At 71.2% G+C, this 57,671-nt stretch carries 45 protein-coding genes and 1 tRNA gene (2 of these 46 cut by a window edge); 17 read left to right on the forward strand and 29 right to left on the reverse strand.

Translation table 11 applies throughout. The annotated features are described in order from the left end of the window. Window positions 1-299, reverse strand: the 5' portion of a protein-coding gene (locus ABT158_RS27945; protein ID WP_352358265.1) for a PIG-L family deacetylase. 586 nt of this gene lie to the left of the window's left edge; the window shows 299 of its 885 coding nt (coding positions 1-299); its start codon is at window positions 297-299; its stop codon lies off the left edge, out of view. A gap of 179 nt (window positions 300-478) precedes the next feature. Here ABT158_RS27945 and ABT158_RS27950 point away from each other — a divergent pair, with 179 nt between their 5' ends. The 3 genes from ABT158_RS27950 to ABT158_RS27960 are packed head-to-tail and all read left to right on the forward strand — an operon-like array spanning window position 479 to window position 2,987. Next, window positions 479-1,543 carry a hypothetical protein gene (locus tag ABT158_RS27950; RefSeq protein WP_352358266.1) on the forward strand — a complete coding sequence of 355 codons (1,065 nt, stop codon included), beginning with the start codon at window positions 479-481 and terminating at the stop codon, window positions 1,541-1,543. Window positions 1,544-1,552: 9 nt separating this feature from the next. After that, on the forward strand, window positions 1,553-2,173 hold the full coding sequence (locus tag ABT158_RS27955; RefSeq protein ID WP_352358268.1) for a hypothetical protein: 621 nt from the start codon (window positions 1,553-1,555) through the stop codon (window positions 2,171-2,173). Between the two features lie 34 nt (window positions 2,174-2,207). Continuing rightward, window positions 2,208-2,987, forward strand: coding sequence for an inositol monophosphatase family protein (locus ABT158_RS27960; protein ID WP_352358270.1), 780 nt, complete (start codon window positions 2,208-2,210; stop codon window positions 2,985-2,987). 12 nt (window positions 2,988-2,999) lie between these two features. On the opposite strand, the gene ABT158_RS27965 is transcribed toward ABT158_RS27960, so the two are convergent. Then, entirely contained in the window at window positions 3,000-4,154 is a 1,155-nt protein-coding gene (locus tag ABT158_RS27965; RefSeq protein WP_352358272.1) for an ArsB/NhaD family transporter, read from the reverse strand. 75 nt (window positions 4,155-4,229) lie between these two features. Between ABT158_RS27965 and ABT158_RS27970 the strand changes: the two genes are divergently transcribed. Beyond that, window positions 4,230-9,824 (forward strand): TIR domain-containing protein, encoded by a 5,595-nt coding sequence (locus ABT158_RS27970; protein WP_352358274.1) that lies wholly within the window; start codon window positions 4,230-4,232, stop codon window positions 9,822-9,824. A 17-nt stretch (window positions 9,825-9,841) separates the two neighbouring features. On the opposite strand, the gene coaE is transcribed toward ABT158_RS27970, so the two are convergent. Genes coaE through ABT158_RS27985 form a run of 3 tightly spaced genes read right to left on the reverse strand, consistent with a single transcriptional unit; the run spans window position 9,842 to window position 11,249 of the window. Next, window positions 9,842-10,444 carry a dephospho-CoA kinase gene (coaE, locus tag ABT158_RS27975; RefSeq protein WP_352358276.1) on the reverse strand — a complete coding sequence of 201 codons (603 nt, stop codon included), beginning with the start codon at window positions 10,442-10,444 and terminating at the stop codon, window positions 9,842-9,844. A 48-nt stretch (window positions 10,445-10,492) separates the two neighbouring features. After that, window positions 10,493-10,651 (reverse strand): hypothetical protein, encoded by a 159-nt coding sequence (locus ABT158_RS27980; RefSeq protein WP_352358278.1) that lies wholly within the window; start codon window positions 10,649-10,651, stop codon window positions 10,493-10,495. 25 nt (window positions 10,652-10,676) lie between these two features. Next, entirely contained in the window at window positions 10,677-11,249 is a 573-nt protein-coding gene (locus ABT158_RS27985) for a dihydrofolate reductase family protein (RefSeq protein ID WP_352358280.1), read from the reverse strand. A gap of 72 nt (window positions 11,250-11,321) precedes the next feature. On the opposite strand from ABT158_RS27985, the gene ABT158_RS27990 reads away from it, so the two are divergent. Further along, a complete protein-coding gene (locus ABT158_RS27990) occupies window positions 11,322-11,894 on the forward strand; it encodes a TetR/AcrR family transcriptional regulator (protein WP_352358282.1) in 573 nt (190 codons plus the stop codon). Window positions 11,895-12,220: 326 nt separating this feature from the next. Here the strand turns inward: ABT158_RS27990 and ABT158_RS27995 are convergent, their stop codons facing one another. From ABT158_RS27995 to polA, 5 genes are all read right to left on the reverse strand, one after another. Further along, window positions 12,221-12,676, reverse strand: a complete 456-nt coding sequence (locus ABT158_RS27995; RefSeq protein ID WP_352358284.1) for a GNAT family N-acetyltransferase — start codon at window positions 12,674-12,676, stop codon at window positions 12,221-12,223. 98 nt (window positions 12,677-12,774) lie between these two features. Continuing rightward, on the reverse strand, window positions 12,775-14,691 hold the full coding sequence (locus ABT158_RS28000; RefSeq protein WP_352358286.1) for an alpha/beta hydrolase: 1,917 nt from the start codon (window positions 14,689-14,691) through the stop codon (window positions 12,775-12,777). Window positions 14,692-16,025: 1,334 nt separating this feature from the next. Beyond that, a complete protein-coding gene (gene rpsA, locus ABT158_RS28005; protein ID WP_352358288.1) occupies window positions 16,026-17,507 on the reverse strand; it encodes a 30S ribosomal protein S1 in 1,482 nt (493 codons plus the stop codon). 192 nt (window positions 17,508-17,699) lie between these two features. Then, window positions 17,700-18,755 (reverse strand): polysaccharide deacetylase family protein, encoded by a 1,056-nt coding sequence (locus ABT158_RS28010; RefSeq protein WP_352358290.1) that lies wholly within the window; start codon window positions 18,753-18,755, stop codon window positions 17,700-17,702. Window positions 18,756-18,916: 161 nt separating this feature from the next. Next, the gene (gene polA, locus ABT158_RS28015) at window positions 18,917-21,607 is read right to left on the reverse strand and encodes a DNA polymerase I (RefSeq protein WP_352358292.1); all 2,691 of its coding nucleotides are present in this window, start codon (window positions 21,605-21,607) and stop codon (window positions 18,917-18,919) included. A gap of 131 nt (window positions 21,608-21,738) precedes the next feature. Between polA and ABT158_RS28020 the strand changes: the two genes are divergently transcribed. The 6 genes from ABT158_RS28020 to ABT158_RS28045 all read left to right on the forward strand — a co-directional run bounded on the left by ABT158_RS28020 (window position 21,739) and on the right by ABT158_RS28045 (window position 26,967). Beyond that, a complete protein-coding gene (locus ABT158_RS28020; RefSeq protein ID WP_387645449.1) occupies window positions 21,739-22,089 on the forward strand; it encodes a PaaI family thioesterase in 351 nt (116 codons plus the stop codon). A 519-nt stretch (window positions 22,090-22,608) separates the two neighbouring features. Beyond that, window positions 22,609-23,769 (forward strand): branched-chain amino acid ABC transporter permease, encoded by a 1,161-nt coding sequence (locus ABT158_RS28025; RefSeq protein ID WP_352358294.1) that lies wholly within the window; start codon window positions 22,609-22,611, stop codon window positions 23,767-23,769. 16 nt (window positions 23,770-23,785) lie between these two features. Next, entirely contained in the window at window positions 23,786-24,784 is a 999-nt protein-coding gene (locus ABT158_RS28030) for a branched-chain amino acid ABC transporter permease (protein WP_352358296.1), read from the forward strand. After that, window positions 24,774-25,712, forward strand: a complete 939-nt coding sequence (locus ABT158_RS28035; RefSeq protein ID WP_352358298.1) for an ABC transporter ATP-binding protein — start codon at window positions 24,774-24,776, stop codon at window positions 25,710-25,712. Before ABT158_RS28030 ends, ABT158_RS28035 begins: the two co-directional genes overlap by 11 nt. After that, window positions 25,709-26,506 (forward strand): ABC transporter ATP-binding protein, encoded by a 798-nt coding sequence (locus ABT158_RS28040; RefSeq protein WP_352331023.1) that lies wholly within the window; start codon window positions 25,709-25,711, stop codon window positions 26,504-26,506. The genes ABT158_RS28035 and ABT158_RS28040 overlap by 4 nt, the downstream gene beginning before the upstream one ends. A 59-nt stretch (window positions 26,507-26,565) precedes the next feature. Then, complete coding sequence (locus tag ABT158_RS28045; RefSeq protein WP_352358300.1) at window positions 26,566-26,967, forward strand: hypothetical protein; 402 nt, start codon at window positions 26,566-26,568, stop codon at window positions 26,965-26,967. A 56-nt stretch (window positions 26,968-27,023) separates the two neighbouring features. On the opposite strand, the gene ABT158_RS28050 is transcribed toward ABT158_RS28045, so the two are convergent. Continuing rightward, window positions 27,024-28,319, reverse strand: a complete 1,296-nt coding sequence (locus ABT158_RS28050) for an ABC transporter substrate-binding protein (protein ID WP_352358302.1) — start codon at window positions 28,317-28,319, stop codon at window positions 27,024-27,026. A gap of 370 nt (window positions 28,320-28,689) precedes the next feature. On the opposite strand from ABT158_RS28050, the gene ABT158_RS28055 reads away from it, so the two are divergent. Then, window positions 28,690-29,358: a hypothetical protein gene (locus ABT158_RS28055; protein WP_352358304.1), complete on the forward strand. Its 669-nt coding sequence runs from the start codon at window positions 28,690-28,692 to the stop codon at window positions 29,356-29,358. A 3-nt stretch (window positions 29,359-29,361) separates the two neighbouring features. Here ABT158_RS28055 and ABT158_RS28060 read toward each other — a convergent pair whose 3' ends face one another. The 3 genes from ABT158_RS28060 to ABT158_RS28070 all read right to left on the reverse strand — a co-directional run bounded on the left by ABT158_RS28060 (window position 29,362) and on the right by ABT158_RS28070 (window position 32,940). Then, complete coding sequence (locus ABT158_RS28060; RefSeq protein ID WP_352358306.1) at window positions 29,362-30,669, reverse strand: ABC transporter substrate-binding protein; 1,308 nt, start codon at window positions 30,667-30,669, stop codon at window positions 29,362-29,364. 242 nt (window positions 30,670-30,911) lie between these two features. Beyond that, a complete protein-coding gene (locus tag ABT158_RS28065) occupies window positions 30,912-32,204 on the reverse strand; it encodes an ABC transporter substrate-binding protein (protein WP_352358308.1) in 1,293 nt (430 codons plus the stop codon). A 151-nt stretch (window positions 32,205-32,355) separates the two neighbouring features. Next, entirely contained in the window at window positions 32,356-32,940 is a 585-nt protein-coding gene (locus ABT158_RS28070) for an ANTAR domain-containing response regulator (RefSeq protein WP_352327599.1), read from the reverse strand. Window positions 32,941-33,029: 89 nt separating this feature from the next. Between ABT158_RS28070 and ABT158_RS28075 the strand changes: the two genes are divergently transcribed. After that, window positions 33,030-33,102, forward strand: a tRNA-Leu gene (locus ABT158_RS28075). A 97-nt stretch (window positions 33,103-33,199) separates the two neighbouring features. Here ABT158_RS28075 and ABT158_RS28080 read toward each other — a convergent pair. Further along, on the reverse strand, window positions 33,200-33,793 hold the full coding sequence (locus ABT158_RS28080; RefSeq protein WP_352358311.1) for a TIGR03086 family metal-binding protein: 594 nt from the start codon (window positions 33,791-33,793) through the stop codon (window positions 33,200-33,202). Between the two features lie 241 nt (window positions 33,794-34,034). On the opposite strand from ABT158_RS28080, the gene ABT158_RS28085 reads away from it, so the two are divergent. Together ABT158_RS28085 and dapD are read left to right on the forward strand one after the other, a co-directional pair. Continuing rightward, window positions 34,035-34,457 carry a pyridoxamine 5'-phosphate oxidase family protein gene (locus ABT158_RS28085; RefSeq protein WP_352358313.1) on the forward strand — a complete coding sequence of 141 codons (423 nt, stop codon included), beginning with the start codon at window positions 34,035-34,037 and terminating at the stop codon, window positions 34,455-34,457. A gap of 24 nt (window positions 34,458-34,481) precedes the next feature. Then, on the forward strand, window positions 34,482-35,444 hold the full coding sequence (dapD, locus tag ABT158_RS28090; protein WP_352358315.1) for a 2,3,4,5-tetrahydropyridine-2,6-dicarboxylate N-succinyltransferase: 963 nt from the start codon (window positions 34,482-34,484) through the stop codon (window positions 35,442-35,444). Between the two features lie 102 nt (window positions 35,445-35,546). On the opposite strand, the gene pyk is transcribed toward dapD, so the two are convergent. The 7 genes from pyk to gltB form a co-directional block, all read right to left on the reverse strand. After that, complete coding sequence (gene pyk / locus ABT158_RS28095) at window positions 35,547-36,977, reverse strand: pyruvate kinase (RefSeq protein ID WP_352358317.1); 1,431 nt, start codon at window positions 36,975-36,977, stop codon at window positions 35,547-35,549. A gap of 35 nt (window positions 36,978-37,012) precedes the next feature. Further along, window positions 37,013-37,363, reverse strand: a complete 351-nt coding sequence (locus ABT158_RS28100; protein WP_352358319.1) for a DUF2784 domain-containing protein — start codon at window positions 37,361-37,363, stop codon at window positions 37,013-37,015. Beyond that, entirely contained in the window at window positions 37,360-39,066 is a 1,707-nt protein-coding gene (locus tag ABT158_RS28105) for a S8 family peptidase (protein WP_352358321.1), read from the reverse strand. The genes ABT158_RS28100 and ABT158_RS28105 overlap by 4 nt, the downstream gene beginning before the upstream one ends. A 141-nt stretch (window positions 39,067-39,207) precedes the next feature. Further along, entirely contained in the window at window positions 39,208-40,653 is a 1,446-nt protein-coding gene (locus tag ABT158_RS28110) for an MDR family MFS transporter (protein WP_352358323.1), read from the reverse strand. 91 nt (window positions 40,654-40,744) lie between these two features. Beyond that, entirely contained in the window at window positions 40,745-41,326 is a 582-nt protein-coding gene (locus ABT158_RS28115; protein WP_352358325.1) for a TetR/AcrR family transcriptional regulator, read from the reverse strand. A 102-nt stretch (window positions 41,327-41,428) separates the two neighbouring features. Then, window positions 41,429-42,907, reverse strand: coding sequence for a glutamate synthase subunit beta (locus ABT158_RS28120; protein WP_352358327.1), 1,479 nt, complete (start codon window positions 42,905-42,907; stop codon window positions 41,429-41,431). Between the two features lie 13 nt (window positions 42,908-42,920). Further along, the gene (gene gltB, locus ABT158_RS28125; RefSeq protein ID WP_352358329.1) at window positions 42,921-47,426 is read right to left on the reverse strand and encodes a glutamate synthase large subunit; all 4,506 of its coding nucleotides are present in this window, start codon (window positions 47,424-47,426) and stop codon (window positions 42,921-42,923) included. Between the two features lie 313 nt (window positions 47,427-47,739). Here gltB and ABT158_RS28130 point away from each other — a divergent pair, with 313 nt between their 5' ends. Then, the gene (locus ABT158_RS28130; RefSeq protein ID WP_352358331.1) at window positions 47,740-49,281 is read left to right on the forward strand and encodes a bis-aminopropyl spermidine synthase family protein; all 1,542 of its coding nucleotides are present in this window, start codon (window positions 47,740-47,742) and stop codon (window positions 49,279-49,281) included. A gap of 40 nt (window positions 49,282-49,321) precedes the next feature. Here ABT158_RS28130 and ABT158_RS28135 read toward each other — a convergent pair whose 3' ends face one another. From ABT158_RS28135 to ABT158_RS28165, 7 genes are all read right to left on the reverse strand, one after another. Further along, window positions 49,322-49,915, reverse strand: coding sequence for a hypothetical protein (locus ABT158_RS28135; protein WP_352358333.1), 594 nt, complete (start codon window positions 49,913-49,915; stop codon window positions 49,322-49,324). A gap of 64 nt (window positions 49,916-49,979) precedes the next feature. Next, the gene (locus ABT158_RS28140) at window positions 49,980-51,329 is read right to left on the reverse strand and encodes a hypothetical protein (RefSeq protein ID WP_352358335.1); all 1,350 of its coding nucleotides are present in this window, start codon (window positions 51,327-51,329) and stop codon (window positions 49,980-49,982) included. A gap of 698 nt (window positions 51,330-52,027) precedes the next feature. Beyond that, window positions 52,028-52,732 (reverse strand): VIT1/CCC1 transporter family protein, encoded by a 705-nt coding sequence (locus tag ABT158_RS28145; RefSeq protein WP_352358337.1) that lies wholly within the window; start codon window positions 52,730-52,732, stop codon window positions 52,028-52,030. Beyond that, a complete protein-coding gene (lgt, locus tag ABT158_RS28150; RefSeq protein ID WP_352358339.1) occupies window positions 52,729-53,736 on the reverse strand; it encodes a prolipoprotein diacylglyceryl transferase in 1,008 nt (335 codons plus the stop codon). The genes ABT158_RS28145 and lgt overlap by 4 nt, the downstream gene beginning before the upstream one ends. A 27-nt stretch (window positions 53,737-53,763) precedes the next feature. Then, on the reverse strand, window positions 53,764-54,528 hold the full coding sequence (locus ABT158_RS28155) for a DsbA family protein (protein WP_352358341.1): 765 nt from the start codon (window positions 54,526-54,528) through the stop codon (window positions 53,764-53,766). Continuing rightward, window positions 54,500-55,057, reverse strand: a complete 558-nt coding sequence (locus tag ABT158_RS28160; RefSeq protein ID WP_352358343.1) for a MauE/DoxX family redox-associated membrane protein — start codon at window positions 55,055-55,057, stop codon at window positions 54,500-54,502. The genes ABT158_RS28155 and ABT158_RS28160 overlap by 29 nt, the downstream gene beginning before the upstream one ends. A gap of 96 nt (window positions 55,058-55,153) precedes the next feature. Beyond that, window positions 55,154-55,993 (reverse strand): helix-turn-helix transcriptional regulator, encoded by an 840-nt coding sequence (locus ABT158_RS28165; protein ID WP_352358345.1) that lies wholly within the window; start codon window positions 55,991-55,993, stop codon window positions 55,154-55,156. 106 nt (window positions 55,994-56,099) lie between these two features. Here ABT158_RS28165 and ABT158_RS28170 point away from each other — a divergent pair, with 106 nt between their 5' ends. Continuing rightward, window positions 56,100-57,671: the 5' portion of a glycoside hydrolase family 35 protein gene (locus ABT158_RS28170; RefSeq protein WP_352358347.1), read on the forward strand. 156 nt of this gene lie beyond the right edge of the window; 1,572 of the gene's 1,728 nt are visible here — the first part of the coding sequence; the start codon lies at window positions 56,100-56,102; the stop codon falls past the right edge of the window.

Raw genomic sequence — 57,671 nt, forward strand, 5'->3', positions numbered from 1 at the left:
CCCCGCGCGCGATCCCGGGCGTAGGCGACGGGGTCGCGGTCGTCGTCCCAGCCGGCCTGGCCCTCGCCCGCGGTCAGGTAGACGGTCACCGTCGGGCGGTGCCACTGGACGGCGCCGTACAGGTCGGGGCTCATGAACAGCAGGTCGTCGTCCGGATGGGCCACGACCTGCACGAACCGCTCCGACAACGACGGCCGGTGGACCTCCGCCCACGCCGCCGCGGGCGGGGCCGGGCACGCCAGCACGGCCACCAGCACCAGCGCCAGCGCGGCCGCCGAGAACATCCTGATCCCCTTCATCCCCACCCCCGTGCACTTCCAGTATCGAACCTGGTCAGGTCCCGGTCCTGAGCTGCCAGGGGGAGATGTCATGTCATTCCCGGGTAGGAGATACCTCCTTCCCGTGCGCTGGAAGTCGCATGCCGACGGTCGTTACGATGACCTAGGGATTGACTGATCGTCGGACGGGTGGGCGAACGATGGCACGGTTCATGGCGGCGCTGAAGCGGGTCGCCCCATGGGCGGCCCAGAACGCCGACGGCGCCATCGCGCTGTTACTGGCCATCGTGATCGGCGTGCTCGGCATCATGCCCAACGAGGTGGTGCCGACCGATGTGCAGACCCAGCTCGTCAACGCCGCGACGCTGGTGATCATGGCGCTGGTGGCCACCGCCCTGCTGCGCGACCGCGTCCGTCAGGCCCCGGTCGAGGAGACCATCACCTCCGGCGCGCTGGCCCAGCTCCCCGTCCGGCTGTCGCGGCTGGAGGAGATCGAGACGCTCGTCCACGGCACCCGCAAGGCCCTCGACGCGTTGCAACTGGTCAGGGTGCTGGGCAGCAAGCAGGAGATCGCCCAGATGCACGCCGAGGCGCGCAAGGACACCACCCGGTGGAGCTTCAAGGGCGGCACCGGCACCTACCTGCGCGCGGTCACCCTGCCCGAGTGCGTGGCCGCCGCCCGCCGGGAGAAACGGCACCTCGTGGTGCGGGTCGAGGTGATCGACCCGTCCAACGTCGAGGTGTGCGAGACGTACGCCCACTACCGGCGCTCCCTGGCGGACTCCCCCGACGCGACCGGCGAGACGTGGACGACCGACCGGGTCAGGAAGGAGTCGTACGCGACGATCCTGGCCGCCTTCTGGTACCGCCAGCGTTACGGCCTGCTCGACATCGAGGTCGGCCTGTCGTCGTCGATGACGACGTTCCGCTGGGACCTGTCGGCCACCCGGCTGATCATGACGGTGGAGGACCCCAACCGCGCCATGACCGCGCTGGCCGGCACGTTCTACTACGAGAACTGCGACACCGAGCTGCGGCTCAGCTTCGAGCAGGCGCGGCGGGTGCCGATGGACATGTACAAGAAGGCGCCGCTCGGCGACGAGCCCACGATCGAGGAGGTCCAGGACCTGTTCGGTCGCATCGGGGTGCCTCTTCCCAAGGCCTACGACGGCCGCGACGTCGTGGACATCGCGCGCAAGGCCCTGCGCGCCGTCGATCCCTACGGCGAGGCGCGTCCTGCGGCCCTCCGACGAGACGGAACGTGAGTGCGACTCATGAGCTACCGGTCGGTCTTCCAGCGGGTCCGCGACGGACAGGCCAGGTCGTGGGCGCTCGGCGTGCTGAGGGAAACCGCGCGCCCCAGGGCCGTACGCCATCCGCTCGGCTTCGTCTGCCTGCCGCTGGAGCGTGACGGCGGCGAGGGGGTATGCCTCCATCTGTGGTCCGACTCGCTCCAGCACGCCGAGAGCACCACCTCGCAGATCCACTGCCACAGCTGGGACCTGGTCAGCCACGTGCTCTACGGCCAGGTGCGCAACGTGCACGCGGTGGTCACCGACGCGGGGCCCGACGCCACGCACCGGGTGTTCGAGGTGGTCAGCGGCGCCGACGGCGACCGCATCTCGCCCACCCGCCGCACCGTGCGGCACGCGACCGGGCTGGTGGAGCTGTTCGGCCCCGGCGACACCTACACCCTGCCGGCCGACCGCTTCCACAGCAGTGTGGTGCCGGAGGGCGGCGAGGCGGCCACGATCGCGCTCGGGCGCGGCCGGCCCGGCAGCCGCGACCTGTCGCTCGGCCCGCTCGGGGCGGCCGGCCACCACGTTCCCCGGGAACCGCTGAACGCCGAGGAGACGGCGCTGGCCGTCCGGCTGATCACCGCCCACCTGACCTGAGGGGTGCCCGATGGACCTGGATCACGCTCGCTCTGTGGCCGTCGAGGCCGCCCAGGCCGCCGGGGCGCTGCTCGCGGCGGGCACGCGTGGGGCCGTCGGCATCCGGGCCAAGGGCGAGGCCGGCGACGTCGTCACCGATCTCGACCTGGCCTCGGAGAAGCTGCTGGTCGAGCGCATCCTGACGGCCTTCCCCTCGCACACGATCGTGGCCGAGGAGTCCGGGCTGATCGGCGCGGCGGGCGGCGAGTGGACGTGGCTGGTCGACCCGCTCGACGGCACCAACAACGTGGCCATCGGGCTGCCCACGTACGTCGTGGGGGTGGCGTTGTGCCGGGCCGGGCGGCCGGTGCTGGGCGTGGTGCACGACCCGGTGACGGCCCAGACGTGGTCGGCGATCCGGGGGCGCGGGGCCGTGGCGTCCACGGGGGCGCGGCTGGCGCCGCCGTACACGGCCAGCCCGCACGGCCCGCTGCTGGCCTGGACCCAGGGGTACGGCGTGAGCAGGAGCGACGCCACCGTGCTGGCGTTGAAGGCGGCGCTGGAGGCGGGCGCGCGGCGGGTGCTGCAACTGTGGGCGCCGCTGCTGTCGTGGGCGATGCTGGCCCGCGGCGACATCGACGGCATCGTCGGCTACCGCGCCGAGGCGGTCGACCTGCCGGCCGGCGCGCTGCTGGCCCAGGAGGCCGGGATCGAGATCAGGGCGCTCGACGGCGGCCCGTTCGAGGAGAGCATCGACGGCACGGCCGAGGACCGCAGCTTCGTGGCCGCCCACCCGCGGGCGCTGCCCGGCCTGATGTCGCTGCTGCCCGGCTGACGCCCCTGGCGCTCAGCCGAACGTGACCAGGGCCCAGACCGTGGCCAGCAGCCCGGTGACGGCCAGGCCGGCGCCGGTCAGCAGGAAGCGGCGCAGCGGCACCGCGACGCCGTGGCGGCGGCACGACTCGAACCACAGGAGCGTGGCCAGCGAGGCCCACGGGGTGATCACCGTGCCCACGTTCGTGCCCACGAGCAGGGCCAGCAGGCGGTCCTGGTCGGCGGCCGGGATGACCTGCGCGACGGCCTGGTAGGCGGGCAGGTTGTTGATCGCGTTGGACAGGCCCGCGCCCACCGCGGCCGTCCGGTACGGGTCGCCCTCCGTGCCGATCATCCACGTCATCAGCGCGTCGAGCCCGTGGGCGCTGAGCGTGGGCACGACCAGGAACAGCCCGGTCACGAAGACGACGAGCTGCCAGGGCAGCAGGCTCCAGGTCAGCTTGGCCCGGTCGCGCACCAGGAAGGCGGCCACCACCAGCACGGCCGCGGCGGTGGCGGCGACGGCGACGTGCGCCTTGAGCAGCAGCAGGACGATGAACAGCAGGCAGCCGGCCGAGGCCGCGCCGAACAGCACGCGGTCGGCCACCGGCTCCAGCACCGGCGGCGTGTAGCGCAGGTCGCGGCGCTCGCCCCGGCGCCAGAAGAACACCCACAGGAACACCATCGTCACCGCGATCGAGGCGAGCTGCGGGGCCCACATGCGGGCGGCGAAGCCCTGGGCGTCGAGGCCGAGCTTGTCCATGCCGAGCAGGTTGGTCAGGTTGGAGACCGGCAGCAGCAGGCTCGCGGTGTTGGCCAGCCAGATGGTGGTCATCGCCAGCGGCAGGGCGGCGATGCGGGCCCGGGGCGCCAGGGCGAGCATGACGGGGGTGAGGAGGACGGCGGTGGTGTCAAGGTTCAGAAAAATCGTGACAAATGACGCGAAAGCCGTACAAAGAAAGAAAAGTGCGGTGTAGTTACCGCGGCCGAGCACCGCCATCCTGGCCGCGATGGCGTCGAAGACCTGCGCTTCCTTGGTCAGCTCGGCCAGCACGATGATGGCGACCAGGAAGATCAGCAGCGGCCCGATCGTCTCCAGGCTCACGACGGCGTCGCGCCACGGCAGCAGACCGGTCGCCACGAAGACCAGACCGAGAGCAAGCAGCCCGATCCGGATCAGATCGAGCACAGCCAGACGCCGCCACACCCGACGATGATCGCACACTGACTCCAAATCACCGATTCCTCGGTGGATACTGAGCAGATGGCACGTGACGGCAGGCCGACCGAGATCTTCGTCAGCTACTCCCCGGCCGACACCGCCTGGGCGACCTGGATCGCCTGGGAGCTGGAGGCGGCCGGCTACCGGACCATGATCCAAGCCTGGGACTTCGTGCCCGGGACCAACTTCATCGACTTCATGGACCGCGGGGTCAGCGAGGCGCAGCTCGTCGTGGCCGTGCTCTCGCGCAACTACCTCACCTCGCGCTACGGGCGCATGGAATGGCAGGCGGCCATGCGCGCCGACCCCGACAACCCCTCCAACAAGCTCGTCACGATCCGGCTGGAGGACGTGCAGCTGGAGGGCCTGCTGTCCACGATCACCTGGGTCGACCTGCTCGGCGTCACCGACTCAGGGCAGGCCAGGGCGCTGCTGCTGGGCCGGGTCGGCGAGGCGCTGGCCGGGCGGGCCAAGCCGGAGGCGGCCCCCGCCTTCCCCTCCGGCCGGGTCGTCCCGCCCCCGGCCATCCCGACGCTGCCCCCGACGACCGACCTGGCCAGGGCCCGCCGCACCCCGGTGACGGCCCCCAAGTTCCCGCCCTCGGGCGGCGACGACCGCGGGCGCGAGTCGGTCAACGTCCTGCACATCGGCGGGCCGCGGTTCGGGCGGGCGCTGCCCGATCCCGGCGAGCCGTTCACGCCGGAGGACATGCAGGCCCGCATCTGGGCCGACCTGACGGCCATGTACGACCGGGGCATGCCGCGTCCCGACCTCATGGTGGTCAGCGGCGACCTGACCGAGTCCGGCAGCCTGGGGCAGTTCGCGCAGGCCACGCAGTTCGTCACCGACCTGCGGCTGCTGATCGGGCTGGAGCCCCACCGGCTGGTGCTGCTGCCCGGCCCGCGCGACGTCACCAAGGCCGCGGCCAGCGCGTACTTCATGACCTGCGAGGCCGACGACGTGAGCCCGCAGCCCCCCTACTGGCCCAAGTGGCGGCATTTCGCCGGGCTGTTCCGCGAGGTGTACCAGGGGCTCGACGACCGGGTGTTCGACGGGGGCCAGCCCTGGACGTTGTTCGAGGTGCCCGACCTGAGGGTGGTCGTGGCCGGGCTCAACTCGACGATGGCGATGAGCCACCTGGAGCGCGACGCGTACGCGCTGCTGGGCGAGGCGCAGGCCGCGTGGTTCGCCGAGCGGCTGCGTCCCTACGAGGAGAGCGCCTGGCTGCGGCTGGGCGCGATCGGCCATCCGCCCGCCGCGTTGCGCGACGCGCCCACGTTCGACCGGCTGCTCACCCACCGGCTCAACCTGCTCTTCCACGGGTCCGGCGCGGGCGTCCCGGCCGCCGGGCCGCGGCCGGGCTTCGCCGCGGTCGCGGCTCCGCGCTCCGGCCGCCACCAGGTGATCGAGATCTCCCCCGACGGCATGCGCACCTGGACGCCCGACGGCGGCAAGCCCGCACGCGCCCGGCACGGCTGGCGGGCGGTGCGGGCCACGTTCACCGGCGAGACCCCCGGCGCCCCGCCGCCCGTCGCCCAGCCCGAGGAGCGCGAGCCGAGCCCTGTGGAGCTGCTGCTCGACCGCATCACCGAGGTCTGCGAGGCCCGGCACGAGCGGGCCAAGATCCGGCGCTTCCCCGACCACCTGGTGGTCACCCATCCCGAGGACGGGTTCGTCCGGCAGCTCATGATCGGCGCGCACGTCGGCGAGCTGACCGAGGCCGCCGCGACCGGGTTCGCCCGCCGCGCCCACGCCGCCGACCTGGCCGCCGAGCTGATCTACCAGGGTCCGCCGGCCTCCCGCGCGCTCCGCGACGACCTCATGCGCAAGGGCGTGCGGGTGCGCAGCTTCCTGGAGTTCCAGGGCCTGCTCGACCTGTCCGGATACGTCGCCGAGCAGACCGCCAGGCTCACCGGCGACCGCCGCTACCCGCCCGGCCTCTACGTCCCCCAGCGCTACCGCGAGCTCGACCGGCCGGGCAGCCAGATCAGGCAGGGGCTCACCGACGAGCTGATGCGGCTGCTGGCCGCCGACCACGGCCGCTTCCTGCTGCTGCTCGGCGACTTCGGCCACGGCAAGACGTTCGCGCTGCGCGAGCTGGCCAGGCGCATCCCGGCCGAGCTGCCGCACCTGACGCCGATCTTCATCGAGCTGCGCGCCCTGGACAAGGCCCACTCGGTCGACGCCCTGGTCGCCGCGCACCTGGCCGGGCACGGCGAGGAGTTCATCGACCTCAAGGCGTTCCGCTACCTGCTCCGGCAGGGGCGCATCGTACTGCTGTTCGACGGGTTCGACGAGCTGGTCACCCGGCTGACCTACGACCGGGCGGCCGACCACCTGGCCACCCTGCTGGCCGCGGCCGAGGACAAGGCCAAGATCGTGGTGGCCAGCCGTACGCAGCACTTCAAGTCGCACAGCCAGGTGCTGACCTCGCTCGGCGAGATGGTGGGCGTGCTGCCGCAGCGGCGGGTGCTCAGCGTGGAGGACTTCACGCACGACCAGATCCGCTCCTACCTGGCCAACCGGTTCGACGACGGCGACGAGGCCGGCGCCCGCATGTCGCTCATGGGCGAGATCAAGGACCTGCTGGCGCTGGCCCAGAACCCGCGCATGCTCAGCTTCATCGCCGACCTCGACGCCGACCGCCTGCGCACGGTCGCCGGCGCCCAGCACACCCTCAGCCCGGCCCTGCTGTACGAGGAGATCCTCAGCACCTGGCTGGCCTTCGAGGAGCGGCGGGCCCGCGTCCCCGGCTCGCCCGGCGCGTTGTCGATCGGCGAGCTGTGGCGGGTGGTGACCGCGCTGGCCCTGCGCCTGTGGGACAGCGGAGAGACGCTGCTCGGCGTCGACGAGCTGACCGAGATCGGCGAGACGCTGAGCGACCTGGCCTCGGGCCAGCTCTCGCCCGCGCACGCCGCGCACGCGATGGGCTCGGGCAGCCTGCTCGTACGCACCGAGGAGGGCATGTTCGGGTTCATCCACGCCTCGGTGATGGAATGGCTCATCGCCCGCCACATCGCCGCGAACCTCGACAATCCCCTCCCGCTGACCCGCAGGCCGCTGTCGGCGCTGACCGTCGAGTTCCTGTGCGACCTGGCCGACGTACGGGCGTTGCGCGCCTGGGTGGCCGACCCGCCCGCCGACGACGTGGCCAGGGCGAACGCGGTCAAGATCGCGGCCAGGCTGCGCACCCCGGCCAAGGCCGACCTGCGCGGCGCGAACCTCAAGGGCGAGGACCTGTCGGCGCGCGACCTGCAGGAGGTCGACCTGACCGGCGCCGACCTGTCGGAGGCCACCCTCGCCGGCACGAACCTGTCCAGGGCCGTCCTGCGCGACGCCAGCCTGGTCGGCGCCCGGCTCGACGGCGCCCGGCTGACCGGCGCCGACCTGACCGGGGCCGACCTGTCCGGCGCGCGGCTGGCGCAGGTCGACCTGAGCGACGTCACGGTCGAGGGCGCCCGCTGGCACCGGGCGTCCCTGATCAACGTCACCGGCACGCTGCCGCACCTGCCGGGCGCGGCGGTGGTGCCGGGCCAGCCGGTGGAGGTGGAGTTCGCGCCGGCCGGCATCGGCGTCCCGTACGGCTACCACTTCCAGACCTCCCGCCTGCCCGAGCCCATCGCCTACAGCCCCGACGGCTCGACCATCGCCATCGGCAACGAGGACGGCGGCGTGCTGCTGTGCGCCGGCGGCTCCCCGGTCCGCACCCTCCAGGGCCACCGCGGCCGCGTCTACGCCGTCACCTTCGCCGGCGACCTGCTGGCCACCGGCGCGAGCGACGGCACGGTCCAGCTCTGGGACACCCTCACCGGCCGGCGCCTGCACACCCTGACCGGCCATCCCGACGGCGTGTGGCCGGTACGCCTGAGCGCCTCCGGCGAGCTGGTGGCGGGGGGCGGCGGCGACGGCGTGGTCCGGGTGTGGGAGACCGCGACCGGCCGGCTGGTCCACGAGCTCCCGGGCCACCGGGCGCCGGTCTACACCGCCTCCTTCGGCCGCTCGCAGCTCGTGACCGGCGACTCGGCGGGCGTCGTCCGGGTCTGGGACCTGAGCGCCGGGCAGACGGCCGTGACCCTCGACGGCCACCGCGGCAGCGTCTACCGGGCCGTGCACAGCCCCGACGGCACCCTGCTGGCCACCGGCGACGAGGCGGGCACGATCCGGCTCTGGGACACCGCCACCTGGTCCCCCCGGCACGAGCTGACCGGCCACACCGGCAGCGTCTACTGCCTGACGTTCTCCCCCGACGGCTCGATGCTGGCCAGCGGCGACACGTCGGGCAGCGTGCGCCTGTGGGAGGCGTCGGGCGAGCCGCTCGGCGTGCACACCACCCACATGGCGGCCGTCTACCAGGTGACCTTCAGCCCCGACGGCCGCACGCTGGCCAGCGGCGACTCCGGCGGCACGGTCCGGCTGCAGCCCGTGGGCGGCGGCAAGCGCGTCGAGCTGACCGGCCACCGCAGCTCGGTCTGGCCGTTCGCGTTCCGTCCCGACGGCCAGCAGCTGGCCACCAGCAGCAACGACGGCACCGTCCGGCTGTGGGACCCGATCTCCGGGCAGTGCCAGCGGGTGCTGCGCGGCCACGGCCGGCGGATCTCGTCGGTGCGCTTCAGCGCCGACGGCTCGATGCTGGCCACCAGCGGCAACGACGGCGTCGTCCGGGTGTGGGAGCCGCGCACCGGGCGGCGGCTGCGGGAGTTCACCGGCACCGCCGACCGGCTGATCTCCGCGCTGTTCTCGCCCGCCGGCCCGGTGCTGGCCACCTCCAGCAACGACGGCGGCGTGCACTTCTGGAACGCCACCACCGGCGACTACGAGCGCGAGCTGCACGCCGAGACCGACCACGTGTGGGCCGAGGCGTTCAGCCCCGACGGCAACATGCTGGCCACGGCCAACGACGACGACAGCGTCAAGATCTGGTACCGGCCGACCGGCCGCATGGCCGCCGACCTGGTCGACCACCGCGGGCGGGTGCGCTCGATCGCCTTCAGCCCCCTCGGCGACTACGTGGCCACCGGCTGCGACGACAAGCTCGTCCGCCTGTGGCACGTCTCCTCCGGCGGCCGGGTGGCGACGCTGGAGGGCCACACCGACCGGGTGTACTCCGTGGCCTTCTCCCCCGACGGCCGCTACCTGGCCAGCGCCGGCAACGACGGCCGCGCGCTGGTGTGGGAGCTGCGGCCCGGCCAGCCCTGGCAGCCGCGCCTGGCGCACACCCTCACCCAGCACGCCGGCCGGCTGTGGAGCCTGGCCTTCGACGCCACGGGCCGCCACCTGGCGACCGGCGGCGACGACATGACCGTACGGGTGTGGGAGACCGCGACCGGGCAACTGCTGCACACCCTCACCGGGCACGCGCGCCGGGTGTGGTCGGTGGCCTACAGCCCCACGTCCGACCTGCTGGCCAGCGCCGGCGACGACGGCGTGGTGATCCTCTGGGAGGGCGGCGAGCGGCGGGCGACGCTGCTGGGGCTGCCCGAGGGCTGGGCCGCCCTGGCGCCGGACGGGCGGTACAAGGTGCACGGCGAGCCGGGCGGCCAGTTCTGGCACGTCATCGGGATGTCGCGGTTCGAGCTGGGGGAGCTGGATCCGTACCTGCCGGAGGTGAGTCAGGTGCCGCTCGACTCGCCCTTCTGACCGCAGGCGGGTGACCGCTAGCCGCGGGCGGCGCGGCGTACGAGCTCGTGCCAGACCTCGTCGACCCGGGCCTCCAGTTCGTCGAGCGAGCCCTCGTTGGGGATCACCAGGTCGGCGGCGGCCAGGCGGTCCTCCCGGCTCGCCTGGGCGGCGATGCGGGCCTTGGCGTCGGCCTCCGGCATGCCGCGGTGGTCGGCCAGGCGCCGGATCCGCACCTCGTCGGCCGCGTCGACCACGATCACCAGGTCGTACATGGGCGCCAGCTTGTTCTCCACGAGCAGCGGCACGTCGTAGACCACGATCGCGTCGTCGGCCGCCTGGCCCTGCAGCTCGGCCACCCGCTCCCCCACCAGCGGATGCACGATCGCGTTGAGCGCGGCCAGCCGGTCGGGGTCGGCGAAGACCACCGCGCCCAGCCGCTCCCGGTTCAGCGAGCCGTCGGGGCGCAGCACCCCTTCCCCGAACGCGGCCACCACCCGGGACAACCCCACCGTGCCGGGCTCGACCACTTCTCGCGCGATCTTGTCGGCGTCGATGACGACGGCGCCCCTGGCCGACAGCCGCTTGGACACCTCGCTCTTGCCGGAGCCGATGCCGCCGGTGAGCCCAATCTTCAGCACCGGAAAAGACTACCCATCCCGGAGTACCCGGTCATCCCGCCGGCCCGCTCAGTACCCGCCACGGCGTGGGGCGGCGGTCGGACGGCGGGACGGGTTGGCCCGGCCGGTGGGCTTGAGGTCGCGCGCCGGCTGGTCGTGCCGGTGCGGCGAGCGGGCCTGCTGGTCGGACTTGGCCTGGGTGATCGTGGCGGGAAGTTTGATATTCATACGTTTTCCTCCTTGGGGGTGTGGGTCAGGCGCGGGTGAGCCAGGTGACCTGGGTGCCGTTGTCGAAGGACTCGCGCCTGGTCGGGGCGAACAGGGTGGGGCTGAACCGGCCGGCGAACATCGAGATGCCCGCCCCGGCCACCACGGGGTAGCGCTTGAGGATGATCTCGTCGATCTCCGGGAGCAGGGAGGCGGCGAGCCTGCCGCCGCCGCAGAGGTAGATGTCCATGCCGGTGTCCTCGGCCTTCAGCCGCCGGACGAGCTCGATCGGGTCGCCCTTCTCCACGTGCACGGCGGGGTCGTCGATCGTCAGCGTGCTGGAGACGACGTACTGGCGCAGGTGGGAGTACGGGCTGGTGGTGGGCACCTCCAGGGCCGGCTCGAAGGTGCCGCGGCCCATCACCAGGGTGTCGAACACCTTGTTGGGCACGCCCTCCAGGCCGACGAGCCTGCGGATGTGGGTGGGCAGCGTCTCGGGATAGCGGGTGTTGATCCAGTCGGCCATCTCGGCGGACACGGGGTAGAAGTCGAACTCGGCGCCGGGCCCGGCGATGTAGCCGTCGAGGGAGACGCCGATGTAGTAGACAAGCTTTCGCATTCGGAGCAACTCCTGCTGTAGTACTATAAGTGAAGTGGTTTGAACGTAGTACTACGTCTGGAGTGGTGTCAAGTGCGGAAGAACCCCGAGCGGAGGCAGGCGCTGATCGACGCGGCCATCGAGGTGCTGGCCAGGGAAGGAGCGCGCGGGCTGACGTTCCGGGCCGTCGATGCCGAGGCGGCCGTCCCCCCAGGCACGGCCTCCAACTACTTCGCCAACCGCGACGACCTGTTCACCCAGGTCGGCGGACGCATCTACGAACGGTTGCTGCCCGACGAGGCCACGCTCGCCCGCGGCCAGGAGGGCGTGCAGGACGAGACCCGCTACGCCGAGCTCATGCACGAGCTGGTGGACCGGGTCACCGCCTTCAACTCCGGCTATCTGGCCCTGCTCGAACTGCGGCTGGAGTCCACCCGGCGTCCCGAGCTGCGCGCCGTGCTCACCAAGCGCATCCGCGAGGACATCGACGCCAACATCGGCTACCACGCGAGATCGGGCCTGCCGGGCGACTCGACCTCGGTGGTCCTGCTCTATCTGGCCCTGAACTGGCTCATCGTCGAACGGCTGACCCTGCCGGACATCTTCAGCGAACAGGAGGTCCGCCAGCTCGTGGACGCCGCCGTGCGCAGATCACTGAACGGCTGACAACGCCACTGCCGTCGGCGGTGGCGCGGTTGGCGACGTCCAGGGACTTGCCGCCGTACACGCGCGCCCGGACCGGTCGGACCAGGTCCGGGCGGGCGCCTGCGACGGCCTCGGCCTTGCCGTCGCCGGTGACGTCCGGGACCTTGACCGTCTGCCCGCAGCGGTCGCCCGCCTGAGGCTGCTCACCGATCGGGTCGGTGTGGCGTCCTGGGGAATGAGACGGGCCGCGGAGAGCACCGGGGCGCGACTCTTCGCCCCCGGGACCGTCGCGATCCCGCCCCCGCCCGCCCGGACGCCGTGGCGCCGGACAGCCTCTGGGGAAACGATCAGTTTGGGCTGCGGCGCAGGTGGATCAGGGTGAGGTGGTCGTCCATCCGCTCCCGCCGGGTCTCACGGTAGCCGAGCCGCCGGTACAGCCGCAGGTTCCCCTCCGACAGATGTCCCGTGAACAGGTCGAACGCCCCCGCCTCCGGCACCTGCTCGTGCAGCGCCGCGAGCAGGGCCGCGCCGAGCCCCTGCCCCTGCCGGTCGGGCGCGACCACGAGCCGTCCGACCAGGCAGGTGGTGCCGGCCACCTGTCCGCGGACTGCGGCGACGATCCGGCCGGCGTCCACGGCCTTGAGCACGACGCCCGTCTCGACGGCCTTGCGCACCTGCTCCAGCGACTCCACGAGCGGCGGGATGTAGGGGTCGCCGTAGAGCTGGGCCTCGCTCACGTACGCCGCCCGCTGCAGGGTGAGGATCTCGCCCGCGTCCGCCGTCACCGCCCGTTCGATCTGCACGCCAGCACCCTATCTGCTGCCATCCCACCGCCACCGCCGACTTCCCCGCCCTGCGACCGCCCGCCTCCCGGCCTCGGACGGTCCTCCCGTGCTGCCGGCTAGGGAGCGTTGCCCGCCGTGAGCTCCCCGGGGCAGAACGTGCCCTGCTTCGGCAGGACGCCGTTGACCAGGTAGTCGTGCACCTTCGTACGCAGGCAGGCCGCGCGCAGCCTGCTCACGCCCTGCGCCAGGTACGCGCCCTGCCCGTCCCCGTGCCACAGCACCCTCGCCCCGGGGATCTGCCCGGCCGCCCTCGCCGCCCCTGAGGACGGCGTCTCGTTGTCCAGCCGTCCCACGCCGACCAGCACCGGGGGCACCTTGAGCCCGGCCGCCAACGGGTGCGGCGCCCAGCCCGGCGAGCGCGCCACCCCCAGGCACCTGGCCACCTCCGCCCGCCCGCTCAGCCACCCCACCCGGGGGGCCGCCTTCCGCAGTCGCGCCTCCATCTGGAGGAACAGGCGATAACCGGGCGCCGCCAACCCGAAGTCATGACACCACCTGACCCCCTCCGCACTCGCCGACCCCACCTCCCCCACCTCGGACGCCACTCCCCCCACCACACCGGGAACCGCCTCCCCGCGCCGCGACACCGCTCCCGCCGTCCCTGAACCCATCCGCGCACCGGACGCGACACCTCCCCCAGCCACTCCGGAGGCCACCGCTCCAGGGGTCACCACTCCAGGGGCCGCGGTACCAGGGACCGCCGCTCCAGGAACCGCCGTGTCAGAGACCGCCGCTTCAGGAGCTGCCGCTCCGCCACGAGGGGTCGCCTCCGCCATCCCCTGGGGCGCCGCCCCCGACCTCCCCGGCAGCGCCCCAGAAGGCCGGGTCCCGGCCGTTCCGAGAGGCGTCTGCCCTGCGCCGAGGGGTGCTCCCGCCGTACCTGCCGGGGCCGCCTGTCCCGCGCCGGGGATTGCCCCCGTCGTGCCGGGAGGCGCCTGTCCCGCGCCGAGGGGTGCTCCCGCTGTACCTACCGGCGCCAACCGTCCCGCGCCGGGGAGCGCCCCCGTCGGGCCAGGAGGTGCCTGCCCTGCGCCGAGGCGTGCTCCAGCCGTACCTGCGGGGGCCGGCTGGCCTGTGCTGGGGGTGGCTGCCGTGGGGCCGGGAGGGGTGGGTTGTGGGGGCTCGGCGGGGAGCAGGGCGGCCAGGCCCGTGGCGTCGCCCGTTCGGGCTCTGGAGAGGGCCTGCGCGAGCGCCGGCCACCGTGCGGGCGTGAGGCCCGCCCATACGGCGGCGGCGATCTCGTGCCCGCTCACCGTACGCTCGCCACCACCGAGCCGCAGCGGCGCGCGCCTGACCAGGCCGTCGAACACCCGGACGGCGTCCGCGCGGCCGAGCGGGCAGCCGGGACGGTTCCGGCACCAGTCGCGGAAGTACCCGAGCTGCCGCTCCTGGGCACGGGCGTGGGCGAGCAGCCGCCGTTCGAGCCCGGTCTCGGTGTGGTCGGGCAGCCCTTCCAGGTACATCCGCCCGGCCCGGCCGGGGAACAGCTCCAGGTACGCCTGCCCGTACACGCTCCCGTAGCCGTTGCCGAGGTAGCGCAGCCGCGACTCCCCCAGCGCGGCACGTACGGCATCGAGGTCGTGGGCGACCTGCCAGGACGTCAGCCCGGCGTAGGCGGGCCCGAGCGCGGCGCGGCAGGCCCGGTCGTAGACGGCGTTGTCCCGGACGAACGCGCGCCAGGCCGTCCGCCCCTCGGCCACCTGCAACCGGGCCGGGTCCGGCCGGGGCCGGGGGCACGCCCCCGCGTGCCCCCCGTCCCCGGCCCCGCGCGCCTCGACCAGCACGACGTCGAACCACCTGGCCAGTTCGCCCACGGTGTCCGGCCGCGCCGTGACCTCTCGTACGACCGACGCGGACCCCGTGTTGACCACCAGCGCGCCGAGCCGCCGCAGCGGGTCCTGGGCGGGCATCATGGCGAGCCGGACAGCCACGCGGGCCTCGCGCGGCCTGGCCCAGTCGGCGGGGACGGGCAACGTGGCGCACCGCAGCCCGCCGCCACACTCGGACCAGGCGAGCCTCTCCCGCCCAGGCGCCGGCCGCACCGCCCCGGCAACACCCCGCTCCTCGGGCCCAACCGCCCCAAGCTCCGACGCCCCCAGCCCCTGCCCTGCCGCTCCGGCCTCCCCGAGCTCCGACGCCGCCGAACCAGCCGCCCCAAGCTCCGAGCCTGCCGATCCGGCCGCCCCAAGCTCAGACGCCGCCGAACCAGCCGCCCCAAGCCCCGAGCCTGCCGATCTGGTCGCTCCCAGGTCCGCCCCGGCCGATCCGGCCGCGTCCTGCTGCGGCTTCTCAGGCCAGGCGGCCTCGGGTTGCGGCTGCGCGAGCTCGGTCACGTCGCGTTCGGGCCATGGGGTCGGCGAGGCCACCAGGCGCATCGCCTGCCCGACTCCCCCGCCTGCCGCCGGGACCAGGACGGTGACCGCCGCCACCACCGGGATCACGCGCCGAACCATATGCACCGCATCGCCCCCGAACGCTCGTACCTCCAGCCGCATGCCAGTTTCCCAGCGGCCGTCTTCGCAGGTAGAGAAGTCGCAAAAGGTCGATGGGTAAAATCTCGCGCCCGCTCGGCGATTCTCCGTGCCACCGAACCCCCGCCCCCTCACAGAACCCCGCTCGGGCCAGAGGAGGGAAAGAACAGATCGGCCGCAACCAGCCCCTCAGGGGCTACCTCGCGGTTCACCCTCCCCACCCGGACCACTCTTGAGCGACGCGACGCGACGCGACGCGCCGCATGCACGCCCTCGCCCATCGCTCAATCGCCAGCGCCGTAGGAACCCCGGTCGGTGATGGCTGCTGCTCGATGGTCAAGCTGAGCGCGGGCGGGGGAGGGGCGCCTCCACCCGCTCGCGGCGAGCCAGGGTGGCACCAACGCCTCCGCGTCCTTGCCGGTGGGCGCCGCACCCGTCGTGGCCGGGCGGAACGTGAGCTCGGCCCACGTCCAGGTGGGGCGATGCTTCACGACCGCTCCTCCGGCGGCCCGGGAGACGGCGAGAGGCAACCCGGAAAGCGGGGCGCTACCCTCCGAGAACCAGCGACCGAGGGCCCGTCGAGCCGGCAGGCCCGGCACTCCGCCGGTCCGCACAGGCGGCCGACCGGCTCGCCACGGCCACCCACCCGGCAGCGGTGACCCGGCCCAGCCGGGTGCGGTGGCGGAGGCCGTCGAGGTCAGGGTCCGGAATGTCGATGCGGAGGGGCATCACGACAGGACCCCGTGCGGCAAGGCTCCTCCGCGAGCCCCGTCCCAAAGGAGGGCATGAAAAAGCCCCGCACGGGAAACCCGTGCGGGGCTTTTCAAGGCTGAGCCTTAGCTCTGGCCGCCCGCGAGCTTCTCGCGGAGGGCTGCCAGCGCCTCGTCAGAGGCGAGCGCGCCGCTGGCCGGAGCCGACGACGAGCTGCCCGACGGAGGAGCGGTCTCGCCGCTGTAGGACGAGGGAGCGGCCTCGCCGGCCTCCGCCTCGGCCTTGCGGGCCTCCTCGATCTGCTTGCGGTGAGCCTCGAAGCGAGTCTGGGCCTCGGCGTACTGCCGCTCCCACTCCTCACGCTGCTTGTCGAAGCCCTCAAGCCACTCCCCGGTCTCCGGGTCGAAGCCCTCGGGGTAGATGTAGTTGCCCTGGTCGTCGTACGTGGCCGCCATGCCGTAGAGGGTCGGGTCGAACTCGACCTCGGTGCCGACACCCTCGTTGGCCTGCTTCAGCGAGAGGCTGATGCGACGACGGTCGAGGTCGATGTCGATGATCTTCACGAAGATCTCGTCGCCGACCTGGACGACCTGCTCCGGGATCTCCACGTGGCGCTCGGCCAGCTCGGAGATGTGGACCAGGCCCTCGATGCCCTCCTCGACCCGGACGAACGCACCGAACGGCACCAGCTTGGTGACGCGGCCCGGCACGACCTGGCCGATCTGGTGGGTACGGGCGAACTGCTGCCACGGGTCTTCCTGCGTGGCCTTGAGCGACAGGGAGACGCGCTCGCGCTCCATGTCGACGTCGAGGACCTCGACCGTGACCTCCTGGCCCACCTCGACGACCTCGGACGGGTGGTCGATGTGCTTCCAGGACAGCTCGGACACGTGGACCAGACCGTCGACCCCGCCGAGATCGACGAAGGCGCCGAAGTTGACGATCGAAGAGACGACGCCCTTGCGGACCTGGCCCTTCTGCAGGGTGTTGAGGAACGTCTGGCGAACCTCGGACTGCGTCTGCTCCAGCCAGGCGCGGCGGGAGAGAACCACGTTGTTGCGGTTCTTGTCGAGTTCGATGATCTTCGCCTCGAGCTCGCGGCCGACGTACGGCTGCAGGTCGCGGACCCGTCGCATCTCGACCAGGGAGGCGGGGAGGAAGCCGCGCAGGCCGATGTCGAGGATGAGACCACCCTTGACGACCTCGATGACGGTACCGGTGACGATGCCGTCCTCGTCCTTGATCTTCTCGATCGTGCCCCAGGCGCGCTCGTACTGGGCGCGCTTCTTGGACAGGATCAGGCGGCCCTCTTTGTCCTCCTTCTGGAGAACCAGGGCTTCGACGTGCTCCCCGACCTCCACGACGTCAGCAGGGTCGACATCGTGCTTGATCGAAAGCTCGCGCGAGGGGATGACCCCCTCGGTCTTGTAGCCGATATCGAGAAGGACCTCGTCTCGATCGACCTTGACGACGGTGCCCTCGACGATGTCGCCGTCGTTGAAGTATTTGATGGTCTCGTCGATCGCTGCGAGGAAGGCTTCCTCGGACCCGATGTCGTTGACCGCTACCTGCGGGGTGCTCGAGGTGGCCTCAGTGCTGGACGTCATGTGTGGAATTGCTCCGAACGCGGACAGGATGTCGATGTGGCGGATGCGCGGCAGGCCCTCTTCCGCATCAAGCCGAGGAATTACGACATCGACGTGACCGAGCGCGAGCCCGCTCCGTCTGAGGCGCGCGCGAGCCCACAGCGCAGCGATCAGCATATGAGACCTTGGCCACGGGGTCAATCCGGAGGCACATCAGTACGCGATGATCTGGGACTCCCGCTTGGGGTTGATATTACCCCGTACCCTGCGCGGGACGGAGATCCGCGTGGGATCGCCGTCCGAGACGTAGCGCTCGCCGGGGTGCTTGTTCAGCCACTCCAGCCAGTACTGCGAGCACCACTTGCGGCACTCTCCCCGCTTGCCGTTGCTCTGGATCCGCTGGATCGCCCCACGGTCGAAGTTTTTCGCGAAGGGCGAAAGGGACGGCTGGGCCCCGGCGAGGAACACGCCCGCGAAATCATAGCGGGTCCCGTCCCAGGAGCCGGTACGGGCGAGCTTCTTGGGCCGCGGCACCGACCCGTACGGCAGGGCCAGGGTCTTGTCCGGCGGCGCCCCCAGCTTCTTGAGCAGGCGCTCCAGCCGGACGATCTGCTCGCGCACCTTCTTCTTGCCCAGCCGCCGCAGGTCCGGATGGGACCAGGTGTGGTTGGCGACCTCGAAGCCGTGATCGACCAGCCACCGCACCGCGGCCGTCTGCCGCTCCTGGTCGCGCAGCCCGAACGGCTCACGGTTGATCCAGAACGTCGCGGCCGGCCGGAACGAGGGGTAGCGGGCGGCCACGTCGAGGATCACGCCGACGGCGGTGTCGGGCTCGGGGTTGCCCGCGTCGTCGAGCGCGAAGTGGCTCGGATGACCGTCGTCGAACGTCAGCACGACCGGGAACCGCCCGGCCGGCACCCGGATGTCGCCGGTGGCGAACTCCCTGGCCGTGATGGGCACGTAGCCCTGCCTGGCCAGTTTCTCCAGCTCCTGCCTGAGCTGGGCGGGGGTGCGGTCGATGGAGGCCACGCGCTTGCGCAGGATCCGGTGGTACATGAGGATCGGCACCAGGCCCGCCTCGTTGGCGCGTACCTGCCGGGCGAACTCGGGGGTGGCGACCACGCCGGGGGGCTGGGAGGTGTCCTGCGGCTGTCCCTGCGGGGGTGAGACGGGGGCGATCACGCCGACCCGGGCCGACGCCTGGGTAGTAGGACTCTCACCGTCAGGTAAGAGGCTCAGCCCGACGACGGCCACGGTCACCACGGCCACGTTCGCGATTGCGATGATCCGCGTGAAGGACGCTGGTACCCGCACAAATCTCCCGACATCTCGGCCAAACTGTCTTCAGCGTAGACGAGAAGCCCCGGAGACGGCGGGGCCACGCCATTCGCGATATGTCGGACTGCCCCGCCGTGTCGGGATAAACATCGTCAGTGGCCGGCGTCCTGCCACGTACGCCCGACGCCCACCGAGACCTCCAGCGGAACGCGCAGGTGGTAGGCGGCGTTCATCTGGTCGCACACGAGCTGCCGCAGCGTCTCCAGCTCGCCCGGCGCGACCTCGAACACCAGCTCGTCGTGGACCTGCAGCAACATCCGCGAGGCCAGCCCCTCCTCGGCGATGGCCTGGTGGACGTGGAGCATGGCGACCTTGATGATGTCGGCCGCCGAGCCCTGGATGGGGGCGTTGAGCGCCATGCGCTCGGCCATCTCCCTGCGCTGGCGGTTGTCGCTGGTCAGGTCGGGCAGGTAGCGGCGGCGGCCCATGATCGTCTCGGTGTAGCCGTCGGTGCGCGCCTGGGCCACGATGGCCTGCAGGAAGTCGCGCACGCCGCCGAACTCGGTGAAGTACTCCTCCTTCAGCGCCCGCGCCTCCGAGACCGGGATGTTGAGCTGCCCGGACAGGCCGAAGTCGGACAGGCCGTAGGCCAGGCCGTAGTTCATCGCCTTGATGCGCGCCCGCAGCTCGCTGTCGATCTGCTCGGGCGGCAGGTCGAACACCCGGGCCGCGGTGGCCTGGTGGAAGTCGTGGCCGGACTCGAAGGCCTCGATCAGCGACTCGTCGCCGGACAGGTGGGCCATGATGCGCAGCTCGATCTGGCTGTAGTCGGCCGTCAGCAGCCGCTCGTAGCCCTCGCCGACCACGAAGCCCTGCCGGATGCGGCGGCCCTCGGCGGTGCGGATCGGGATGTTCTGCAGGTTGGGCTTCTCCGACGACAGGCGGCCGGTGGCGGCGATGATCTGGTTGAACGTGGTGTGGATGCGCCCGTCGTCGCCGACCTCCTTGATCAGGCCCTCGACCGTGGTGCGCAGCTTCTGCTGGTCGCGGTGGCGCAGCATGATCGTCGGCAGCTCGTGCTCGGTCTGGGTGGCGAGCCAGGCGAGCTGGTCGGCGTCGGTGCTGTAGCCGGTCTTGATCTTCTTGGTCTTCGGCAGGTTGAGCCGGGTGAACAGGATCTCCTGGAGCTGCTTGGGCGAGCCCAGGTTGAACTGCTCGCCGACGGAGCGGTGGGCCTCCTCCACGGCGTGCTTGACCGCGGCGCCGAACTCGGCCTCCAGCCCCGCGAAGTACTGGCTGTCGACGGCGATGCCGGCCCGCTCCATCTCGGCCAGCACCGACAGCAGCGGCAGCTCGACGTCGGCCAGGAGCTGGGTGCCGCCGCGGCCGGCCAGGAAGCTCTCAAGGGAGTCGGCCAGCTCGCGCACGGCGTGGGCGCGCAGCGCGAGGTCTTTGGCCGGCGCGTCCTCGTCGTCGCCGAACAGGGCGGCCTGGCCGCCGGACTCCTCCTCGGCCCGCAGGTCGCGGTGGAGGTAGCGCCTGGCCAGGTCCTCCAGCGCGAACGTGCGCTGGCCCGGCATGGCGAGGTAGGCGGCCAGCGCGGTGTCGCAGCTCAGGCCGCGCAGCTCCATGCCCTGGGCCCACAGGGCCAGGATCGGGCCCTTGGCGTCGTGGACGGCCTTGGGCCTGCTCTCGTCACCCAGCCAGGCCCGCAGCGCCGCCTCGTCGGCCTCGGTGAGCTTGACGGGGTCGATGTGGGCGGCGGTGCCGTCGGGCGAGGCGATGGCGATGCCGTCGATGCGGCCCGAGCCGCTGCCGTAGGAGCCCTTGAAGGCCAGCCCGGCGCGGCCCTGCGGGAGCGCCGCCAGCCAGCCGGCCACCCGGTCGGGGCCGAGGATGACGGTCTCGACCTCGAAGCCCTGCTCGGGCTCCGCCTCGCCGGTGCCGAGCACCTTGAAGACGCGCTCGCGCAGCTCGCCGCGGATCTGCAGGGTGTCGAACAGCTTGTTGATCTCCTCGCGCTCCCACGCGCCCTGGGTGAGGTCGCCGAGCTCGACGTCGAGCGGCACGTCGCGCAGCAGCTCGGTCAGGCGGCGGTTCATCAGCACCTGGGCGACGTGCTCGCGCAGCTTGTCGCCGACCTTGCCCTTGACCTCGTCGACGCGGTCGACCAGCGCGGTGAGGGAGCCGAACTCGCGCACCCACTTGGCCGCGGTCTTCTCGCCGACGCTGGGGATGGACAGCAGGTTGTCGCTGGGGTCGCCGCGCAGGGCGGCGAAGTCGGGGTACTGGGCCGGGGTCAGGCCGTACTTCTCCTCGACCGCCTCGGGGGTGAACCGGGTCATGTCGCTGATGCCGCGGCGCGTCATCAGCACGGTGACGTGCTCGTCGACGAGCTGCAGGGCGTCGCGGTCGCCAGTGACGATCAGGACGCTCATGCCCTCGCCGGCCGCGCGGGTGGCCAGGGTGGCGATGAGGTCGTCGGCCTCGAAGCCCGCCTTGGACAGGTGCGGGATGCGCAGCGTGTCGAGCAGCTCGTAGATGAGCTGCATCTGGCCGCGGAAGTCTTCGGGGGTCTCGCTCCGGTTGGCCTTGTAGTCGGAGTACTCCTCGTGGCGGAACGTCGGCTCCGACCGGTCGAAGGCCACCGCCACGTGGGTCGGCTGCTCGTCGCGCAGGATGTTCGTCAGCATCGAGGTGAACCCGTAGACCGCCTCGGTGTGCTGACCGTCGGTGGTCATGAGGTTGGCGTCTTTGAGCGCGTAGAAGGCGCGGTAGGCCAGGGAATGCCCGTCAAGCAGCAACAGGCACGGGCGGCTGGGGGTCACTTCACTCTTCGGCACGTACGCAGCCTAGTCTGCGTCAACGACAGAAAACCCGAGCTCGGAAGAGTGGAGACATCCCCTTGACGCAGACCGATCCGCTGGACTTCTCCGCGTACGGCGCGGTGCACGAGGGCACGCTGGCCCACCGCATGGGCATCGAGTTCGTCGAGGCCGGCCCCGAGCGCGTCGTCGGCAGGATGCCGGTCGAGGGCAACACCCAGCCCTACGGCCTGCTGCACGGCGGCGCGTCGGCGGTGCTGGCCGAGACGCTGGGCTCGGTGGCCGCGGCGATCCACGCCGGCCCCGGCCGCATCGCCGTCGGCATCGAGATCAACGCCACCCACCACCGCTCGGCGACGTCGGGGTACGTGACCGGGGTCGCGACGCGGTTGCACGGCGGACGCACCTTGGCGACGTACGACATCGAGATCACCGACGAGGAGGGACGGCGGGTGTGCACCTCCAGACTGACGTGCATGCTGCGCGACCAGCGCCCCTGACGTCACTTTGACCGAACCTTTGCGCAGCGGCCCCGTCGATCGCTACGGTTGTCCGAACAGAGCCCGCGGGGAGGCCCGGTAGATAACGTGTACGGCCGGGGAAGCCCTACATGGCCCCAAAGGCCGCTCCGCGGGCTCGTCCACGTTTTCTTCCCATCGTTACCGTTTCGTTTTCGGCGTGGGCCAGGCGTCTTCCCTCATTTAGCCCCTGACCTGCCGCGTTGTTTGCTCACATGTGTGGCACACGCATGTCACTAATTGGTGACGAACCATACTGAAACGGGCGTCTGCGGAATAAGCTCCCGCCATTGCATCCCAGTTGTGCCTGCGATGCGCGCGTGTCGAGATGGAGGGGTACAACCCCGCCTTGACCTATTTGAGGGAGCACCATTGCGCAGAGCCGTGATCGCGTTCACGGCCTTCCTGGGTGGACTCATCTTCCTGCTGGCCAGTCCCGCGCAGGCGGGGCCGGCCGGATGCCAGGGTTTGAAGGGGACGCTCAAACTCCAAGGCCAGCCAGTGAACGGCGTCAAAATCGCCGTGACCACCGAGGGCGGACAACCCGTCAAGGAGGTCACTACAAACGCACAGGGCACGTGGGAAGTTCCTACCGACAAGGGCAAGTTCAAGGTCACCCTTGACCCGAACTCCCTTCCGAAAAACGCCGAGGTGCGCGGCGGCAGCAACGTGCGCACGCCGACCGTCTTCGAGGGCAACTGCTCGACCGTGCTGTTCGCGTTGCAGGCCAAGGGTGTCGCCGGCCAGCCGCAGGGAGACGACGGGAGCGGGGAGAGCAGCGTCTGGGACACCGCGGCGCAGCTCGCCTTCGAGGGGCTCAACCTCGGGCTGATCATCGCCCTGGCCGCGCTCGGCCTGTCGCTGATCTACGGCACGACCGGCCTGACCAACTTCGCCCACGGCGAGCTGGTCACGCTCGGCGCGGTGCTGGCCTACATGTTCAACGTGGGCTTCGGACTCCATCTCATCCCCGCCGCGGTGCTCGCCGTGGCGCTGGGCGGCGCGTTCGGTTACGCCCAGGACCGCCTGTTCTGGGGCCAGCTGCGCAGGCGCGGCACCGGCATCGTCGCCATGATGATCGTCTCCATCGGCGTCGCGCTGGTCATGCGCTACGTCATGCTGATCTTCTTCGGCGGCCAGAACGAGGCCTACGCCCAGTACACGGCCCAGCCGGGCATCGAGGTCGGGCCGATCTCCGCGGCTCCCAAGAACTTCGTGGCGATGGGCATCGAGCTGGCCGTGCTGCTCCTGGTCGGCTTCGCGCTGCTGCGCACCCGCACCGGCAAGGCGGCCAGGGCCGTGTCGGACAACCCCGCGCTCGCGGCCTCGTCCGGCATCAACGTCGACCGGGTCATCCGGATCGTCTGGACCCTGGGCGGCGCCATCGCGGCGCTGGCCGGCATCATGCTCGGGCTCTCCCAGAACCTGAAGTACACGATGGGCCAGGACATCCTGCTGCTCATCTTCGCCGGCGTCACGCTCGGCGGGCTCGGCACCGCCTTCGGCGCGCTGGTCGGCTCTCTGGTGGTCGGCCTGTTCATCCAGGTCTCCACCCTGTGGGTGCCGCCGGAGCTCAAGAGCGTCGGCGCGCTGGTCGTGCTCATCATCGTGCTCCTCGTCCGGCCCCAGGGCATCCTGGGCCGCCGCGAGCGAATCGGCTGATCGGGGGAGGATCAGAATGGACTGGATCACGATCATCAGCACGACGCTGAAGTCCGCGGTCGGCGTCGAGACCGTGCTGTACGCGCTCGCCGCGATCGGCATCAACATCCAATTCGGCTACACCGGCCTGCTCAACTTCGGCCAGGCGGCGTTCATGGGCGTGGCCGGCTACGGCCTGGCCGTCACCGTCACCGTCATGGGCCTGCCGTTCTGGGTCGGCATCATCGTCGGCCTGCTCGCCGCGGTGCTCCTGGCGATCCTGCTCGGCATCCCGACCCTCCAGCTGCGCGCCGACTACCTGGCCATCGTGACGATCGCGGCGGCCGAGATCGTCCGGCTGGTGTTCCGCTCGGTGGCGTTCAAGAGCGTCTTCGGCGGCTCGGACGGCCAGCGCGGCTTCTCCGACGGCTTCTACGCGCTCAACCCCTACCCCGAGGGCCAGTACGGCTTCAACCTCGGCTCCGTCCCCCTGTTCTTCAACCACCGGGTGCTGTGGGTGCTGACCGTGGGCTGGGTGCTCATCGCCCTGTGCTGCGGGCTGGTCTACCTGCTGATGAAGAGCCCCTGGGGCCGCGTGCTCAAGGCCATCCGCGAGGACGAGGACGCCGTGCGCAGCCTCGGCAAGAACGTCTTCTCCTACAAGATGCAGTCGCTCATCCTGGGCGGCGTCGTGGGCTGCCTGGGCGGCTTCATCTACGGCCTGGCCTACGCCTCGGTCCAGCCCGACATCTTCGGCACCGAGACGACGTTCTACGCGTACACGATGGTCATCCTCGGCGGCGCCGCCCGCGTGCTCGGCCCCGTCGTGGGCGCGTCGATCTTCTGGGTGCTGCTCGTCCTGATCTACGGCGTGCTCTCCGAGGCCGTCGGCGCCGGGATCATCACCTTCATGGACACGAACCAGGTGGGCGCCGTCCGCTGGATCCTGGTCGGCCTGGGTCTCGTCCTGTTGCTCATCTTCCGGCCACAGGGCATCTTCGGCGACAAGAGGGAGATAGCAATCAATGCACGCTGAAACCACGGCCACCGACCGCAAGGCCGCGGCGCTGGCCGCCTTCAAGGACCTGGCCCGCGACCCGGGCGTGCCGAAGCCGGACCCGATCCTCACCGTCGACAACGTCGTGCGCCGCTTCGGCGGCCTGACCGCGGTCGAGGTCGCCCACGTCGAGATCCAGCGGGGTTCCATCACCGCGCTGATCGGCCCCAACGGCGCCGGCAAGACGACCTTCTTCAACCAGCTCACCGGCTTCGACACCGCCGACTCCGGCTCGTGGACGTTCAACGGGCGCAGCATGAGCGGGGTGCCGGCCCACAAGGTCGCCCGCGCCGGCATGGTGCGCACCTTCCAGCTCACCAAGGCGCTGTCCCGCCTGACCGTCATGGAGAACATGCGCCTGGGCGCCCAGCGGCAGAAGGGCGAGACGTTCTGGCGGGCGCTCATCCCGTCGATGTGGCGCGGCCAGGAGGACGAGATCACCGTCCGCGCCGAGGAGCTCCTCGAACGCTTCAAGCTGGGCGCCAAGCGGGACGACTTCGCCGGCTCGTTGTCCGGCGGCCAGCGCAAGCTGCTGGAGATGGCCCGCGCCCTCATGGTCCAGCCGGAGCTGGTCATGCTGGACGAGCCCATGGCGGGCGTGAACCCGGCCCTGACCCAGTCGCTGCTCGGCCACGTCAAGGACCTGCGCGAGCAGGGCATGACGGTGCTGTTCGTCGAGCACGACATGGACATGGTCCGCGACATCAGCGACTGGGTGATCGTCATGGCGCAGGGCGCCGTGATCGCCGAGGGCCCGCCCGACACGATCATGTCGGACGAGCGCGTGATCGACGCCTACCTCGGCGCCCACCACGACGCCCCGCTCTCGGACACCGAACTGGAGTCGCAGCTCCACGAGGCCGAGGCGGCTCTGGAGGCCGAGATCGAAGAGGAGACGCAGAAGTGAGCGACGCCCCCGAGGCCGCCCCCGAGTCGCAGGCGGCCGTCACCGACCGCACCGCGCACCTGGAAGGCGCCGAAGACGCCGTGCTGCGGTGCGACGAGCTGATCGCCGGCTACCTGCCGGGCGTCAACATCCTCAACGGCTCCGACCTCTACGTCAAAGAGGGCGAGCTGATCGGCATCATCGGCCCCAACGGCGCCGGCAAGTCGACGCTGCTGAAGGCCATGTTCGGGCTGGTCAACATCCGCAGCGGCACGGTGCTGCTCAAGGGTGAGAACATCACGAACATGAAGGCGCACTCGCTGGTCTCCCGCGGCGTCGGCTACGTGCCGCAGACCAACAACGTCTTCCCCAGCCTCACCATCGAGGAGAACCTGGAGATGGGCGCCTTCCAGGTGCCCGGCAAGTTCAAGGAGCGCTTCGAGTTCGTCGCCGAGCTGTTCCCGGCGCTCAAGGAGCGCCGCAAGCAGCGCGCGGGCTCCCTGTCCGGCGGTGAGCGGCAGATGGTGGCCATGGCCAGGGCGCTCATGACCGAGCCGTCGGTGCTGCTGCTGGACGAGCCGTCGGCGGGCCTGTCGCCCAAGCTCCAGGACCTGGTCTTCATCCAGGCCCAGCAGATCAACAAGGCGGGCGTGACGGTGATCATGGTGGAGCAGAACGCCCGCCGCTGCCTGCAGATCTGCCACCGCGGCTACGTGCTCGACCAGGGCCGAAACGCCTACACCGGCACCGGCAGGCAGCTCGCCAACGACCCCAAGGTCATCGAGCTGTACCTGGGCACGCTGGCCAAGGCGTAACCGGATCGAACGGAGAAGGGGCTCCCCCGGGGCCCCTTCTCCGTTTTTTAATGAACGTTGTGAAACGAATGCTGACAGTGGCGCTCGTCCTGCCCGTCCTGCTCGTCGGCTGCCAGGAGGACGCCTCCTCGGCGCAGCGGTACAGCACCGGCGGCGACCCGACCGACAGCCCGTGCGCGCGCGTGGTCTCGGCCATCGGCTACGCCGACCTGATGCTGCGGCCGAAGGGCCAGGAGGAGCAGCAGTACTTCGAGGACGCCGTCATCGGCCGGCTGGCCGAGCTGCGCGGCATCACGCTCCAGTTCGGCGACCGGCTGCCGGCCTCGCTGCACGCCGCCGTCCAGAGCGTCGAGACGGCCACCGCGGGCCTGTCCAGGAACGACGTGCCGCACGCGCGGCAGGTCGCGCTGCTGCGGCAGTACCGGGCCGCCGCCGAGCAGATCGTGGCCGGCTGCGCATGACGGAAGGGCCCGGTCCGCGCGGACCGGGCCCTTCTCGGGGTGCTGCGGGAGGCTGATCAGCCGGCGATGTTGCCGGTGCGGTACTCCAGCGCCTTGGTGGCGTACTTGTTGTCCTTGCCGTACTGGTAGATGCCGATGGTGGCCACGGCGGGGTCACCGGCGTCGTTGAACTCGACCGGGCCGCTCACGCCGTCGTAGTCGATGTCCTTGCCGGCCTTGAGCAGGTCGATGCAGCTCTTGAAGTCCTTGCACTTCTCGCCGCCCTTGCTGACCTCGGCCAGCTTGGCGGCGATGTCGGTGCCCGCGTCGCTCTTGGCGGCCTCGGCGGCCAGGGCGAGCAGGTTCATCGCGTCGTAGGACTCGGGGGCGTAGCTGTAGTCCTCCAGCTTGGGGTTGATGCCGAGGAGCTTCTTCTGGAACTCCTCCGGAGCGGCCGCGCCCGGGATGGTGCCCTTGACGCCCTCAAGCGTGCCCTTGGGCATCTTGACGTAGTTGGTGTTGGAGGTGTTGCCGTCGACCATGTACCACTTGTGCTTGTCGGCCGGCAGGCCCTGCTTGACCAGCTCCTGGATGACCTTGGCGGTCTCCTCGAACCCGATCAGGACGATGCCCTTGGGGTTCTTGGCCTTGATCTTCGCCACGTCGGCGGAGAAGTCGGCGGCCTTGGGGTCGTAGTCGACGCGCTCGACGACCTCGCCGCCGCCGTCGGTGACCGTCTTCTGCACCTGGTCGGCCAGGCCGGTGCCGTAGGAGTCCTGCATCGCCAGGATGCCGACGGTGTCGTTGCCGTCGGACACCACCAGGTCGCCGAGCACGCGGCCCTGCAGCTTGTCGGGCGGCGAGGTGCGGAAGTACAGGCCCTTGTCCTCGATCGTGGTGAACTTGTCGGAGGTGTTGGCGGGCGAGAAGTGGATGACGCCCGCGCCCGTGATCTTGTCGATCACCGACTCCGACACCGAGGAGGACGCCGCGCCGATGATCGCGTCGGCCTTCTGGGCCAGCAGCTTGTCCACCGACTGCGAGGCGATGTTCGTGGTGGTGTCGCCCGAGTCGGTGTCGTACTTGGTGACGGGCTTGCCGAGCACGCCCCCGGCCTCGTTGATCTCCTTGATGGCCAGGTCGACGCCGGCGAACTCGGGCGGGCCGAGGAAGGCGAGCGAACCGGTCTGGGGCAGCAGCGTACCGATCGTGAGGGTGCCGTCGCCCTTCGCCGCGGGAGCCGACGAGGATGGCGCGGCCGGCTGCGAGGACTGCGTGGCGGTGTTGCTGCCGCCACCGCCGCAGGCCGTCAGGGCCAAACTGGTGGCGGCCACGACAGCCAGCGCCCGCCCCACGGGAGCAATGCGGATCATGAAGTGTCTCCTTCATTTCCAGGCCGGGATCCTCAGCACCGCCGAGCGCTCCCGATCGAATGACGGAAACGTACAAAATCGCCGTGTACTCGAACCAGATGGCAGGGTGAACTGTCGGCACTTGGATGCGGAGTCGTAATCAGTCCTCAACTTACGGACCTGCGCTAGCAGGCTTAATGTGCGACGGGTGAAGCGTTTTACGCCTGTCCTAGTCACGGCGGTCCTTCTTGCCGGGTGCGCCTCGTCGCCGCCGCCCCCGCCGCCTTCCTCGGATCCTCCCGCCGGCGTATCGGTCACGCTGGAGCAATGGCGTTCCGACGAGCCCGTGCACGCGCTGGAGGTGGCCGTCCGTAATACCAGCGGCATACCCGTGTATTTCGCCGACGTCCAGCTCGTGACGCCGTCGTTCAAAACACTGCCGCCGGAAAAGACGGACGCCACGATCAAGCGGACCGAGCGCACCGACCTGCGCATCACCTACGGCGCGGCCAACTGCCTGCCCGCGGGCCTGCCGCAGCTCCAGCCCGCCACCGTGGTGGCCAACATCCGCGCCGGCGCCGAGCAGCCGCGCCGGGTGGTCTTCAAGGTGCCGCACCCCAGCCCGCTGCTGACCCGCCTGCTTCGGGACGAATGCTCGGAATTCCTCGTCAAGGAGGCGGCCGGCATCGAGTTCGGGCCCGACTGGAAGCAGGTGGGCAAGGAGATGCGGGGCAAGCTGGTGGTCACCCGGCGCGGCGCCGGCAAGGTGACGCTGACCGAGCTCGACGGCACCACGCACTACATCATCACGCCGGACGCCGGCGGGCGGCCCGTGGCCGTGCTGGAGGCCGGGCAGCAGCGGACGGAGGTGCCGGTGACGCTCACCCCCGGCCGCTGCGACCCGCACGCCTTCGCCGAGGCCAAGAAGGCGTTCCTGTTCCCGGTGCGGGCCACCGTGGACGGCGGGCCCGAGCGGGTGGTGATCGTGGTGCCGCCCAAGCCGCTGCAGGACCGGTTGATCCAGTACTCGTTGCGAGTGTGCGGCCTGGGCGGCGGGTGAGGGTCAGCCCTCGATGTTGCCCGTGCGGTACTCCAGGGCCTTGGGCGCGTACTTGTTGTCGTCGCCGTACTGGTAGACGCCGATCGTGGCCACGGCGGGGTCACCGGCGTCGTTGAACTCGATCGGGCCGCTGATGCCGTCGTAGTCGATGTCCTTGCCGGCCTTCAGCAGGTCGGCGCACTCCTTGAAGGTCTTGCACTTCTCGCCGCCCTTGCTGACCTCGGGCAGCTTGGCGGCGATGGACTTGCCGCTGTCGTCCTTGGCGGCCTCGGCCGCCAGGGCGATGAGGATCGCGGCGTCGTAGGACTCGGCGGCGTAGGTGTAGTCCTCAAGCTTGGGGTTGATCTCCAGGAGCTTCTTGCGGAAGTCCTCCGGAGCCTCGGCGCCGGGGATCGTGCCCTTGACGCCCTTGAGCGTGCCCTTGGGCATCTTGAGGTAGTTGGTGTTCGACATGTTGCCGTCCACCATGTACCACTTGACCTTGTCGACCGTCAGGCCCTGCTTGACCAGCTCCTGGATGACCTTGGCGCCCTCCTCGAAGCCGATCAGCACGATCGCCTTCGGGTTCTTGGCCTTGATCTTGGCGACGTCCGCGGAGAACTCGGCCGCCTTGGGGTCGTAGTCCACGCGCTCCACGACGCTGGCGCCGGCCGCCTCGGCGGTCTTGGTCACCTGGTCGGCCAGGCCGGAGCCGTAGGAGTCCTGCATGGCCAGGATGCCGATGGTGTCGTTGCCGTCCGCGGCGATCAGGTCGCCGAGCACGCGGCCCTGCAGCTTGTCCGGGGGCGCGGTACGGAAGTACAGGCCCTGGTCGCTGATGGTGGTGAACTTGTCAGAGGTGTTGGCGGGCGAGAACTGCACCACGCCGGCACCGGTGACCTTGTCGATGATCGACTCCGACACCGACGAGGAGGCGGCGCCGATGATGGCGTCGGCCTTCTGCGCGATCAGCTTGTCCGCCGACTGCGAGGCCACGTTCGTGGTGGTGTCACCCGAGTCCGTGTGGATCTTGGTAACCGGCTTGCCGAGCACGCCGCCCGCGTCGTTGATCTCCTTGACGGCCTGGTCGACGCCGGCGAACTCGGGCGGGCCGAGGAACGCCAGCGAGCCGGTCTGGGGCAGCACGGTGCCGATCGTGAGCGTGCCGTCGCCCTTGGCCGCCTCCGTCTGGGCGGCCGGGGCCGACGAGGACGGCGCCGCGGACGTGGTCTGCTGCGCGGCCGTGTCGCCACCGCCGCCACAGGCCGTCAGGGCCAGGCTCGCCGCTGCCGCGACGGCCAGGAAGCGCCCTGCTGGAGCAATGCGGATCATAAAAGAGACTCCCCTTATTCCCAGCGGGGGAACGATCTCCCTCGCTGCGTTTTCCGAGCTCAGCATGCCTCTTTGACGGGGAGATGTGGGGATTTCGGGTACTTTTATGCTAATTTGTAATGTCGCAATCACCCTCTGTAATTGCATGTTTCATCAGCGTTACGGCCATGACTCCATATGAACCACCCCAGCCCGAAATTTCGGGACTGGGGTGGTTGTCCGGCTTGGGGCGATGTGACTGCCTAGCCGGCGATGTTGCCCTTGCGATATTCGAGCGCCTTGGCCGCGTCGTACTTGTTGTCCTTGTCGTACTGGTAGACGCCGATCGTCGCGACCGACGGGTCACCGGCGTCGTTGAAGTCCACCGGGCCGCTCACGCCGTCGTAGTCGATGTCCTTGCCCGCCTTGAGCAGGTCGGCGCACGACTTGAAGTCCTGGCACTTCTCGCCGCCCTTGCTGACCTCGATCAGCTTGGGGGCCAGCGCGGTGCCCGAGTCGTCCTTGGCCGCCTCGGCCGCCAGCGCGATCAGGATCGTGGCGTCGTACGACTCGGCCGCGTAGGTGTAGTTCGTCAGCTTCGGGTTCACCGTCAGCAGCCGCTTCTGGAACGCCTCCGGGGCCGCGGCGCCCGGGATCGTGCCCTTCACGCCCTTGAGCGTGCCCTTGGGCATCTTGAGGTAGTTGGAGTTCGACATGTTGCCGTCCACCATGTACCACTTGACCTTGTCGGTCGTCAGGCCCTGCTTGACCAGCTCCTGCACGACCTTCGCCGTCTCCTCGAAGCCGATCAGCACGATCGCCTTCGGGTTCTTGGCCTTGACCTTGGCCACGTCCGCGGAGAACTCGGCCGCCTTGGGGTCGTAGTCGACCCGCTCGACCACGCTCGCGCCGGCCTCCTCGGCCGTCTTGGTCACCTGGTCGGCCAGGCCGGAGCCGTAGGAGTCCTGCATGGCCAGGATGGCGACCGTGTCGTTGCCGTCGGCGGCCACCAGGTCGCCCAGCACGCGGCCCTGCAGCTTGTCCGGCGGCGCCGTGCGGAAGTACAGGCCCTGGTCGTTGATCGTGGTGAACTTGTCAGAGGTGTTGGCCGGCGAGAACTGCACCACGCCCGCCCGCGTGATCTTGTCCACGATCGACTCCGACACCGACGAGGACGCCGCGCCGATGATCGCGTCGGCCTTCTGGCCGAGCAGTTTGTCCACCGACTGCGAGGCGATGTTGGTCGTGGTGTCGCCCGAGTCGGTGTCGATCTTCGCCACCGGCTTGCCGAGCACTCCCCCGGCGTCGTTGATCTCCTTGAGCGCCAGGTCGACCCCGGCGAACTCGGGTGGTCCCAGATAGGCGAGATTGCCCGTCTGGGGCAGCACGGTGCCGATCGTCAGCGTGCCGTCCCCCTTGACCGCGGCGGCCGAGGAGGGTTTCACGGACGCGGCGCCGGTGGCGCCCGTCCCGGCGGTGGTGCCGCCGGTCGAACACGCCGCCAGTGCCAGGCTCGTCGCTGTGGCGACGGCCAGCGCGCGGGAAATGCGGATCATCGAAAGCGTCTCCGTTCGAGATGAGCGGACCTTCCGTCCGCCCATCAGCATGCGCCGGGACGCCTGCGCGGAAAGAACCCGAAGCCGGTTGGATGCCCAGTCGTGACCGGGCCACAACCCGCGGGGCCAAATCACCTGATATAGGCGCTTTTCATGCCCGCTCGGCCGCGTCGTCTATAACGATCTGAGCAACCTCCCGCATGCTCAGCCGCCGGTCCATCGACGCCTTCTGGATCCACCGGAACGCCTGCGGCTCGGTCCAGCCGTGCTGGGCCATCAACTGGCCCTTGGCCCGCTCGACCAGCTTGCGGGTCTCCAGCCGCTCGGAGAGGCTGGACACCTCCGCGCTGAGCGCCACCATCTCCTCGTGCCTGCTGACCGCCATCTCGATGGCCGGCACCAGATCGGCCTTGGTGAACGGCTTGACCAGGTAGGCCATCGCCCCCGCGTCGCGGGCCCGCTCCACCAGGTCACGCTGGGAGAAGGCGGTGAGGATGAGGCACGGCGCGATCCGGTCGGCCACGATGCGCTCGGCCGCCGAGATGCCGTCGAGCACGGGCATCTTCACGTCGAGGATGACGAGGTCGGGCCGCAGGTCGGCGGCGAGCTGGATCGCCTGTTCCCCGTCACCGGCCTCGCCCACGACGACGTAACCGTCCTCCTGGAGCATCTCCTTGAGGTCGAGGCGGATCAGGGCCTCGTCTTCCGCGATCACTACTCGCCGCTGCGTACTCACGAGCAGAAGAGTACAGACGTCCGGTAGATTAGATCCACGCCGGTGCGGCCTCGGGCATTACGCCGCGAGATCACCAACCGGACGAAGTCGCCCCGGTAGACCAACGGCAGAGTCGATGGCCTCAAAATCCATACAGTGTGGGTTCGAATCCCACCCGGGGCACCGGCCTGACCGCCCGGCTCCCTCATAGGCCGGGCGGTTCTTCGTTTTCCACCCATGACTGCCGGATCGACGGCCAGGCCCGAAAACGCTGACCGGGTCAGGGCGTCCAGGAGGGCGAGCGGCCGAGCAGGGCGACCACGCGGTCGAGGGCCGTGGCGGCGCCGCCGGGCTCGACGCCGGGCAGGAACGCCTTCCCCGAACCGCGCGACTCCGGCGTGTCGGGCACCTGTGCGGCCAGCGGAAGAGCGGCCGCGGCGAGGTCGTCGTCGATGCCGGGCGGCACGCCGAGCGCCCTGGCGAAGTCCCAGGCGTGCACGACGCAGTCGATGAAGTGGAAGCCGATCGCCATGGCCGCCGGAAACGGGCCGCCGTCGCGGATCTCGGGCAGGAAGAAGGCCCGGTCGAGCACGCCGTCCGCGGCGAAGGCGGCGACGACGGCCTGCGCGGAGGCGGCGTACTCGGCCACGTGGTCCTCGCCCGGGGGGCGCGGCTGCCAGCTCGCCAGTTCCGACCGCGCGCCCGAGGCCGCCAGGGCGAAGCCGTGGTTCTGCACGATCTGGTGTGCCAGCAGGTCGCGGACGGCCCATCCGGCGCAGGGCGTCGGCCGGTCGAGGTCGGCGGGCTTGATCGTGTTCACCAGGTCGACGGTGGCCCGCACCGACCGCCGGTTGAGCTCGATGATGTCTGCCAAGGCGATGTCCCGTCATCGTCGAAGAACCCACCCGGCCGGCCCGGCCGGCCCGGCCGGCCCGCAGGTGGCCAACCTGTCGATGATGGCGGCACCTCGGCGGCGGTGCGAGTGGTTTTCACCGGGTGCGGGCGCGCCGGGGCGATCAAGAGCCGGAGCGGCGGCCGGGCGGGATTTCGCGGGCGGTTCGCCGGGAACAGTCCTCTGTGACGAGTTGCGACGGACGAGACGGGGGTGGCGGGGGATGCCGTTGAGCGTGACCGAGCGGGAGACGTTCCTGGCCGAGCCGCACATCGCGAGCCTGGCGGTGGAGACGGGCGCGGGGCGGTCGCCACTGGCCGTGCCCGTCTGGTACGACTACAGCCCCGGCGGCGAGATCAGGTTCCTGACCGACAGCGAGTCGCGCAAGGCGCGGCTGGTGGCGAAGGCGGGCCGGTTCACGATGCTGGTCCAGCGGGTCAGCCCGACCTACCGGTACGTGTCGGTCGAGGGCCCGGTGGTGCGCTCCGACCCCACGACGATCGACGAGCTGACCCGCATCGCCGCCCGCTACCTGCCGCAGGAGGCGGTGTCGGGCTACGTGCACGGCTCGGACCTGCACGTCCTGGTGACGTTCCGGATGCGGCCCGAGCGGTGGCTGTCGGCGGACCTGGGCTCCTTGGGCTGAGCGGGCGCCCGGTATTTTTGGCTCGTGACTGCAATCGATCCCACCTCGACCGGCGCGTTCGGCGTCGGCCTCGCCACCATCGCCGACGACGGCACCGTTCTCGACACCTGGTTCCCGGCCCCCGAGCTGGGCGAGCCGCCCGCGACGGGCACCGAGCGGATCTCCGCCGAGGAGGCCGGCGAGCTGGCCGCGCTGACCGGCCGCGACGCGGCGCGGGGCGTCGAGGTGGTGGCGGTGCGCACGGGCGTCGCCAAGCTCTCCGAGCCGCCGGTCGACGCGCACGACGTCTACCTGCGGCTCCACCTGCTCTCCCACCGGCTCGTCCGGCCGCACGGCGTGAACCTGGACGGCCAGTTCGGCCTGCTGGCCAACGTGGTGTGGACCAACTTCGGGCCGTGCCCGGTGCCCGGCTTCGAGCGCACCCGGCTGCGCCTGCGGGCCAGGGGCGTGGTGACGGTGTACGGCGTGGACAAGTTCCCGCGGATGGTCGACTACGTGCTGCCGGAGGGCGTGCGGATCGCCGACGCCGACCGGGTGCGGCTGGGCGCTCACCTGGCGTCGGGCACGGTCGTCATGCACGAGGGCTTCGTGAACTTCAACGCCGGCACGGTGGGCACCTCGATGGTCGAGGGGCGCATCTCGGCGGGCGTGGTGGTCGGCGACGGCTCCGACGTCGGCGGCGGCGCCTCGATCATGGGGACGCTGTCGGGCGGCGGCAAGCAGGTCATCTCGATCGGCGAGCGCTGCCTGCTGGGCGCCAACGCGGGCATCGGCATCTCGCTGGGCGACGACTGCGTGGTGGAGGCGGGCCTCTACGTGACCGCGGGCACGCGGGTGACGCTGCCCGACGGCACGGTGGTCAAGGCGGCGGAGCTGTCCGGCTCCAACGGGATCCTGTTGCGTCGCAACTCGCAGTCGGGCGCGGTGGAGGCCATCCCCCGCACGGGTTCGGGCATCACCCTGAACGCCGCCCTGCACGCCCACTGACGGTTCAGGGCCCTCTCCGCCGGCCGTCGCCACGGAGGGGGCCCCACAGGACGCCCCGGGCAAGGCTCACCCGTCCGGGCGAGCCTGCGGAGCGTGGGCGGGTCAGTTCGCGTGGGAGACCGCGGAGCCGATGGTGTGCACCCGCAGCGCGTTGGTGCTGCCCGGCGTGCCGGGAGGCGAGCCGGCCACGATGACTACCTTGTCGCCCTTCTCCAGCCGCCCGAGCGACAGCAGCGACGCCTCCACCTGCCGCACCATGTCGTCGGTGTGGTGCACGAACGGCACGTGGAACGTCTCCACGCCCCACGTCAGCGACAGCTGCCCGCGCACGTGCGGGGCCGAGGTGAAGGCCAGCAGCGGGATCGGCGAGCGGTAGCGGGCCAGGCGGCGGGCGGTCTCGCCGGACATGGTGAACGCGATCAGCGCCTTGGCGCCGACGATCGCGCCGACCTCGGCCGCGGCCCTGGCGATGGCCCCGCCGGTGGTCTCCGGCAGGCGCTCCAGGCTGTGGGTGGCGTGCAGGGACGACTTCTCGGCGGCGCAGGCGATGCGGTCCATCGTCGCGACCGACTCGATCGGGTAGTTGCCGACCGACGTCTCGCCCGACAGCATGACGGCGTCGGCGCCGTCCATGACGGCGTAGGCGACGTCGCTGGCCTCGGCGCGGGTGGGGCGCGGGGCGCTCATCATGGAGTCGAGCATCTGGGTGGCGACGATGACCGGACGGGCCTTCTCGCGGCACAGCCCGATGATGCGCCGCTGCACGATCGGCACCTGCTCCAGCGGCAGTTCCACGCCGAGGTCGCCGCGGGCGACCATGATGCCGTCGAAGGCCTCGACGATCTCCGGCAGGCGGTCGACGGCCTGCGGCTTCTCGATCTTGGCGAGCAGCGGCAGGCGGACGGCCTCCTGCTCCATGATGTTGCGCACGACGTCGGCGTCGGAGGGACGGCGGACGAAGGACAGCGCGATCATGTCGAAGCCGGTGCGCAGCGCCCAGCGCAGGTCGGCCTCGTCCTTGTCGGTGAGCGCGGGCGCGCTGACGTTGACGCCCGGCAGGTTGAGGCCCTTGTTGTTGGAGATCATGCCGCCGATGACGACGCGGGTGGTGACGCGGTCGCCGTCGACGCGGGTGGCCTCCAGGACCAGGCGGCCGTCGTCGACCAGGATCTTGTCACCGGGACGCACGTCGCCGGGCAGGCCCTTGTAGGTGGTCGAGACCTGCTCGCGGTCTCCGGGCACGTCTTCGGTGGTGATGGTGAAGACGTCGCCGAAGCCGAGGCGCACCGGGCCTTCCTCGAAGGTGCCGACGCGGATCTTGGGGCCCTGCAGGTCGGCGAGCACGCCTACGCCGCGGCCGAGGTCGGCCGCCACCTCCCGGACCCGGTCGTAGACCTCTCTGTGCATGTCATGGTTGCCATGGCTGAGGTTGAACCGTGCCACGTCCATGCCCGCGGAGATCAGCTCGTGGAGGCGTTCTTTGGACGAAGTGGCTGGGCCTAGGGTGCAGACGATTTTCGCGCGACGAGTCACGAGTCCTACCTTAATTGGTACAGACCACTTGGCAGTCACTGACGACGGAGAACGTACCCGGCGTAGGAGAACAACACGAGAACGGCGAGTCCGAGCCGTACCAAGTTCGCGTACTGTTCAGGGTAGACGACACCCTCGATGTAATGGTCGACGAAGCCGCTCGGCGGCAGGCCCGGCAGCCCTCCCCTGCGCCGCGCCCAGTCCTCGGCGACGGTCAGCGGGCAGTCCACCTGAGTGACGAGAGTCACCACGGCCCAGCCTACGGCCGCGAGATGAAGGTAGATCGTCCGCCGCCACCGCCAGGCCAGGAACCCGCCCACGACCACGTAGGCGAGGAAGGCGAAGTGCGTCACCATCACCGCGTCCGCGAGCAGGCGGTACATCATGGCTCTATGGTGGCCGCCTTCCAGGCGTTCACGACGCCGTGCCCGTAGAAGCCGTTCTTGGCCTGGTCGCCCTCACACTGGTGGGTCTCGTTCTCGCCGTACACCTTGTAGACGTAGGCGCGCGGGGTCGGGCAGGCCACGGGCGTCGCGGTCCGGTAGAGCAGGTCCTCGACGGTGGCGGGGTCCATGGACAGGCCGCCGGGGCCGGGCTTGCCGAACCGGCTGATCAGGATGGCCGCGACGCCGGTGGCGTGCGGGGCGGCCATGGAGGTGCCGTCGAGGTACTGGTAGTAGGAGCAGACGCCCTTGTGGCAGTCGCGCACGACGTCGGCGCCCTTGGGCTTGCCTGAGGCGTCGATCCGGCCGCCCGCCTTGAGCACGTGCTCGGGGGCGGCGGCCAGGATCGACCGGCTGGCCTGCGCGCCCTTGCCGTCCAGCGCGTCGCCGCCGGGGGCGGCCAGGTCGGTCTGCTCCAGGCCGTAGTCGCTGTAGACGGCCTTGCGTCCGGACGGCCCGACGGCGGAGACCGAGATCACGCCCTTGGACTCGGCCGGCACGTTGATGCACGAGTTGTCTATCTTGCGGGTCTTCTCGTCGCCGCGCGGGTAGCCGGGGCTCTGCTTGTCGGCCGTGGGGTGCCCGAGGTCGGTGGAGCCGTTGCCGAGGGCGGAGACGAGCGTGACGCCCCTGCCGCGGGCGTAGTCGAGGGCGCGCTGCATGCCGACGACGACGGCCCGCTGTTCGAGCTGCTCCTTCTTGGTGTCGGCCGGGTTGGCGGCGCAGTTGAACAGCCAGGGGTCGACGTAGTAGCTCATGTTGACGACGTCCACGCCGATGTCGGCGGCGTAGGTGAGGGCGTCGAGGCTGGGCTTGAGGAAGAAGAAGCCGGAGTCCTGGCCGGCCCTGATGCTGACGATCCGCACGTCCGGGGCGACGCCGGCGATGCCGATGCCGTTGATCGGGGAGGCGATGGTGCTGGCGACGTGGGTGCCGTGGCCGTCGTCGTCCTCGTCCACGGGGTCCTTGCAGGAGGGGACTTCGCAGGGGCCGTCCAGGGTCTCGCCGCGCTCGTCCTTGGGCTTGTCGGTGACGAAGTTGCGGCTCAGCTCGCGGTCGAAGTTGGGCGCGATGTCGGGGTGCTTGCCGTCGACGCCGGTGTCGATGACGCCGACCAGCACCTTCTTGTTGCCGGGGGCCTTGGCGTTGGCCCGGTCGGCGCCGATCATCTTCATGTCCCACTGCAGATGCGCCAGGGGTTCCTGGGCCAGGCCCTGCCCGGTCATGGATCCGGCGTCGGGGAAGCCCCTGCCGGCCGGGCGGGCGGCGCGGGAGGAGGTGGCGCCGATCACGCGGCGGTCCGGCGAGACGCCGACGACGGCCGGGTCGGCGCCGACGCTCTCGGCGAAACCGTCGCCGCCGCCCTGGGTGAGCACGTAGCCGAGCTTGCCGTCCTCCTCGACGACCGTGCCGCCGGCGTGTCTGACGGCCGCCAGGGCCTGGTCCTGCTTGCCGTCGGCGTAGAAGACCAGGTTCTGGTTCTGGCCGGTGCGGGGGGTCGCGCCGGGCTGTGTGGGCGGCGCGGAGGTCGTGGGGCCGTCGTGCGCGGGCTCCTCGGGGGTGGCCCGGTCGCCCGCGGCGGCCGAGCACGCGGTCAGCGCGGCGGCGACGGCCAGCGCCGTCAGGCCAGAGGCGACTCGCCGCATTGCTCCCCCATCCACCGACTGTCGCAGAATCTGCATCTTCCCGACACTCAACGGCTGATGCAACTTAGGCATGAAATTTCGGCAGATGGGGGATGACGCGGGCTCTGGGGTGGTTTGGTGCGGAGCCCGCGTCGTACGCGGTCAGGCGTCGCGGTGCAGCCGCACGTTCGGCAGGCAGGCCAGCAGCACGACGCCGGCCAGCATGACCGGCGTGATCCACCCGAAGACCCCGGTGACCGCCTCGGCGAACGCCGGCCGTACGGACTCGGGCACCGCACCCGCGACCCCCGAGGCCAGGGCCGCCTGCCCCAGCCTGCCGCTGAAGACGCCCCCGAGCACGGCCACCCCCACCGCGCCGCCCACGTTCCTGGCGAAGGACACCACCGACGTGGCCGCGCCCCGGTCGGCGGCGGGCGCGCTGACCTGGACGGCCAGCATCAGGTTCTGCAGCACCATGCCGAGCCCGACCCCGAACAGCACCATGTACAGCCCGGACGTGACCGCCCCGGTCGCCGGCCCCATGGTCGAGAACAGGAACGCGGCCACCGTCGCCAGCGCCGCCCCGATCACCACGACCCACTTGTACGTCCCCAGCCGGGTCACCACCCGCCCCGCGCCGGCCGAGGCGGCGATCATGCCCGCCATCAGGGGAAGCAGCAGCAGCCCCGAGTTCGACGCGCTGGCCCCGGCGGCCAGTTGCAGGTAGAGCGGGAGGAAGGTGGCCGCCCCCACCATCCCGGTGGCCATCAGCACGATGGTCGCCGTGGCGATCGTGAGCGTGCGGTCGCGGAACAGCCCGAGCGGCAGCACCGGCTCCTTCGCCCTCCGCTCCACCAGCACGAACAGCCCCGCCAGCACGACCGCCCCCACGCCCAGCCCGACGACGACCGGCGAGGTCCACGCGTACGTCGTCCCGCCCCACGAGGCGAACAGCGTCAGGCAGGTCAGCACCCCGGAGATCAGCGCGGCCCCCGGCCAGTCGATCCGGTGCGGCGAGGTGCGCCGCGGCAGCCGCAGCACGGCGAACGCGACCGCCAGCGCGACCGCCCCGAGCGGCAGGTTGATGTAGAAGATCCAGCGCCAGGAGACGTGCTCGGTGAGGTAGCCGCCGATGACCGGCCCGAGGACGGCGGCCACGCCGATCACCGCGCCGAACAGGCCCTGGAACTTGGCGCGCTCGCGCGGGGTGGCGATGTCGGCCGAGATCGCCAGGGTCAGCACCATCAGGCCGCCGGCGCCGATGCCCTGGAAGGCGCGGAAGGCGATGAGCTGGGCCATCGTCTGGGCGAGCCCGCACAGGGCCGAGCCGGCGAGGAACAGGGCGATGGCCGACAGGTACAGGCGGCGGCGGCCGTACATGTCGCTGAGCTTGCCGTAGAGGGGCGCGACGATGCCGGAGGTCAGGGAGAAGGCCGTGACCAGCCACGACACGTTCTCCAGGCCGTTCAGCTCGGCCACGATGGTGGGGGTGGCCGTGGCCACCACCGTCTGGTCGACGGCGGCCAGGAACAGGCACAGCAGGAGCGAGCCCATGCTGAGCAGGAGGCCGCGTCGCGGTGGGGCCTCCTGGGCGATTGTCGATACCATTCAGTTGTCTCCTTGCTTCTTTCGCGAGGGCAGGAGGAATCCGCGGCGGTCGGGGGTGCCACCCCGATCGCCGCTTCCTTTTGCGGAGGTGTCAGAGTCCGCGTTCGAGCAGCGCGAACGCCTCGTCGAGCAGTTCTTCGACCGGCTTGTCCGTGGCCGCCGACTCCTGGATGGCCGAGATCATCGCGCCGAACGTCGTGATGAGCAGCATCCGGGCGTGGATGCCGCCGGTCACTCCGGGCCTGGCCCGCACGGCGCCGAGGACCGTCTCCATGATCTGGGTCTGGTCGGCGGCGCGCGCCCGCGCGGCCAGCTCGGGATGGCGGTTGCTGAGCTCCATGAACGGCTGCATGGTGTCCCAGATCGGGCGCACGCGCACGGCGAGCTCCCGGGCCACCGCCTTGAGCGACCGGAAGGCGGGCTCGTCGGCCGGACGGTCGGCGAGCATGGCGACGATGTCGTCCGGCCGCCAGATCGGCTCCATGACGAGCGCCTCCTCCTTGGAGGCGAAGTAGTTGAAGAACGTGCGGGGCGAGATGTCGGCCGCCGCGCTGACGGCCTCGACGGTCACGGCGTCGAGCCCCTCGTCGAGCGCCAGCCGCACCGCGGCCAGCCGGATGGCCTGCCGCTTCTCGGCCCGGCGGCGCTCACGGCGCTGTTCCGGACTCTCCATGCGTTGCACTCTACGCAGAATTTGCACACTCTGCAAGACTTGCAGAGTGTGCAAATGACGAAGGGCCCCGGAGCCGTCCGGCTCCGGGGCCCTTCACGCAGGTCAGACCAGCGGACGCGCCGTCGGCAGGATCGGGTACGGCAGCGCCGTCTCCCCGCTCAGGTACCGGTCGACGCCCGAGGCGGCCGAACGGCCCTCGGCGATGGCCCACACGATGAGCGACTGCCCGCGGCCCATGTCGCCGGCCACGAACACGCCGTCCACCTTCGACATGTACGTCTTGTCCCGGGCGACGTTGCCGCGGGCGTCGTAGAAGCCCTCGCCCGCGACCTCGGCCAGGTCCTCCAGCAGGGCGCCCTTCTCCGGCCCGAGGAAGCCCATGGACAGGGTGATCAGCTCGGCCGGGATCTCCCGCTCGGTGCCGGGGATCGGCTTGAAGCCGTTCTGCGGCCCCTCGACCTCGACCAGGCGCAGCGCCCTGACGTTGCCCTCGTCGTCGCCGACGAACTCGGTGGTGGAGACCGCGTAGACGCGCTCCCCGCCGCCGTCGGCCAGCTCCTCGTGCGCGCTCTCCGTCTTGAACAGGATGGGGAACGTCGGCCACGGCTGGCTGCCGGGCCGGGACGCGGGCGGCTGCGGCATGATCTCCAGCTGGGTCACCGAAGCGGCGCCCTGCCGGATCGCGGTGCCGATGCAGTCGGCCCCGGTGTCGCCGCCGCCGATCACCACGACGTGCTTGCCCTCGGCCGAGACCGGCGCGACCGCGTAGTCGCCCTCCTGGACCTTGTTGGCCAGCGGCAGGTACTCCATCGCCTGGTAGACGCCCTTGAGCTCGCGTCCGGTGACCGGCAGGTCACGCCACTGGGTGGCGCCGCCCGACAGCACCACCGCGTCGAACTGCTCGCGCAGCTCGGCCGCGGTGACGTCGACGCCGACGTCGACGCCGGTGCGGAACCGGGTGCCCTCGGCCCGCATCTGCTCCAGGCGCCGCTCGATGTGGCGCTTCTCCATCTTGAACTCGGGGATGCCGTACCGCAGCAGGCCGCCGAGGCGGTCGGCGCGTTCGAACACCACCACGTCGTGCCCGGCCCTGGTGAGCTGCTGGGCGGCGGCCAGGCCCGCGGGGCCCGAGCCGACGACGGCCACCTTCTTGCCGGTGCGCACCCGCGGCGGCTGCGGGGTCACCCAGCCCTCGGCGAACGCGCGGTCGATGATCTCGACCTCGACCCGCTTGATCGCCACCGGGTCGGAGTTGATGCCGAGCACGCACGCCGCCTCGCACGGAGCCGGGCAGAGCCTGCCGGTGAACTCCGGGAAGTTGTTCGTGGCGTGCAGCCGCTCGATCGCCTCGCGCCAGTCGGTGCGGTACACCAGGTCGTTCCACTCGGGGATGAGGTTCCCGAGCGGGCAGCCGTTGTGGCAGAACGGGATGCCGCAGTCCATGCAGCGGGCCGCCTGCCTGGTCAGCTTCTCCTGCGGGAAGTCCTGGTAGACCTCCCGCCAGTCGCTGATGCGGACGTCGACCGGGCGGCGCGCCGGCAGCTCCCGCTCGTGCGTGAGAAAACCCTTGGGGTCAGCCATCGAGTACGCCTCCCTAGCCCTGAACCGCAGCCGCCATGACGGCCTCGTCGATGTCCCTGCCTTCGGCGCGGGCGGCCTCGGCGGCCGCCAGCACCCTCTTGTAGTCGGTCGGCATGATCTTGCCGAACCGGGCGAGCGCGGCGTCCCAGTCGGCCAGCAGCTGCTTGGCCACCGGGGACGCGGTCTCGGCGAAGTGCTTCTCGACCGTCTCCTTCAGGAACTCGGCGTCCTGCTCGGACAGCGTCTCGATGGCGACCATCTCCCGGTTGACCCGCTCGGGCCGCGCGTCGAGCAGGTACGCCACGCCGCCGGACATGCCGGCCGCGAAGTTGCGCCCGGTCGCCCCGAGCACGACCACCCGGCCGCCGGTCATGTACTCGCACCCGTGGTCGCCCACACCCTCGACGACCGCCGTGGCCCCGGAGTTGCGGACGCAGAACCGCTCGCCGACCACCCCGCGGACGAACACCTCACCGGACGTGGCGCCGTACAGGGCGACGTTGCCGGCGATGATGTGCCCGTCGAGCGGCGCCTCCTCGTGCGGCCGGACGGTGATCCGCCCGCCCGACAGGCCCTTGCCGAGGTAGTCGTTGGCGTCGCCGGTCAGCCGCAGCGTGATCCCGCGGGGCACGAACGCGCCGAAGGAGTTGCCCGCCGAGCCGGTGAAGCCGATGTCGATGGTGTTCTCGGGCAGGCCCTGGCCGCCGTACCGCTTGGTCACCTGAAAGCCGAGCATCGTGCCGACCGTGCGGTTGACGTTGCGGATGGGCAGCTCCATCGTGACCGGGGTGCCCTCGTTGAGCGCGCCCTCGGCGAGCTGGATCAGGGTGTTGTCCAGGGCGTGCTCCAGGCCGTGGTCCTGCTCGACGGTGCGCCGCTTGGGCGTGCCCGCGGGCAGGTCGGGCTGGTGCAGGATCGGCGACAGGTCGAGGCCGCCGGCCTTCCAGTGGTTCTCGGCGGCCGTGGTGTCGAGCATCTCGACGTGCCCGATCGCCTCGTCGAGCGAGCGGAAGCCCAGCTCGGCCAGGTACTCGCGGATCTCCTGGGCGATGAACTCGAAGAAGTTGACCACGAACTCGGGCTTGCCGCTGAAGCGCTTGCGCAGCTCGGGGTTCTGCGTGGCCACGCCCACCGGGCAGGTGTCGAGGTGGCAGACCCGCATCATCACGCAGCCGGAGACGACCAGCGGGGCGGTGGCGAAGCCGTACTCCTCGGCGCCCAGCAGGGCGGCGATGACGACGTCGCGGCCGGTCTTGAGCTGGCCGTCCACCTGCACGACGATGCGGTCGCGCAGGTCGTTCAGCAGCAGCGTCTGCTGGGTCTCGGCCAGGCCGAGCTCCCAGGGCGCGCCCGCGTGCTTGAGCGAGGTCAGCGGCGAGGCGCCGGTGCCGCCGTCGTGGCCGGAGATGAGCACCACGTCGGCGTGCGCCTTGGACACGCCCGCCGCGACCGTGCCGACGCCGACCTCGGCGACCAGCTTCACGTGGACCCTGGCCTCCGGGTTGGAGTTCTTCAGGTCGTGGATGAGCTGGGCCAGGTCCTCGATCGAGTAGATGTCGTGGTGCGGCGGCGGCGAGATGAGGCCGACGCCGGGCGTGGAGTGGCGGGTCTTGGCGATCCACGGGTAGACCTTGTGGCCGGGCAGCTGGCCGCCCTCGCCGGGCTTGGCCCCCTGGGCCATCTTGATCTGCAGGTCGGCCGCGTTGACCAGGTATTCGCTGGTGACGCCGAACCGGCCGGAGGCGACCTGCTTGATCGCCGACCTGCGGGTGGCGTCGTACAGGCGCTCGGGGTCCTCGCCGCCCTCGCCGGTGTTGGACTTGCCGCCGAGCCGGTTCATCGCGATGGCGAGCGTCTCGTGCGCCTCCATCGAGATCGAGCCGTACGACATCGCGCCCGTGGAGAAACGCTTGACGATGCTCTCGACCGGCTCGACCTCGTCGATCGGGATCGGCTGCCCCTTGCGCAGCTTGAACAGGCCGCGCAGGGTCATCAGCCGCTCGGCCTGGGAGTCCACGAGGCTCGTGTACTCCTTGAAGATCTCGTAGCGGCGGGTGCGGGTGGCGTGCTGCAGCTTGAAGACGGTCTCGGGGTTGAACAGGTGCGGCTCGCCCTCGCGCCGCCACTGGTACTCGCCGCCGACCTGGAGCCTGCGGTGGGCGTTCTCCGCCCGCGGGTAGGCGTGGCGGTGGCGCTGGGCGGTCTCCTCGGCCAGCACGTCGAAGCCGACACCGCCCAGGCGGGACGTCGTGCCGGTGAAGCAGGCGTCGATGACCTCCTGGCTCAGGCCGAGCGCCTCGAAGATCTGCGCGCCGGTGTAGGAGGCCACCGTGGACACGCCCATCTTGGACATGACCTTGATGACGCCCTTGCCGTACGCCTTGATCAGGTTGCGCACGGCCTTGTGCTTGCCGATCTGCAGCACACCGGTGTCGACCAGGTCCTCGACGGTCTCGATCGCCAGGTACGGGTTGACCGCGCCGGCGCCGTAGCCGATGAGCAGCGCCATGTGGTGGCACTCGCGGGCCTCGCCGGTCTCGATGACGAGACCGATCTTGGTCCGGGTCTTCTCCTGGATCAGGTGGTGGTGCACCGCGCCGGTGAGCAGCAACGACGGGATCGGCGCGAGCGTGTCGGAGGAGCCGCGGTCGGACAGCACGATGATGCGCGCGCCGTTCGCGATGGCCGCCGACGCCTCGGCCCTGATCTCGGCCAGACGACCGAGCAGCGCCTGGCCGCCGCCGGCGACCTCGTACAGGCCGCTGATGACGTGCGGGTGGAAGCCCGGCAGGTCGTGCTCGTCGTTGATGTGGATGATCTTGGCGAGCTCGTCGTTGTCGATCACCGGGTACGGCAGCACGAGCTGGCGGCAGGAGGTCGGGCCCGGGTCGAGCAGGTTGCCCTCGGGGCCGAGCACGCTGGCCAGGGAGGTGACCAGCTCCTCCCGGATGGCGTCCAGCGGCGGGTTGGTGACCTGCGCGAACAGCTGCGTGAAGTAGTCGAACAGCAGCCGCGGCTTCTCGCTCAGCACCGCGACCGGCGTGTCGGTGCCCATCGAGCCGATCGGCTCGGCACCGGACCTGGCCATCGGCGACAGGATGATCCGCAGCTCTTCCTCGGTGTAGCCGAAGGTCTGCTGCCGCTTGACCAGCGCCTCGTGCGTGGGGATCTCCCGCTGCCGCGCGGGCAGCTCCTCGAACCTGACCAGCCCGGCGTGCAGCCACTCCTCGTACGGGTGCGCGGCGGCCAGCTCGGCCTTGATCTCGTCGTCCTCGATGATCTTGCCGCGGGCGGTGTCGATGAGGAACATGCGGCCCGGCTGCAGGCGGCCCTTGCGGACGACGTCCTCGGGCTTGAAGTCCAGCACGCCGGCCTCCGAGGCCAGCACGACCAGCCCGTCGGCGGTCACCCAGAAACGCCCGGGACGCAGCCCGTTGCGGTCGAGCACGGCCCCGGCCAGGGTGCCGTCGGTGAACGTGATCGAGGCCGGGCCGTCCCACGCCTCCATCAGGGAGGAGTGGAACTCGTAGAAGGCGCGGCGCGCCGGATCCATCTCGGTGTGGTTCTCCCACGCCTCGGGGATCATCATCAGCACCGCGTGCGGCAGGCTCCGGCCGCCGATGTGCAGCAGCTCAAGGGCCTCGTCGAAGCTGGCGGTGTCGCTGCCGTCGGGGTCGCAGATCGGGAAGAGCCGCGAGATGTCGCCCGGGATGTGGGCCGATGCCAGCATCGCCTCGCGGGCCCGCATCCAGTTGCGGTTGCCCTTGACCGTGTTGATCTCGCCGTTGTGCGCCACGTACCGGTAGGGGTGGGCCAGCGGCCAGCTCGGGAAGGTGTTGGTGGAGAAGCGCGAGTGCACCAGCGCGATCGCGCTCTCGTAACGCTCGTCGCTCAGGTCGGGGAAGAACGGCTCCACCTGGTCGGGCGTGAGCATCCCCTTGTAGACCACCGTGCGGGCCGACAGCGAGGGGAAGTAGACGTCCGCCTCGTGCTCGGACCGCTTGCGCAGGCAGAAGGCCAGCCGGTCGAGGTCGAGGCCCTGCTCGCCGCCGGGGCTCGACACGAAGAGCTGGGCGAAGTGCGGCATGACCGCGCGGGCGCTCGGGCCCGGCAGGGCGCGGTCGACGGGGACGTCCCGCCAGCCCAGCACCGTGAGGCCCTCCTCGGCCGCGATCTCCTCGATCAGGCCGGTGGCGACGGCCCTGGCCTGCTCGTCGGCCGGCAGGAAGGCGATGCCGGTCGCGTACGCGCCGGCCTCGGGCAGCGCGAACGGCACGCTCGCGCGGTAGAACCCATCGGGGATCTGCGTCAGGATCCCGGCTCCGTCGCCGGTGTCCGGCTCGCTACCCTTGGCTCCCCTGTGGTCGAGATTGCACAGCGCCGTCAACGCCTTGACCACGATCGAGTGCCCACGGCGTCCGGCGACGTCGGCGACCATGGCGACACCGCAGGCATCATGCTCGTTGGCGGGGTGGTAGAGGCCCTGAGGCTCGGGGAATCCGAGGTGGGCAGCAGGCATTGAATCCCTCCCGTCGTCTTCGTCTGTCAAGAACTGCTCTACAGGCGGGGACGACGTTGGCCCTGCTGCATATCGTGGGTAGAGATTACCGCACGATGCCGGAATGGTGCCCGCCACGTCCGCATTGCGAACATTGCGCACGGTTCCAGCATCCGAACTCCCCATCCCAAACCCCGGACCCTGCCATCAGAATTCCCAGGTCACGCCCCGGTTGTCCCATGGCACTCAGGAACCCCGGAAGCTCCTCGCGAACGAGCCCGGCCCTGCCCGGCGGGCGGCCGGAGCCGGGCCCGCCCCTCGATAGGGTTGGCGCATGGATCGTGACGGCGTGGAGCGCCTGCTCGCCGAGGCGGGCGTCGACGGCAGGCGGCTGCGGCACGCCCTCACCCTCCTGTGCGACGGCCAGTGGTGGTCCCTGGCCGGCCTGGTCCGGGAGACCGCCACCTCCAGGCGGACCATCGAGGCCCTGCTGCGCGAGGTGCGCCTGGAGCGCTCGGGCGAGACGTTCCGGGTGCCGCCCGGCGACACGCCGGCCTACCAGGACCTGCTGGCCATGGCGCCGCCGCCGGAAGACCCGGTGGCCCACCTGCTCCCCCACTACCCCGGCGTGCTCGAACGCCTGACCGCGCTGGTCGCGGGCGCGCCGCGGGCCCGGCACGTGCTCGACCACGTCTCGGCCACCCCCGAGACGGCCCTGCGGCGCGCGCTGCTGCTCGGGGCGCGGTTCTGGCTGCCCGGGGCGCGGCTGCTGTGCGTCGGCGACCACGACCTGACCTCGCTGGCCGTCAAGCTGGTCCATCCCGAGACCGACGTCACGGTGGTCGACGTCGACGAGCGCATCCTGGCCTACATCGACGAGCAGGGGCTCGGGGTCCGCACGCGCTGGGCCGACCTGCGGCTCGGGCTGCCGGCCTCGGCGCGGGAGCACGACCTGGCCTTCACCGACCCGCCGTACACGCCGGAGGGGATCGGGCTGTTCGCGGCACGCGCCGTGGAGGGGCTGAAGGACGACGGGCGGGTGCTGGTGGCGTACGGGGCCAGCGAGCGTACGCCGATGCTGGCCTTCAAGGTCCAGCAGGCGTTGTCGGAACTCAACCTCGCCTACGAGGCGATCTATCCGGATTTCAATCGCTATTTCGGGGCGGAGGCGATCGGCTCGGCGGCCGACCTCTACCTGCTGCGTCCCACGACCAAGACCCGTCCGGCGGTCAACGCCCGGCTGGGCCGTCAGGCCACGGCCATCTACACCCAGGGCCCCCAGGCGGTCGAGTCGGCCCCGGCGGCGGCCCCGGCGCCCGAGCTGGCCGGGTTCGAGGCTGACCTGCTGGTGGGCGAGTGGCCCAAGGAGCTGCCCCAGCCCCGGGTGCGGCCGGCGACCTGGCTGGCCAAGCCGTACGCGGCGGCCGTCGAGCGGGTGGCCGTCACGCTGCCGCCGGGGCTGGAGGCGGCGCTCCCCCGCGTGCTGCTCGCCACCCGCGCCGGGCACGTGCGCGTGTGGGGGGCCGACCTGCCGCCGCTGCCCGAGGCGCTGTCCGCCGTCTACGAGCTCCGCCGGACGGGCGGGGCGCTCGACGCCGTCCGCCGCCCGCAACCCGCCGGGGCGGCCGACGCGGTGCTGCGCCGGATCCTCGACAACGGCCACGCCAAACTCGCCAACACCTGGCGGGAGGCCCTCATCGCGGTGGCCCGCGACCAGGGCACGGCGCTCACCAAGAACGAGGCCCGCACCCTCATCCGCCAGACGGCTCCCTGGTCCGACGACCTGACCCCGCTGGAAGCCCCCCTCCACCGCCTGGCCGATCTCCCCGCCGCCGTCGCCACCACCGTCACCGCCCTCACCACCACAACCCTCTGACCTCCGGCGACACACCGGACGGCAGGTGGGTGGTGGACGGTCAGGTGGCGGCGAGGATGCGGTTCTGGACCACGCGGCCGAGACCGTCGAGGGCGACCAGGGCCGTGACCAGGCCGTCGGCGGAGACCGTGCCGCCCGCCCAGCTCACCGTCACGTAGTGGCCCATGGCGCGCGCCTGGGCACGGCTGCGGGCGGCGTCGAACGCGGCGTCCTGCCGGACGAAGCCGTCCTTGCCCAGAGCCGCCACCAGGGCGTCGGCCGCGCGCCCGTCGGGCAGGTTGAAGATGGCGAACTGCCCGGCCAGCCCGTCGCCCTCGTACGCCGCCGAGAGCACCTGCGTGCACCCGGACGCCGACGCTCCCCACAGCACCTCGTCGCAGTCGTCGTGCTCCTGCGTGGAGACCCGACGCAGCGCGCCGAGCGTCTGCGTCTCGGCGGTGAAGACCTCCTGCGCGGTCAGCGGCGCGGCGTCGGCCTGACGGGAGTCGACGGCCGCGTAGAAGGCCGAGGTGGGCTCGCCCCGGAAGGCGGCCGGCCGCGGCTCCTCCGGACGCAGCCACAACCACCCGGCCACGGCGACCGCCAGCACCCCCACGGCCACCCCCGCCACCACGACCACACGACGGGACCTCACGCGACCGCCTCCCCGGCCAAGGGCATGACGACCGCTTTCCCGATCGCGACCGCCCGCGGCGATGTCACGAGGCCGGGCCCGTGATCGCGACGACGCGGCGGTAGACCGACTTCTCGGCGCCGCGCAGTGCCAGGGTGACGGAGACGAAGTCGTCGCGGGCGGTGGGGTCGAGGCCGTCGGTCTTGCCGAGCCAGACCAGGCCGACGTAGTGGCCGAGCGCGTAACCGCCGCCCTCGGAGTAGCCGCCCGCCGGGAAGGCCGCCTTGGACGAGGTCAACGGCCGTGCCCAGCCGCCCCGGTAGAGCGTCTTCAGGGATTCGACCAGGTCGCCGGCCGACTGGCCGTCCTTGAGGTTGAGCAGCGTGTACTGGCCGACGTAGCGGCCGTCGGAGCTGACGTACAGGCCGCGGGCCGCCTGGAGGCAGTCGGCGTCGGCCACCTTCTCCAGCAGGGCCGTGCCCCACAGGGCGGCCGAGCAGTCGGCGTCGATGCGCTTGGCGGCGAGCTTGAGCGTGAGCTTCTTGGAGACCGCGAGCTCGCTCTGCCCGAACACCTCCTTGTCGGTGAGCTCCCGGCTGTCCTTAACCCGGTCGGCCAGGGCCGCGAACAGCTTGGGCGAGCTCCAGCCCTGGTAGGACATGGGCATCGCGGCGTCCGGGCCGAGGACGGCGGCGTTGGCCTCCCGCTCGGGGGCGTAGTCGCCGAGCGAGCCGACGACCGCCACCAGCCCCGTCGCGCCCGCGACGACGCCGATGACCGTGGCGATGATGACGATCAGCCGCTGCTGCTGCGGACGCAGGCCCCACTCGGTGAGCACCGGGAACTGCCAGTCGGAGCGCGGTGTGCGGCGCCGTTTGCGCGACCCCGAGCCGGTCGGGAACTCGGCGGACTCCCCGGTCCTTCCGGACTCCGCGGACGATCCCGACGCCCCGAACGCGGCGAAACCCTCGTCCGCGTCGTCGTGCCCGCCGCCGTCGGCGGGGGCGCTCCGGCGTCCCGGACGGGACTGCTCGCCGCCGTCGGCGGCCGTGCTGCGACGGCCCGTACGGGCGGCCTCCGCCAGGTCGTCCATGCTCGCGGCCCAGACGGAGTCGTCGTCGTCCGCCGCCCGCCTCCTCCCGCGAGCCGTCTCCCCGCCGTCGTGGGCGCGCCTGCCCCGGGACGCCTCTCCGCCGTCCTGGGCACGCCTGCCGCGGCCGGGCTCGGCGGCTGCCTGGGCACGTCTGCCCCGCTGGGAACGTCTGCCGCGCGGCGCGTCGGCGTCGTCGGGCGTGGACGCCCCCGGCGCGGCGGGCTGCGCGGCGGGCTGCGCGGCGGGCTGCGCGGCCCATCCGGCGTCGGAAGCCGGGGACGCGGAACGCTGACCGTCACTCCGCTCGCCACGAACCGCCCACTGCGCGTTGGATCCCTGCACATCACCACGAGCCGCCCACTGCGCGTCCGACCCCTGCGCGCCGGAGGCGGCGGGCCACTGCGCGTCCGGGCCCTGAGAGCCAGAACCGGCGGGCCACTGCGTGTCGGACCCCTGCGCGCCAGGACCGGCAGGCCACTGCGCGTTAGAGCCCTGAGAGGCGGCGGGGCCAGCGGACCACTGCGCGTTAGAGCCCTGAGAGGCGGCGGGACCAGCGGGCCACTGCGCGTTAGAGCCCTGAGAGCCGGAACGAGCCGCCCACTGTGCGTCGGAGCCCTGAGGGGCGGGTTGCGAGGGCCAGGAAGCGTCGGAGCCCTGGTGGGCGGGTGGGCGGGCGGCCCAGCCCGCGTCGGCGGGCTGTGGCGGGCGGGCGGCGCGGCGGGCCGCCCAGAGGTCCTGGCCGCCGTCGCCGCCGGTCGCCGGCTGCTCGGGGGCTGCGGCCTCGGCGGCGCGTGCGGCGGAACGGCGACGAGCCCGCCCGGACCCCGCGCCACGCCCGCCACGCGAACCACCGGCTCGCCCGCCGCCGGCAGCACCGGCAGCACCGGAAACACCGGCAGCGCCGGGAGCGCCGGCAGCGCCGCCGGGAAGGCCGGAACCGTCATGGGTGCCAGGAGCACCGCCATACCCGCCCGAAGCGCCGCCGGTGCCCGGAGTGTGGTCGCCGGTGCCGGCGGAGTCGCCGGAGCGTCGTCCCGATCTCACAGTCCTGACGCCCCGATCAGGTTGCCCAGCCCGTACGTGATGCCCGCGGCCACCACGCCCACCAGGAGCTGACGCAACCCCGAGTACCACCAGCTGCGCGCCGTCACGGCGGACACCAGCGCGCCCGCCCCGAACAACGCCGCGCACGACACCACGGCCGACAAGGTAAGCCCCTCGACTCCGAACAGGTACGGCAGGAGCGGCAGCACCGCCCCCACACTGAACGACAGGAACGACGACACCGCCGCCACCTTCGGCGAGGGCAGCGCGCCGGGAACGACACCCAGCTCGTTCTGGGTGTGGATCTCAAGGGCCCGCTCGGGATTGCGGGAGATCTGCCCGGCCACCGCCGCGGCGAGGTCGGGCTCCACCCCCTTGTCCACGAACGACTGAGCCAGCTCGGCCAGCTCGGCCTCGGGGTTGCCGGCGAGCTCCCGCTGCTCCACGGCGATCTCGGCCTGGGCCAGTTCGCGCTGGCTGGCCACGGAGACGTACTCGCCGCCCGCCATGGACAGGGCCCCGGCCGCCAGCCCGGCCACGCCGCTGAGTGCGACGACCTTGGTGGTGGCGGTGCCGCCCGCGACGCCGGCGATGAGCGCGAAGTTCGACACCAGGCCGTCCATCGCGCCGAACACCGAGGGCCGCAACCAGCCCCCGCTGACGTCGCGATGGCGATGGTGGATCTCCGCGCCGCCGGTCATCGTGGGTTCTTCTCCTTCGCCGCGGCATCGTCGTCCGCGTCGGTGTCGGCGGGTTCTGCGGGTTCGGCCGGACCGTCGCCCTCATCGGCGGGCTCGGCCGCCACGGCGGCAGGCGCGTCGGACGAGCCGGGATCGGCCTGGCCGCTCTCGTGCGCCGGATCGACCGCGAGATCGAGCGGCACGACCCGCTCCTCGGTGTCCTTGTTCCTGGTCAGCCAGAGGTAGACCAGCGCGCCGACGAACAGCACGATGGACGTCCACTGGTTGAGCCGCAGGCTGAGGAAGGTCACCGCGTGGTCGACCCCGCCGACCGGGTCGATGCGCAGGCCCTCGATCCAGAAGCGGCCCAGCGTGTAGCCGGCGACGTAGAGGGCGAACAGCCGCCCATGCCGCAGCGCGAACCGCTTGCCCGCCAGGATGAGCAGGAAGCCGAGCGCGACGTCCCACAGCGACTCGTACAGGAAGGTCGGGTGGTACAGCACGCCCGGCTCGCCGCCGTGGTCGACGTCGATCTCCAGGCCCCACGGCAGGGTGGTCGGGCCGCCGTAGAGCTCCTGGTTGAACCAGTTGCCCCAGCGGCCGATGGCCTGCGCGAAGGCGATGCCCGGCGCGACCGTGTCGGCGACGGCGCTCATGGAGATGCCGCGCTTGCGCACGGCCCACCACACGCCGACGCCGCCGAGCGCGATCGCGCCCCAGATGCCGAGCCCGCCCTCCCAGATGAACAGGGCCTGGTACGGCTTCTTGATCGCACGGCTGCCGAAGTAGGTCTGCCAGTCGGTGATGACGTGGTAGAGCCGGCCGCCGATCAGACCGAAGATCACCGCGGGGACGGCGATGTCGATGATCGTCCCCTTCTGGCCGCCGCGGGCGACCCAGCGCCGCTCGCTCAGCCAGACGGCGACGACGACGCCGAGCACGATGCACAGGGCATAGGCCCGGATCGGGATGATTCCGAGATACCAGACCCCCTGGGAAGGGCTGGGAATCGAGGCTAGGGGCATGTCAGGTGAGGGTAGCGCAGCCTGCGGCTACTTGGCGGCCTTCGTGACCGCATCGCGAAGTTGCTGCGGCGAGAACGCCGCCTCGCCGATGCTGGTGCCGTTGAGCTTCACGGTGGGCGTGCCCTCGATCGACTGCGCCGACATGATCTTCGTACTGTCGGTCAGCACGGCGGGAGCGTGCTTCTGGGACGTGACGCAACTCTCGAAATCGGGCGAGGTGACCCCGGCCTCCTTGCCCCACTCGACGAGCTGGTCGGTCTTGAACCCCTCGACGGTCTCGGCCGGCTGGTTCTTGTAGATCAGGTCGTGGAAGGCCATCCACTGCCTGCCGTCGGCGACGCAGCGGGCGGCCGCCGCCGCGCGTACGGAGTTGCCCTTCGTCGGCTCCCTGGAGAAGATCGTGATCGGGTGGAAGACGACCTTGGCCTTGCCCTCGGCGGCCAGGTTCTTGAAGGTCGAACCACTGACCCGCTCCAGCTCCTTGCAGACCGGGCACTGGAAGTCCTCGTAGATGTCGACCACCGGCTGGGTCACGCCCGCCTTGGCCATCACGGCGCTGCCGTCGGGCTGCAGGGTGATCGGCGCGAGCTCGGCGCCGGCCTGCTCCGACTTGGAGGAGTTGAGCGAGAACCACGCGCCGAGGCCGACCGCGGCCACCGCGACCACGGTCGCCGTGGTGTAGGTCACCAGCTTCCTGCGCTTCTCCTGGGCGCGGGCCGCCGCCTGCTGCTCTTTGATCTTCTCGCGCGCCGACATGTTCCCGTCAGACTTGGTGCGCTGCGCTTTGCTCATCCTCGATCTCCTCTTCGTCACCTGTGTCCTCCACGGCACCCGCCAGTCCGAGCGCCCCGTCGAGGGCGAACCGTCCCGGCGGGAAGCGGGCCGTCCATGCGCCGAGCAGCACCAGGCCGAAGTCGCGCAGGATGTCGAGCAGGTAGGCCGGCTCCTGTCCTGTCTCCAGCTGGCCGCCGCCGCCGAAGCAGCCGCAGTCGATCCGCAGGCCGTGCGCCCAGGCCCAGGCGATGCCGAACACGAAGGCGAACATGAGCAGCGCGGCGATCACCGCTGCCGCCCTGGTCAGCAGACCGACGACCAGCAGCACGCCGACGACGATCTCCAGGATCGGCAGGACATAGCCCACCATCTCGGCGATCGACTCGGGCAGCAGCTGGTACGCCTTGACCGCGACCACGGAGTCGGACGGATTGCCGATCTTCAGCGCCCCCGCCGCGATCAGCACGCCCCCCAGGATCAGCCGGGCGACGGTCGTCACCCAGAGTATCGCCGATCTGCCGTTGTGTGACGGTTGTGACGCGGCCACGGGTGATCTCCTCTTTCTCTGCGCCGGGAATGCGCACAGTACCGGGACATCATCCGATCACGCTCGGGATAAGCGTCGGCTAAGGCAGAGTCCCGTTCATGAAATGGTAGGAAGTCCACGATACTGCTGCGCCCGGAATTCGCTCGGCGGCAGACCGGCGCGCCGGGTGAACAACCTGGTGAAATAGGCCGGGTCGTCGTAGCCGACGCGCCGGGCCACGGCGGCGACCGGCAGGTCGGTGGTGGCCAGCAGGTCCTTGGCCCGGTTGAGCCTGATGGACAGCACATAGTCCTTGGGGCTGCACCCGGCCAGCCGGCGCACGGCGCGGCGCAGCTCGGTCAGCGGCATGCCGAGGCGCCTGGCGTGCTCGGCGACCGGCACCGGCAGGCACGCGTCCCTGGCCAGCCCGGCCAGCACCGGGTCGCCGTAGGGGTCCTCGTCGGCGCGGCTGCGCCTGAGGGCGACCAACACCTCGTGCACGATGGCCGAGGTCTCCACCTCCAGGTACGGGCCGCCCCTGCGGCACGCCTGGGCGATGCGGCCGATGGCGTGGGCGGCCGGTTCCGCCGTGGTGAGCGGGGTGACCGGGTTGCCCGCGTCCACGAAGCCGAGGTCCTGGTAGGCGGTGGCGGCGGGGCCGGCGAAGTCGACGAACCACTCGTCCCAGCCGGCCGCGTCGGGCGCGTAATGGTGGCGTACGCCGGGCAGGAGCCAGATGACGGCGGGCGCGACGACCTCGACGACGGGCCCCTCCCCCTGGGAGAACCAGCCGCGGCCCGCGGTCACCAGGACGGCCACGTGGTGCTGCAGGGTGCGCGGCCCGACCGTGGGCAGCCGCCCCTCCTGCCGCCCGACGCCGAGGCACACCAGGCCGAGCCCGCGATGGGCGGGCCCCGGGGTCAGGTACTGCATCCACTTGTCGTAGGGCGGGGTCATCCGGTCTCCGCGGGTGAGTCCAACAGGTTGTCTGGGTTTGTCCATGGCCGTTGACCTGCGGTCTTGGCAGTGTTGCCGGGCGCGAAATCCTATCGGAGGAACAGTTATGGGTGTTTTCTCGGTCGAGAACGGAGTGTTCCGGCTCGACGGCACGGAGTTCAGGGTGTTGTCGGGCGCCATGCACTACTTCCGGGTGCATCCCGGGCAGTGGCGGCACCGCCTGGCGATGCTGCGGGCGATGGGGCTGAACACCGTCGAGACGTACGTGCCGTGGAACCTGCACGAGCCGCGCAGGGGCGAGTTCCGCCGGATGGAGGAGCTGGGCGCGTTCCTGGACGCGGCGGCCGAGGAGGGGCTGCTGGCGATCGTCCGGCCGGGCCCGTACATCTGCGCCGAATGGGACAACGGCGGCCTGCCCGCCTGGCTCACCGGCCGGATCAGGACCTGCGACCCCGAGTACCTGGGCCACGTGGACCGCTACTTCGACCGGCTGCTCCCGCAGGTCGTCGAGCGGCAGGTGACCCGCGGCGGCAACGTGATCATGGTCCAGGTGGAGAACGAGTACGGCTCCTACGGCAGCGACCTGGCCTACCTGCGCCACCTGGCCGACGGCCTGACGGCCAGGGGCGTCGAGGTGCCGCTGTTCACCTCCGACGGCCCGGCCGACTGGTACCTGACCGGCGGCACCCTGCCGGGCGTGCTGGCCACGGTGAACTTCGGCTCCGACCCCGACCGGGCGTTCGCCGCGCTGCGCGAGCACCGGCCGGACGACCCGCCGTTCTGCATGGAGTTCTGGTGCGGCTGGTTCGACCACTGGGGCCACAAGCACATGACCAGGGACGCCGGTGACGCGGCCGCCGTCCTGGAGCGCATCCTCGAACTCGGCGCGTCGGTGAACCTGTACATGGCGCACGGCGGCACCAACTTCGGCACCTGGGCGGGCGCCAACCAGGCCGGCGAGCGGGCGATGGGCGACTGGCGGCCGACCGTCACCTCCTACGACTACGACGCGCCGATCGACGAGCGCGGGGCGCCCACCGAGAAGTTCTGGCGCTTCCGCGAGGTGTTGTCGCGGTACGCGGGCGAGCCGCCGGCGGTGCCGCCGGTCCCGGCCGTGCTGCCGCCGGCGACGTTGCGGCCGGTCCAGTCGGTGTCGCTGCGCGACGCGCTGGAGGCGGTGGCGGGGCCGGGGACGAGCGCGCCGGTGCCGCCGTCGTTCGAGGAGCTGGGGCTGGAGCACGGGCTGGTGCTGTACCGGGCGGAGGTGCCGGGGCCGCGCGGCGCGTACCGGTTGCGGCTGCCCGGGCTGCGCGACCGGGCGCACGTGTTCGTGGACGGCCGGCTCGCCGGGGTGTTCGAGCGCGACGCCGAGGAGCCGGAGGTGACGGTGTCCGGCCCCGCCACGGTGGAGCTGCTGGTGGAGTCGATGGGCCGGACGAACTACGGGCCGCTGACCGGCGAGCGCAAGGGCCTGACCGGCGGGGTGCTGCACCACCAGCAGTACCTGAACGGGTGGAGCGCGCGGCCGATCCCGCTGCAGGACGTCTCCGCCGTGCCGTTCGCCGACGGCCCGGAAGCCGGGCCCAGGTCGTTCTTCCGGTTCGTCCTGGAGGTGGACGAGCCCGCCGACACGTTCCTGGCCCTGCCCGGCTGGGGCAAGGGGTACGTCTGGGTGAAC

The organism is Nonomuraea sp. NPDC001636, from assembly GCF_040298265.1.
Classification (GTDB): Bacteria; Actinomycetota; Actinomycetes; order Streptosporangiales; family Streptosporangiaceae; genus Nonomuraea.

Bases quoted from the DNA above. Each gene is read 5' to 3' on its own strand.
- ABT158_RS27950 (WP_352358266.1), top strand. From the start codon at position 479: ATGGCACGGTTCATGGCGGCGCTGAAGCGGGTCGCCCCATGGGCGGCC.
- ABT158_RS27955 (WP_352358268.1), top strand. From the start codon at position 1,553: ATGAGCTACCGGTCGGTCTTCCAGCGGGTCCGCGACGGACAGGCCAGG.
- ABT158_RS27970 (WP_352358274.1), top strand. From the start codon at position 4,230: ATGGCACGTGACGGCAGGCCGACCGAGATCTTCGTCAGCTACTCCCCG.
- ABT158_RS27980 (WP_352358278.1), bottom strand. From the start codon at position 10,651: ATGAATATCAAACTTCCCGCCACGATCACCCAGGCCAAGTCCGACCAG.
- ABT158_RS27985 (WP_352358280.1), bottom strand. From the start codon at position 11,249: ATGCGAAAGCTTGTCTACTACATCGGCGTCTCCCTCGACGGCTACATC.
- rpsA (WP_352358288.1), bottom strand. From the start codon at position 17,507: ATGACGTCCAGCACTGAGGCCACCTCGAGCACCCCGCAGGTAGCGGTC.
- ABT158_RS28020 (WP_387645449.1), top strand. From the start codon at position 21,739: ATGGGCATCGAGTTCGTCGAGGCCGGCCCCGAGCGCGTCGTCGGCAGG.
- ABT158_RS28030 (WP_352358296.1), top strand. From the start codon at position 23,786: ATGGACTGGATCACGATCATCAGCACGACGCTGAAGTCCGCGGTCGGC.
- ABT158_RS28035 (WP_352358298.1), top strand. From the start codon at position 24,774: ATGCACGCTGAAACCACGGCCACCGACCGCAAGGCCGCGGCGCTGGCC.
- ABT158_RS28050 (WP_352358302.1), bottom strand. From the start codon at position 28,319: ATGATCCGCATTGCTCCCGTGGGGCGGGCGCTGGCTGTCGTGGCCGCC.
- ABT158_RS28060 (WP_352358306.1), bottom strand. From the start codon at position 30,669: ATGATCCGCATTGCTCCAGCAGGGCGCTTCCTGGCCGTCGCGGCAGCG.
- ABT158_RS28065 (WP_352358308.1), bottom strand. From the start codon at position 32,204: ATGATCCGCATTTCCCGCGCGCTGGCCGTCGCCACAGCGACGAGCCTG.
- ABT158_RS28085 (WP_352358313.1), top strand. From the start codon at position 34,035: ATGCCGTTGAGCGTGACCGAGCGGGAGACGTTCCTGGCCGAGCCGCAC.
- ABT158_RS28100 (WP_352358319.1), bottom strand. From the start codon at position 37,363: ATGATGTACCGCCTGCTCGCGGACGCGGTGATGGTGACGCACTTCGCC.
- ABT158_RS28105 (WP_352358321.1), bottom strand. From the start codon at position 39,066: ATGCGGCGAGTCGCCTCTGGCCTGACGGCGCTGGCCGTCGCCGCCGCG.
- ABT158_RS28110 (WP_352358323.1), bottom strand. From the start codon at position 40,653: ATGGTATCGACAATCGCCCAGGAGGCCCCACCGCGACGCGGCCTCCTG.
- ABT158_RS28115 (WP_352358325.1), bottom strand. From the start codon at position 41,326: ATGGAGAGTCCGGAACAGCGCCGTGAGCGCCGCCGGGCCGAGAAGCGG.
- ABT158_RS28120 (WP_352358327.1), bottom strand. From the start codon at position 42,907: ATGGCTGACCCCAAGGGTTTTCTCACGCACGAGCGGGAGCTGCCGGCG.
- gltB (WP_352358329.1), bottom strand. From the start codon at position 47,426: ATGCCTGCTGCCCACCTCGGATTCCCCGAGCCTCAGGGCCTCTACCAC.
- ABT158_RS28130 (WP_352358331.1), top strand. From the start codon at position 47,740: ATGGATCGTGACGGCGTGGAGCGCCTGCTCGCCGAGGCGGGCGTCGAC.
- ABT158_RS28145 (WP_352358337.1), bottom strand. From the start codon at position 52,732: ATGACCGGCGGCGCGGAGATCCACCATCGCCATCGCGACGTCAGCGGG.
- lgt (WP_352358339.1), bottom strand. From the start codon at position 53,736: ATGCCCCTAGCCTCGATTCCCAGCCCTTCCCAGGGGGTCTGGTATCTC.
- ABT158_RS28155 (WP_352358341.1), bottom strand. From the start codon at position 54,528: ATGAGCAAAGCGCAGCGCACCAAGTCTGACGGGAACATGTCGGCGCGC.
- ABT158_RS28165 (WP_352358345.1), bottom strand. From the start codon at position 55,993: ATGACCCCGCCCTACGACAAGTGGATGCAGTACCTGACCCCGGGGCCC.